The sequence below is a fragment of the Streptomyces sp. NPDC008137 genome (genome assembly GCF_042957035.1).
GTDB lineage: Bacteria > Actinomycetota > Actinomycetes > Streptomycetales > Streptomycetaceae > Streptomyces.
Map to the genome: position 1 here is coordinate 1 of NZ_JBIBHN010000021.1, position 56186 is coordinate 56186.

Annotated in this window: 47 protein-coding genes and 7 pseudogenes (1 of these 54 running past the window's edge); 22 read left to right on the plus strand and 32 right to left on the minus strand. The window is 70.9% G+C overall.

Features of this window, described 5'->3' with window-relative positions; all coding sequences use genetic code 11:
* Positions 1-91 precede the first annotated feature (91 nt).
* Complete coding sequence (locus ACFZBT_RS27670) at positions 92-268, minus strand: hypothetical protein (RefSeq protein WP_391108716.1); 177 nt, start codon at positions 266-268, stop codon at positions 92-94.
* Positions 269-626: 358 nt separating this feature from the next.
* On the opposite strand from ACFZBT_RS27670, the gene ACFZBT_RS27675 reads away from it, so the two are divergent.
* A complete protein-coding gene (locus tag ACFZBT_RS27675) occupies positions 627-4196 on the plus strand; it encodes a SpoIIE family protein phosphatase (RefSeq protein WP_391108719.1) in 3570 nt (1189 codons plus the stop codon).
* 90 nt (positions 4197-4286) lie between these two features.
* On the opposite strand, the pseudogene ACFZBT_RS27680 reads toward ACFZBT_RS27675, so the two are convergent.
* Positions 4287-4505, minus strand: a pseudogene (locus ACFZBT_RS27680) (transposase); the annotation flags it as partial.
* A 406-nt stretch (positions 4506-4911) separates the two neighbouring features.
* Here ACFZBT_RS27680 and ACFZBT_RS27685 point away from each other — a divergent pair.
* The gene (locus ACFZBT_RS27685) at positions 4912-5037 is read left to right on the plus strand and encodes a hypothetical protein (protein WP_391108722.1); all 126 of its coding nucleotides are present in this window, start codon (positions 4912-4914) and stop codon (positions 5035-5037) included.
* A gap of 150 nt (positions 5038-5187) precedes the next feature.
* Here ACFZBT_RS27685 and ACFZBT_RS27690 read toward each other — a convergent pair whose 3' ends face one another.
* Positions 5188-5406, minus strand: a complete 219-nt coding sequence (locus tag ACFZBT_RS27690) for a hypothetical protein (protein ID WP_391108725.1) — start codon at positions 5404-5406, stop codon at positions 5188-5190.
* 466 nt (positions 5407-5872) lie between these two features.
* Here ACFZBT_RS27690 and ACFZBT_RS27695 point away from each other — a divergent pair.
* Together ACFZBT_RS27695 and ACFZBT_RS27700 are read left to right on the plus strand one after the other, a co-directional pair.
* Positions 5873-5974, plus strand: a pseudogene (locus ACFZBT_RS27695) (IS5/IS1182 family transposase); the annotation flags it as partial.
* A 99-nt stretch (positions 5975-6073) separates the two neighbouring features.
* Positions 6074-6859 carry a DUF1963 domain-containing protein gene (locus ACFZBT_RS27700; protein ID WP_391108728.1) on the plus strand — a complete coding sequence of 262 codons (786 nt, stop codon included), beginning with the start codon at positions 6074-6076 and terminating at the stop codon, positions 6857-6859.
* 257 nt (positions 6860-7116) lie between these two features.
* On the opposite strand, the gene ACFZBT_RS27705 is transcribed toward ACFZBT_RS27700, so the two are convergent.
* Positions 7117-8166, minus strand: coding sequence for a methyltransferase (locus ACFZBT_RS27705; protein WP_391108731.1), 1050 nt, complete (start codon positions 8164-8166; stop codon positions 7117-7119).
* A 243-nt stretch (positions 8167-8409) separates the two neighbouring features.
* Between ACFZBT_RS27705 and ACFZBT_RS27710 the strand changes: the two genes are divergently transcribed.
* Complete coding sequence (locus ACFZBT_RS27710) at positions 8410-9498, plus strand: helix-turn-helix domain-containing protein (protein ID WP_391108734.1); 1089 nt, start codon at positions 8410-8412, stop codon at positions 9496-9498.
* A 138-nt stretch (positions 9499-9636) separates the two neighbouring features.
* On the opposite strand, the gene ACFZBT_RS27715 is transcribed toward ACFZBT_RS27710, so the two are convergent.
* The 4 genes from ACFZBT_RS27715 to ACFZBT_RS27730 all read right to left on the minus strand — a co-directional run bounded on the left by ACFZBT_RS27715 (position 9637) and on the right by ACFZBT_RS27730 (position 15151).
* Positions 9637-10527 carry a TIGR03619 family F420-dependent LLM class oxidoreductase gene (locus ACFZBT_RS27715; RefSeq protein ID WP_391108737.1) on the minus strand — a complete coding sequence of 297 codons (891 nt, stop codon included), beginning with the start codon at positions 10525-10527 and terminating at the stop codon, positions 9637-9639.
* Between the two features lie 581 nt (positions 10528-11108).
* Complete coding sequence (locus ACFZBT_RS27720; protein ID WP_391108741.1) at positions 11109-12497, minus strand: erythromycin esterase family protein; 1389 nt, start codon at positions 12495-12497, stop codon at positions 11109-11111.
* A gap of 247 nt (positions 12498-12744) precedes the next feature.
* The gene (locus ACFZBT_RS27725; RefSeq protein WP_391108744.1) at positions 12745-13935 is read right to left on the minus strand and encodes a serine hydrolase; all 1191 of its coding nucleotides are present in this window, start codon (positions 13933-13935) and stop codon (positions 12745-12747) included.
* Between the two features lie 310 nt (positions 13936-14245).
* Positions 14246-15151 (minus strand): alcohol dehydrogenase catalytic domain-containing protein, encoded by a 906-nt coding sequence (locus ACFZBT_RS27730; protein WP_391108747.1) that lies wholly within the window; start codon positions 15149-15151, stop codon positions 14246-14248.
* 112 nt (positions 15152-15263) lie between these two features.
* Between ACFZBT_RS27730 and ACFZBT_RS27735 the strand changes: the two genes are divergently transcribed.
* Positions 15264-15632 carry a MerR family transcriptional regulator gene (locus tag ACFZBT_RS27735; protein WP_391108750.1) on the plus strand — a complete coding sequence of 123 codons (369 nt, stop codon included), beginning with the start codon at positions 15264-15266 and terminating at the stop codon, positions 15630-15632.
* Between the two features lie 278 nt (positions 15633-15910).
* Here ACFZBT_RS27735 and ACFZBT_RS27740 read toward each other — a convergent pair whose 3' ends face one another.
* Positions 15911-16123 carry a hypothetical protein gene (locus ACFZBT_RS27740; RefSeq protein WP_391108754.1) on the minus strand — a complete coding sequence of 71 codons (213 nt, stop codon included), beginning with the start codon at positions 16121-16123 and terminating at the stop codon, positions 15911-15913.
* A 190-nt stretch (positions 16124-16313) separates the two neighbouring features.
* On the opposite strand from ACFZBT_RS27740, the gene ACFZBT_RS27745 reads away from it, so the two are divergent.
* The 3 genes from ACFZBT_RS27745 to ACFZBT_RS27755 all read left to right on the plus strand — a co-directional run bounded on the left by ACFZBT_RS27745 (position 16314) and on the right by ACFZBT_RS27755 (position 18691).
* A complete protein-coding gene (locus tag ACFZBT_RS27745) occupies positions 16314-17624 on the plus strand; it encodes a sensor domain-containing protein (protein ID WP_391108757.1) in 1311 nt (436 codons plus the stop codon).
* Between the two features lies 1 nt (position 17625).
* Positions 17626-18285, plus strand: coding sequence for a response regulator (locus ACFZBT_RS27750; protein WP_391108760.1), 660 nt, complete (start codon positions 17626-17628; stop codon positions 18283-18285).
* 178 nt (positions 18286-18463) lie between these two features.
* A complete protein-coding gene (locus tag ACFZBT_RS27755) occupies positions 18464-18691 on the plus strand; it encodes a hypothetical protein (RefSeq protein ID WP_391108763.1) in 228 nt (75 codons plus the stop codon).
* A gap of 166 nt (positions 18692-18857) precedes the next feature.
* Here ACFZBT_RS27755 and ACFZBT_RS27760 read toward each other — a convergent pair whose 3' ends face one another.
* The 5 genes and pseudogenes from ACFZBT_RS27760 to ACFZBT_RS27780 all read right to left on the minus strand — a co-directional run bounded on the left by ACFZBT_RS27760 (position 18858) and on the right by ACFZBT_RS27780 (position 24307).
* Positions 18858-20636 (minus strand): RICIN domain-containing protein, encoded by a 1779-nt coding sequence (locus tag ACFZBT_RS27760; protein WP_391108766.1) that lies wholly within the window; start codon positions 20634-20636, stop codon positions 18858-18860.
* A 352-nt stretch (positions 20637-20988) separates the two neighbouring features.
* Positions 20989-21282, minus strand: a pseudogene (locus tag ACFZBT_RS27765) (beta-galactosidase trimerization domain-containing protein); the annotation flags it as partial.
* 31 nt (positions 21283-21313) lie between these two features.
* Positions 21314-21502 (minus strand): annotated as a pseudogene (locus ACFZBT_RS27770) (sugar ABC transporter substrate-binding protein); the annotation flags it as partial.
* A gap of 348 nt (positions 21503-21850) precedes the next feature.
* Complete coding sequence (locus tag ACFZBT_RS27775) at positions 21851-23017, minus strand: substrate-binding domain-containing protein (RefSeq protein WP_391108769.1); 1167 nt, start codon at positions 23015-23017, stop codon at positions 21851-21853.
* A 291-nt stretch (positions 23018-23308) separates the two neighbouring features.
* Positions 23309-24307, minus strand: coding sequence for an ElyC/SanA/YdcF family protein (locus tag ACFZBT_RS27780; RefSeq protein ID WP_391108772.1), 999 nt, complete (start codon positions 24305-24307; stop codon positions 23309-23311).
* A 174-nt stretch (positions 24308-24481) separates the two neighbouring features.
* Here ACFZBT_RS27780 and ACFZBT_RS27785 point away from each other — a divergent pair.
* Together ACFZBT_RS27785 and ACFZBT_RS27790 are read left to right on the plus strand one after the other, a co-directional pair.
* Positions 24482-24879: pseudogene (locus tag ACFZBT_RS27785) on the plus strand (nuclear transport factor 2 family protein).
* Positions 24845-25180: pseudogene (locus ACFZBT_RS27790) on the plus strand (alpha/beta fold hydrolase); the annotation flags it as partial. The pseudogenes ACFZBT_RS27785 and ACFZBT_RS27790, both read left to right, overlap by 35 nt.
* Positions 25181-25202: 22 nt before the next feature.
* Here the strand turns inward: ACFZBT_RS27790 and ACFZBT_RS27795 are convergent.
* Both ACFZBT_RS27795 and ACFZBT_RS27800 read right to left on the minus strand, forming a co-directional pair.
* Entirely contained in the window at positions 25203-25388 is a 186-nt protein-coding gene (locus ACFZBT_RS27795) for a hypothetical protein (protein WP_391109085.1), read from the minus strand.
* A gap of 30 nt (positions 25389-25418) precedes the next feature.
* Positions 25419-26882: an aldehyde dehydrogenase family protein gene (locus ACFZBT_RS27800; protein WP_391108774.1), complete on the minus strand. Its 1464-nt coding sequence runs from the start codon at positions 26880-26882 to the stop codon at positions 25419-25421.
* A gap of 262 nt (positions 26883-27144) precedes the next feature.
* Between ACFZBT_RS27800 and ACFZBT_RS27805 the strand changes: the two are divergent.
* Positions 27145-27417: pseudogene (locus tag ACFZBT_RS27805) on the plus strand (acyl-CoA dehydrogenase); the annotation flags it as partial.
* 209 nt (positions 27418-27626) lie between these two features.
* On the opposite strand, the gene ACFZBT_RS27810 reads toward ACFZBT_RS27805, so the two are convergent.
* The 3 genes from ACFZBT_RS27810 to ACFZBT_RS27820 are packed head-to-tail and all read right to left on the minus strand — an operon-like array spanning position 27627 to position 31723.
* Complete coding sequence (locus ACFZBT_RS27810; RefSeq protein ID WP_391108776.1) at positions 27627-29414, minus strand: SpoIIE family protein phosphatase; 1788 nt, start codon at positions 29412-29414, stop codon at positions 27627-27629.
* Positions 29415-29467: 53 nt separating this feature from the next.
* Positions 29468-30151 (minus strand): methyltransferase domain-containing protein, encoded by a 684-nt coding sequence (locus tag ACFZBT_RS27815; protein ID WP_391108779.1) that lies wholly within the window; start codon positions 30149-30151, stop codon positions 29468-29470.
* A gap of 51 nt (positions 30152-30202) precedes the next feature.
* Complete coding sequence (locus ACFZBT_RS27820) at positions 30203-31723, minus strand: SpoIIE family protein phosphatase (protein WP_391108781.1); 1521 nt, start codon at positions 31721-31723, stop codon at positions 30203-30205.
* Between the two features lie 299 nt (positions 31724-32022).
* Here ACFZBT_RS27820 and ACFZBT_RS27825 point away from each other — a divergent pair, with 299 nt between their 5' ends.
* Positions 32023-34185, plus strand: a complete 2163-nt coding sequence (locus ACFZBT_RS27825; protein WP_391108784.1) for a SpoIIE family protein phosphatase — start codon at positions 32023-32025, stop codon at positions 34183-34185.
* Between the two features lie 5 nt (positions 34186-34190).
* Here ACFZBT_RS27825 and ACFZBT_RS27830 read toward each other — a convergent pair whose 3' ends face one another.
* Positions 34191-35375, minus strand: coding sequence for a type III polyketide synthase (locus ACFZBT_RS27830; RefSeq protein ID WP_391108787.1), 1185 nt, complete (start codon positions 35373-35375; stop codon positions 34191-34193).
* A 229-nt stretch (positions 35376-35604) separates the two neighbouring features.
* The gene (locus tag ACFZBT_RS27835; protein ID WP_391109059.1) at positions 35605-36039 is read right to left on the minus strand and encodes a VOC family protein; all 435 of its coding nucleotides are present in this window, start codon (positions 36037-36039) and stop codon (positions 35605-35607) included.
* A gap of 163 nt (positions 36040-36202) precedes the next feature.
* Here ACFZBT_RS27835 and ACFZBT_RS27840 point away from each other — a divergent pair, with 163 nt between their 5' ends.
* The gene (locus ACFZBT_RS27840; protein WP_391109062.1) at positions 36203-36670 is read left to right on the plus strand and encodes a GNAT family N-acetyltransferase; all 468 of its coding nucleotides are present in this window, start codon (positions 36203-36205) and stop codon (positions 36668-36670) included.
* Between the two features lie 162 nt (positions 36671-36832).
* Here the strand turns inward: ACFZBT_RS27840 and ACFZBT_RS27845 are convergent, their stop codons facing one another.
* Positions 36833-37426 carry an ABATE domain-containing protein gene (locus ACFZBT_RS27845; RefSeq protein WP_391108790.1) on the minus strand — a complete coding sequence of 198 codons (594 nt, stop codon included), beginning with the start codon at positions 37424-37426 and terminating at the stop codon, positions 36833-36835.
* A gap of 82 nt (positions 37427-37508) precedes the next feature.
* Between ACFZBT_RS27845 and ACFZBT_RS27850 the strand changes: the two genes are divergently transcribed.
* Complete coding sequence (locus ACFZBT_RS27850) at positions 37509-38681, plus strand: alpha/beta fold hydrolase (RefSeq protein WP_391108793.1); 1173 nt, start codon at positions 37509-37511, stop codon at positions 38679-38681.
* 37 nt (positions 38682-38718) lie between these two features.
* On the opposite strand, the gene sigJ is transcribed toward ACFZBT_RS27850, so the two are convergent.
* Complete coding sequence (gene sigJ / locus ACFZBT_RS27855; protein ID WP_391108796.1) at positions 38719-39636, minus strand: RNA polymerase sigma factor SigJ; 918 nt, start codon at positions 39634-39636, stop codon at positions 38719-38721.
* A gap of 100 nt (positions 39637-39736) precedes the next feature.
* Here sigJ and ACFZBT_RS27860 point away from each other — a divergent pair, with 100 nt between their 5' ends.
* Positions 39737-40111 (plus strand): hypothetical protein, encoded by a 375-nt coding sequence (locus ACFZBT_RS27860; protein ID WP_391108799.1) that lies wholly within the window; start codon positions 39737-39739, stop codon positions 40109-40111.
* A gap of 31 nt (positions 40112-40142) precedes the next feature.
* On the opposite strand, the gene ACFZBT_RS27865 is transcribed toward ACFZBT_RS27860, so the two are convergent.
* The 3 genes from ACFZBT_RS27865 to ACFZBT_RS27875 form a co-directional block, all read right to left on the minus strand.
* Entirely contained in the window at positions 40143-41759 is a 1617-nt protein-coding gene (locus ACFZBT_RS27865; protein WP_391108802.1) for a DHA2 family efflux MFS transporter permease subunit, read from the minus strand.
* A 76-nt stretch (positions 41760-41835) separates the two neighbouring features.
* On the minus strand, positions 41836-43044 hold the full coding sequence (locus ACFZBT_RS27870) for a nucleotide disphospho-sugar-binding domain-containing protein (RefSeq protein ID WP_391108804.1): 1209 nt from the start codon (positions 43042-43044) through the stop codon (positions 41836-41838).
* Positions 43045-43089: 45 nt separating this feature from the next.
* Positions 43090-44412 (minus strand): nucleotide sugar dehydrogenase, encoded by a 1323-nt coding sequence (locus ACFZBT_RS27875; protein WP_391108807.1) that lies wholly within the window; start codon positions 44410-44412, stop codon positions 43090-43092.
* A gap of 277 nt (positions 44413-44689) precedes the next feature.
* Here ACFZBT_RS27875 and ACFZBT_RS27880 point away from each other — a divergent pair, with 277 nt between their 5' ends.
* On the plus strand, positions 44690-45370 hold the full coding sequence (locus tag ACFZBT_RS27880) for a TetR family transcriptional regulator (protein ID WP_391108810.1): 681 nt from the start codon (positions 44690-44692) through the stop codon (positions 45368-45370).
* A gap of 11 nt (positions 45371-45381) precedes the next feature.
* Here the strand turns inward: ACFZBT_RS27880 and ACFZBT_RS27885 are convergent, their stop codons facing one another.
* Positions 45382-46089, minus strand: a complete 708-nt coding sequence (locus ACFZBT_RS27885) for a phenylalanine--tRNA ligase beta subunit-related protein (protein ID WP_391108813.1) — start codon at positions 46087-46089, stop codon at positions 45382-45384.
* A gap of 62 nt (positions 46090-46151) precedes the next feature.
* A complete protein-coding gene (locus ACFZBT_RS27890; RefSeq protein ID WP_391108816.1) occupies positions 46152-46988 on the minus strand; it encodes an EamA family transporter in 837 nt (278 codons plus the stop codon).
* A 118-nt stretch (positions 46989-47106) separates the two neighbouring features.
* Here ACFZBT_RS27890 and ACFZBT_RS27895 point away from each other — a divergent pair, with 118 nt between their 5' ends.
* A complete protein-coding gene (locus ACFZBT_RS27895; protein ID WP_391108819.1) occupies positions 47107-47682 on the plus strand; it encodes a cupin domain-containing protein in 576 nt (191 codons plus the stop codon).
* A 9-nt stretch (positions 47683-47691) separates the two neighbouring features.
* On the opposite strand, the gene ACFZBT_RS27900 is transcribed toward ACFZBT_RS27895, so the two are convergent.
* Positions 47692-48396 (minus strand): FCD domain-containing protein, encoded by a 705-nt coding sequence (locus ACFZBT_RS27900; RefSeq protein WP_391108821.1) that lies wholly within the window; start codon positions 48394-48396, stop codon positions 47692-47694.
* A gap of 199 nt (positions 48397-48595) precedes the next feature.
* Between ACFZBT_RS27900 and ACFZBT_RS27905 the strand changes: the two genes are divergently transcribed.
* On the plus strand, positions 48596-50830 hold the full coding sequence (locus ACFZBT_RS27905; protein WP_391108824.1) for an alpha-L-fucosidase: 2235 nt from the start codon (positions 48596-48598) through the stop codon (positions 50828-50830).
* 17 nt (positions 50831-50847) lie between these two features.
* Here the strand turns inward: ACFZBT_RS27905 and ACFZBT_RS27910 are convergent, their stop codons facing one another.
* From ACFZBT_RS27910 to nac, 3 genes are all read right to left on the minus strand, one after another.
* Positions 50848-51258: a hypothetical protein gene (locus tag ACFZBT_RS27910; RefSeq protein WP_391108827.1), complete on the minus strand. Its 411-nt coding sequence runs from the start codon at positions 51256-51258 to the stop codon at positions 50848-50850.
* Positions 51259-51452: 194 nt separating this feature from the next.
* Positions 51453-52448 carry an NAD(P)-dependent oxidoreductase gene (locus tag ACFZBT_RS27915; RefSeq protein ID WP_391108830.1) on the minus strand — a complete coding sequence of 332 codons (996 nt, stop codon included), beginning with the start codon at positions 52446-52448 and terminating at the stop codon, positions 51453-51455.
* A gap of 91 nt (positions 52449-52539) precedes the next feature.
* Entirely contained in the window at positions 52540-53457 is a 918-nt protein-coding gene (gene nac, locus ACFZBT_RS27920) for a nitrogen assimilation transcriptional regulator NAC (protein WP_391108833.1), read from the minus strand.
* A 256-nt stretch (positions 53458-53713) separates the two neighbouring features.
* Between nac and ACFZBT_RS27925 the strand changes: the two genes are divergently transcribed.
* The 3 genes in view from ACFZBT_RS27925 to ACFZBT_RS27935 are tightly spaced (at most 1 nt apart) and all read left to right on the plus strand, a layout consistent with a single transcriptional unit that may run on beyond the window.
* On the plus strand, positions 53714-54496 hold the full coding sequence (locus tag ACFZBT_RS27925) for a 5-oxoprolinase subunit PxpA (protein ID WP_391108836.1): 783 nt from the start codon (positions 53714-53716) through the stop codon (positions 54494-54496).
* Between the two features lies 1 nt (position 54497).
* The gene (locus ACFZBT_RS27930; RefSeq protein WP_391108839.1) at positions 54498-55211 is read left to right on the plus strand and encodes a carboxyltransferase domain-containing protein; all 714 of its coding nucleotides are present in this window, start codon (positions 54498-54500) and stop codon (positions 55209-55211) included.
* A protein-coding gene (locus ACFZBT_RS27935; RefSeq protein ID WP_391108842.1) for a biotin-dependent carboxyltransferase family protein crosses the window boundary here: on the plus strand, positions 55204-56186 show its 5' portion. 4 nt of this gene lie beyond the right edge of the window; 983 of the gene's 987 nt are visible here — the first part of the coding sequence; it begins with the start codon at positions 55204-55206; the stop codon falls past the right edge of the window. The genes ACFZBT_RS27930 and ACFZBT_RS27935 overlap by 8 nt, the downstream gene beginning before the upstream one ends.

Below are 56186 nucleotides of genomic sequence, written 5' to 3' on the forward strand. Positions count from 1 at the left end.
CCTCCGCCTTGCAGCTGCACGCACCAGGCCCCGCTCACCGGCGTCGAAGAAGTGCTGCCGATTCTCTGCGCCGTGATCCAAACGACAGGCCCTAGGCCCAGGTGTCGCTGCGGGGACCGGGCCCCACAACGAGGATGCGCAGATCGGGGGCCACCTGTCGCCGTTCCGGCCCGAGGTCGTAGTCGACGACCTCCACGGAGTGCCCCACGAAGAACACCCGGACAGGTGACTCAACAGCCTCCGCGGCCAGCAGCCTCGCATCACTCACCGCGCGATCATCCCAGACCGCGATCGACCGCCCCTGACAGCTCACTCAGCGTCATGGGGCTGCCGACGTCGGCTCCGCATACGCGACACCTCAACATGCGAGCCCACCAGTCTCGCGACCGATGTCGGCCTCCCACAGGACTGCGAGTTGATGATCACCTCCGTGGGCGGGTGCTTAAAAGCCTACACTTCTGAGTAAATAGCAGTTTGGGCCTAATTGGCCTTGTGATTCTGGCGGGAGTGTAGCCAGACGCGTCGGATCCGGCGTCCGTTCTGCCCGAAGGTCCGCAGCGAGTAGCGTCCGGCAGCGCTTGGGGGGCGCGGGCGGATCACGTAGGCGTCAGGAGGGCGATTTCTTCATGACCCGGCCCGAGGATCCGCGCACCGCGGCGGCCCGGATGTTCGCCGAGGCCGGTGCGTTCGGCGAGCTTCTGGCCGGGATCGAGTGGGCGGCGACGCCGCTCGGGCCCCCCGAGTCCTGGCCGGGGCCCCTGGTGGACACCCTGCGCCTCATGCTCACGTCTGAGCACGGCATGGCTCTGTACTGGGGCCCGGAGTTCGCCACGCTGTACAACCCGGGCGCCGCACTCATTCCCGGCGCCAAGCACCCCTGGGCGCTCGGCAAGCCGTACAAGGAGGTGTTCCCCGAGGTCTGGGCCCCCGTGAGCTCCCACTTCCACTATGTGATCGACACCCGCAAGTCCATGCTGATCTCCGATGAACCGCTCATCATGGAGCGCCACGGCTTTCCGGAGCAGTGCTACTTCGACTCCTCTTTCCAGCCCGTGCTGCTGGACGACGGCACCGTCGGCGGCGTGCTGCAGATCCTCACCGAGACCACCGGCCGGGTACTGGGCGAGCGTCGGCTGCGCCTGCTGAGCGAGGCCGGCGCCCGCACCGCCGGGCTGCCCACGCCGGGTGAGGTCGCCCGCGTCGTCGCGGAGGTGCTGGGCTCCTATCCCGAGGAGATCCCGTTCCTCGGCCTGTACCTGGCCTCCGAGCCGGGGGTGCTGCGGCCGGCTGCCTCCGCCGGGCTCCAGCAGGCGCCCGAGGCCGTCTCGCAGAGTGCCGCCGCCGGGTCGGAGGTCGCAGCCCGGCTGGCGCAGGTGGTCGCCGACGGTGCCCCTGCCACGCTGCCTGCTGCCGCGTTCACCGGAGGCAACACGGCCGGGCGGCACGCCGCGGCCTCCCGGCTCCCGGTCGAGCAGGTGCTGGCTCTGCCGCTGGACTGTGCGGGCCAGGTGGGAGGCGTCCTGGTGGTGGGCGTCAACCCCTGCTTCCCTCCGGCCGGGACATACCGGGACTTCTTGGAAGTGCTCGCCGCCGCCGTGGCCGGGGCGCTGACGGCCGCGCTCGCCCACGACGAACAGCGCCGGCGGGCGGAGGCGCTGGCCGAGCTGGACCGGGCCAAGACCACCTTCTTCGCCAACGTCAGCCACGAGTTGCGCACCCCGCTCACCCTGCTCCTGGGCCCGCTCCAGCAGACCCTGGCCGACGAGGACCGGCCCGAGCGGCGCGAGCAGCTGGAGCTGGCCGAGCGCGGCGCTCTGCGCCTGCTGAAGCAGGTCAACACCCTCCTGGACGTCGCCAGGGCCGAAGCCGGGCAGATACGCCCGGCCCTTGAGCCGGTCGACCTCGCCCGTGCCACGGCCGAGCTGGCCGGGGTGTTCCGCTCCGCCTTCGAGGCGGCCGGGCTGACGCTGGAGGTGGACTGCCCGCCGCTGTCCAAGCCGGTGTCCCTGGACCGGGAGATGTGGGAAAAGATCATCCTCAACCTGCTCAGCAACGCCCTGAAGTTCACCTTCACCGGCGGCGCCCGAGTGCAGGTGGCCGCGGCCGGCGACCGGGCCCGGCTGACCGTGACCGACACCGGCACCGGCATCCCCGCGGACGAGCTGCCGCGCCTGTTCGAGCGCTTCCACCGAGTCCGCGGAGCCCGCTCCCGCTCCCACGAGGGCAGCGGCCTCGGCCTGGTGCTGGTGAAGGACCTGGTGGAAGCGCACGGCGGTACCGTCGGCGTGGACAGCCGGCCCGGCCAGGGCACCACCGTCACCGTGGACCTCCCCTTCGCCGCCGCCCACCGGCCCCGCCCGAACCCGGCCGCGGACAGCGTCGGATTCGCCGGGGAGACCCTCAGGGAAGGCGAAGGCGGCCGGTCCGGCCGCGCTGCGGCCTATGTGGACGAGGCGCTGGGCTGGCTGGCGACTGAGCCCGTTCCCGCCGCGCCGAGCCCCTCGGCACACACTCCGCCCGCCCCCGCCTCCGCGGCCGACGGCCCTGGCCCGCACGAAACCGACCGCCCCCGCCGGGCCCGCCTGCTGGTCGTCGACGACAACGCCGACATGCGCGCCTACCTCACCCAGCTCCTGGACCCCGACTACGACGTGCTGCTCGCCGCCGACGGCCGGGCGGCCCTGGAGACGGCCCTGGCCCAGCCGGTGGAGCTGGTGCTCAGCGACGTAATGATGCCCCACATGGACGGCTTCGAGCTGGTCCGGGCGCTGCGCGCCGACCCACGCACCGCCCGTTTGCCGATCGTCCTGCTCACCGCCCGCGCCGGCGAGGAGGAATCCGTGCAGGGCCGGCAGGCCGGCGCCGACGACTACCTGGCCAAACCCTTCTCCGCGCGCCAGCTGCTGGCGCGCGTCCGCACCGGGTTGGAGCTGTCCTGGCTGCGTGAACAGGTCCTGACCGAGACCCGTGACCAGCTGGCCGTGCTGGCCACCCTGGCCGACGCGGGCCTGCGGCTGTCCGCCACCCTCGACCCGGACCGCATACTGCAGACCGCCGGACAGATCCTGCTGCCCGACTTCGCCGACCAGATCAGCATCCACCTCACCGCGGCGGCACCCGCCCCGGCCCAGTCGCCCCCGGCATACATCGCCGGCGCACCCCTTCTTGCCCGCGAGGCCCTGGCCAGCGCCGCCACCCACGCGATCAACGGCACCGCCCCAGCCCCAGCCCCAGCCGGCCCGCCCCCGCCGCCCGCCGCCGTGCTGGCCCTGCCGCTGCACGCCCACGACCAGACACTGGGGGCCCTGGTACTGGTCCGGCACACCGACTACTCCGCGGTCGAACACAAGTATCTGGAGAACCTCGCCCACCGCCTGGCCCTGGCCTACGACAACGCCACCCGGTACCACAACGAGCGCCGCCTCGCCCTGACCCTGCAGCGCGCCCTGCTGCCCCACCGCCTGCCCGAGGTGCCCGGGGTGCGCCTGGCCACCCACTACCGGGCCAGCGACCGCGGCGCCGAGGTCGGCGGCGACTGGTACGACGTGCTCGCACTGCCCGACGGTGCCGTGGGGCTGGCCATCGGCGACGTCATGGGCCACGACGTGGAAGCCGCCATCGTGATGGGCCAACTGCGCTCCGCCCTGCACAGCCTCGCGATGGAGGGCGCCGGCCCGGCCCAGGTGCTGGCCAGGCTGGACGCCTACCTGCAGTCGCTCGCCGCCGAACGCTTCGCCACCTGCCTGTACGCGGTCTACGACCCACACCGCCACCGTCTGCGCTACGCCGCCGGCGGGCACCTGCCGCCCCTGCTGGTAGCCGCCGAGACCGCCTACCTGGAGCTGCCCCCGGCGCTGCCGCTGGGACTGGGCAGCACCCCAGTCGACCGCGAGGTGGCGTTCCCGCCCGGCACCAGCCTGCTGCTGTACACCGACGGCCTGGTGGAAAACCGGGCGCTGTCCCTGGACGACTGCCTGGCGTCCCTGTGCCGGACCTGCGGCGCGCTCCCCGTCGCCGCCCGCACCGACCCCCAGCGGATCATCGAACGGGCCCTGGAGCTGCTGAACGTCCCCGACCGGGTCGACGACGACACCGCCCTGCTCGCTGCCACCGCCGAACCATCGGGCCGAACCGGCGACCCGCAAGCTGACGGAAGTGTCATACAAGCGACCGCTACTGCTCGTAGTCACCGGTGACGAACTGTCTTCACCGCTAACAGAGTTGCGAAGCCTGGAATGGCCCGACCGAGTGCTCGGCGGGTTGGCCTGAGGGGCAGTCTGGCGGCATCTGCGATGACGGTCGTGGGCCGTCTTCCAACTACCGGAGCAGGGAGGCAGGTCCCTCCAGGGAAGACCGGTCCGCTGCCGGAACAGAATCCCGTTGATCACCCGCCGGTGGCACTGCCAGCGTCCACCCCGCCCGCGGTTCACCGGCAAGTGCGGCTCCAGCGTCCGTCGCCTCACCCGCGGGGGCGACCGGCAGGCCAACGCCGCGCTCCACCGCATCGTGTTCACCCGCCTGCGGGTCGACCCACGCACCGGGACTACTACGAGCGCCGGATCAAGGAGGGCAAGACCCGACGCGATACCGTCCGTTGCCTCAAGCGCTATGCGGCCCGGAGGTCTTCCACCTGGTCAAATAGATGCATCCAGACCCCCGCTCGTAGGGGCTGTGTGAGAGCGGCGTGCGACGAGAAGCCCTGCAGGTGCGGCCTGGCGGGGCTTCCGAACGGGTGGGTTGCAACGGCGGCGCGGCGCGGTTGCACGCGGTTGTCCTCTTGGGAGCGACCGAAGCAAGGGGCACAACGACGGCACGTGTCATACGGCCGATGCGCAACACACGACTGGGCTTGATGCGCTTTGACGGACATCGAAGATCAGGGGCTTCGGCCCCGGAAGGATGATGTCCATCATGGAGAGCATGGGGAAGAAGAAGCCGCGTTCTCGCCGCTCGTTCACGCCGGAGTTCAAGGCCGAGATCGTCGAGCTGGCGCCCTGGACGAGACCGACCCAGGCCGCCGGCGCGGTCCGATCGTGACTGGGACCAGCTGCGCGCGGTGGCGAAAGGCCGGCGCTCTCCGCTCGCGGCGCTGCGCCCGGCACCGGCACCCGCCTGAGCGCCCCCGCGCCGGTACAGCACTACGCGGGTCCCCCCCCCGATGACGCACAGCGTCCCCAGCCGTGGTCGTCATCCAACCTCTGCGACGCCCGTGGCCGCGAGGATTCCGACGACGATGAGGAAGACACCGACGATCAACGGGCCCAGCCGCACCGCGGATTCGCCCGCCGCGGCGTTGGCCCGCCCGAAGGCTCCTCGCCGGCCTGGGGCGGCCCGGGCGAACTTCCTGCTGTAGAGCACGAGGGCGATGCCGGCGAGGATGCCGAACGCGGCGACGAAGATTCTCATCGAGGCCTCCAAAGTCTCGCGGGGAGAGCGTGTGTCCGCCCCTGGGGGGCCGGACACACGCTCAATGGAACGGTCAACGGACGCACATCAGAATTGGATCTGTAGTCCTCCGCTGCACGTAGGGGTCGAGGCGTAGGTTCCGAGGCCACCCCCGACGCTGGCCGTGGGGGACCCACCCGGACTGCCGCCGATCTGCCCGCCCACGGGGCCGTAGCCGGCGGCGCAGTTGCCGTAGGCCGACGGACCGGAGTCCGCTCCGCCGGTCGATCCCTCGAGGCCGCCGCCCACACCGGGAAGCCCCACGCCGATCTTCACGAAGGGGCCGCTGTTGCCGGAGTCGTCCTGGGAGTAACCACCGCCCAGGCAGACCCAGAAGCAGACTTCACCGCCCACCTGCCAGCTCCACAGGCCCTGCGGGTCGATGCGGTTGACGGGGTCGCCCTCGGCGTAGAGGTAGGGGTTCTCCTACGTCCTGGTCAGTGGCTGGGCCTGGCGCCAATTGCCGCCCTGCTTCGGGATATCGAAGTCGACCGCTCACCGCTGGTTCCTGATCTGGTCGAGAGCCGGACAGCGCTGCTCTGGCCATTCCGCAACTGTAGTAACTGCTGCCTGCTGTAGAGGAATCGGGCGCCACTCAGTGTCAGTGGGCCCTGGCATGATCGCGGTCATGACGACTTCGATCGCGGAAGAGCTCGTCCTCCGGACGGCCGAGAGGCACGGCGTCCCCGGGCCGGTCGCCCAGGAGATACTCACAGGCTCCCGGCCGTGCCTCCACCTGGTCCCCTTCCAGGGCCTGACCCTCGCCCAGCGGGAAGAGGCCCGACCCGCCGCGCGCACGGGCGGCCTCCCCGCCCTGCCTGAGGGCGTCGACTGGCCCGACGGACGCGAACCCCTGGTGCTGACCGTCGACTGTGCGGCGCTCCCTCACGAAGTCCTGGACATCGAGCTGCCGCCCGAAGGAAGCCTGTTGTTCTTCACCGAGATCGAGTACGAGCCGGAGTCGTCGGTGGTGCTCCACGTCCCCGCCGACGCGCGGACCACGGAACGTACGGCGACGTACGAACTCGGGGGCGAGCCGGGGCAGACCACGGTCTACGAACCAGGCGTTCTGTATGCGGTCCCGGGACTGACCGTCGCGCCCGACTGGTACGGCGCCCCCGCGACCAGCGCGTTCCGGAACGGCGGGCCCGACCGGGACGACGTCCTGGACCGTTTCGAGGACGCCGTACGGGAAGCTGCAGCGGGCGGCGCCTCACACGGAGTCTCCGTCCAGCTGGGCGGCTTCTCCCGCCCGTGGCAGTCGGCTCCGGACGAGGGCGACCTCGTCCTCCTGGCACAGATACATGGTCAGTCGATCGACCTCGACGTCTACACCCAGACCCTGATCGTCGGCACCCGCGAGGACATCGCTGGGCGCCGGTACGGAGGCCTGGAGTTCGAGCAGCAGGTCTGATCAGCCCACTGGGTTGCTCACCGCGGCCCTGGCGGTGCGATCGACCACGCACCGGTGTGTTCGGGGTGAGACGTCGGTGGGGTCGCCGACGTACCAGCGGAAGGTGGACAGTGTGAGGTGCGGCGAGGGGAGCGACCCGGTGGTTCACCGGCTGAACAGGCCGGCCTGACCAACCCGCGTGCCACACAGTGAAGTCGCGGTGTGAATGGGGGTCCGGCCGGGGGAGCGTCTCGGCGATCGAGCGAGCCGCCTGCTGATCAGACGGCGACGAGCTCCAGGCCGAAGTAACCGCTACCCACGGGGTACGTCTTCGACCGGCGCCATCCCGAGGCCGCGAACAGGGCGTCGAACTCGGCCAGGTCGCGTTCCATACCGTTCGTCGTGGTGAGCATGGCCATGTCCGACAGGGTGGCCAGGTCGGGCTTGCCGATCTCGCCGACGACCATCTCGACGACCACCGCGCGTCCTCCCTCGTGCACGGCGGACCGGCAGTTGCGCAGGATGGTCGTGCACTGGTCGTCGTCCCAGTCGTGCAAGATCGTCTTCACCAGGTAGAGGTCGGCCGGGGGAACCTCCACGAAGAAGTCGCCGCCCACTGCCGAGAAACGGCCGGACAGACCGCGCTTGTCGGCCTCGCCGCGGGCGGCCTCGACGACGTGCGGCAGGTCGAGGACCTGCCCGCTCAGCCCGGGGTCGGCCTCCAGCAGCGCCAGGACGAAGTCACCGTTCGAACCGCCGACGTCGACGACGGTGGACACACCGGCGGTGGACACGGCGGCCACGGCGCCCTGCGTCACCAGGCCCGACAGGTCTCCCATCGCCTGGGCGAAGAGGGCCGCTTCCTCGGCGTTCTCCGGCTTCGCGTAGTACTCGAAGATCTCCATCCCCAGCGCCTTCTTGGTCTGGGTCCTGCCTTCCCGCACGGCCTCGGAGAAGGTCGCCCAGGACTGCCAGAGCGCCTGGCCGGTCTGGGCCAGCACCAGGGAGCGCATGGAGCCGGGGGCCCCGGAACGCAGCAGGCGGCCCCGGCCGGTGAGACCGAAACGACGGTTCCCCTCGTAGCTCAGCAGGCCGATCGAGGAGGCCGCGCGCATCAGACGGTACGTGGCCTGTGGATGACTGCCCTCGCGCTCGGCCACCTCCTCGGCCGACATCGCTCCGTCGGAGAGGTGGTCGGCGATGTGCAGCGCCGCTATGCCCCTCAGAACCTGGGCGCGGACAAGGCCGATCAGCAGGTCGAAGACAGCGGCTGCATCGGCAGCCGGATCGCTCGACGGAACGTCGGTGCCGAAATTGGTGTCAGACATGACAGCTGGAACCCTTCAGTACTCACCATGAGGCGGAAGCATGGAAGCAAGCGCGCTGTCTCTGTCTTCGCGCGTTGCGACATCGTTGTCCGCCTCGCTCACCTTAGGGAGACCGCGGCGGCGTGCGCTTGTACGACAGCGTCACTCTGATGGAACGTCGGTGCCGGGCGATGCGGGCCGTGGTGGAATCAGGCCGTGAGGGTGCGGCGGTCGTCGGCAGGACGAGGTGAGGGAGGCGTTGAGATGAACGACACGGAACGCGCGGAACCTCAGCCCGACGGACCAGCACCAGGAAGGAAGTTCTTCGTCGACACGACGGCCCCGACTACCGCGACTACACCGACTGCCGCGCAGAACGGCTTCGACGTCTTCCGGCGTGCGTGGGAGTCGCAGATCGGAGACGCGCTCCCGCTGCCGCCCTGGGAGCCGGTCGGATCGGGTGAGTTCCGGGTCCGGGTCCGTGCGTCACAGGTGAACGACACGGTGATCTCGGGCGTCTACGGCGAGTTGATGGCCGGCGGCACCCGGGGCGCCTCCCACCACCTTGAGGACCGGGTCCTGGTGCATGTGATGGGACGCGGCGAGTGGCGCTTCGTCTCTTCGCGCAACCGGGACGAGATCGCCGTACCGGCTGGGCAGTTCATCGTGCGCCACAACGGCCCTCCGGCCCGCTTCGAGTTGGCACCGCATTCGACCGCGAAGGTACTGATCCTGCCGGCCACGCCGCTCAGTCCGCTGATCCGCGACCGGGCGACCGTCGGCCCGGCCGACTCGCCCGAACTACGACTGCTCATGGCGTACACCGAGATGGTCGAGGCGACGCTCGACGACCTGACCCCCGCCGGTGCACGAGCCGCCCGCAACTCCCTACTCGAACTGGTCAAAGGGGTGCTCATGCAGACATTCGACGACACCGAACCCCTGCTGGCCCCCGCGTTGGCCCAGGCGGCCAGGGAGATCGCGGACAGCCTTCTCACCGACCCCGACCTCTCCCCTGCGACTCTGGCCCGCGAACTCAAGGTCTCCGTACGGACGTTGTACCGGGCCTTCGCCGAGACCGGCGACTCGGTGGCCACGTACATCCGCCGCAGACGCCTGGAGCAGTCCCGCCTCGAACTGACGGCGCCGGGTACCCGCCCGAGCGTGTCGGAAATAGCCGCACACTGGCAGTTCGCCGACAGCAGCCACTTCGTCCGCGCCTTCAAGAAGGAGTACGGCCAGACACCCGCCGAGTACGCCCGCAGTCAGCGTCCAGGCCCAGTTCCTTCTCCACCTGGTTCAAGCGGTCGGCTGCCTCGTCCCTGTCCTCATCCATGCTCTCGGCCTCTGTGAAGATGCCGGCATCGGCCGCAGCGTCGATCTCAACGACCAGGTCTTCCTCACCGGAGCGTCGGTAGACAGTGCGGCTCTTGACCACCTGGTCTTCCACAGACTGACGACGATCTCGTTCTTCGTCCGCCGCGGCCGTGGTCACAGCTGACCGGTGCGCGCGATCAATCGGTCGGCGAAGTCCAGGGTCTGGTCGAGGGTGGAAAACGCGGCGAAAGCGTCCACGAACGCCTCGTCCACACCGGACTCGGCAAGGCGTGTGAGCTTGGCGGCGAGCGAGTCAACGGATGTGTTCGGTTCGAGGTTGATTCGCATGGCGGTCTTCAGCGTGTCGGGATCGCGGCCCGCGTCTTCGGCCGCGCGGCGGGCTATCGACCACCAGGCATCGATCACGTCGTCCGGCAGCCCCTCGAACGCGAGCCAGCCGACGCCACTGCGGCCGACCCGGCGCATCGCGGCAGCGCTGGCACCACCGATCCAGATGGGCGGCCCGCCGGCCTGGACCGGGCGCAGATCGGCGTGGATCGGCGGCAGAGTGAAGAAGGGGCTTTCCCAGGCCACCGGATTGGTCGTCCACCACGCCTGCAGGAATGCCAGCAGGTCGTCGAGAATCTTGCCGCGCTGATGCCAATCCGCGCTGCGGGCGATATCGTGCTCGTCCTTCATCCACCCCAGCCCGACGCCCACTTCGAGGCGACCTTCACTGAGCACATCGAGCGTAGTGAGAAGCCGGGCGAGGTGTGGTGGCTCGTAGTAGAACGTGTTGAGCGTGCTGGCGTTCAGCCGCACCCGCCTGGTCGCTGTCGCGGCCACGGTCCAGAGCAACAGAGGATCGAGGGAGCGGGTCATCTCCGGGGGGAACGGTTGCTGTTCGCCGGGGTAAGGCGTGTGCGGTGCGACCGGCGTGACCAGCCGATCGGCCACCCACAGCGAGTCATAGCCAAGGTCTTCGATCCCACGGCAGAAGGCGCTCAGGCCGTGAGCGCTGCCGACGGCGGGTCCTACGGCGGGGATTCCGAAACCAAGCTTCAAAGTGATCCTCCGGGAATAAGAATGAGCGATCGCGCTCTCTGTAATGGCGAACCTCGCCTCGGCATGATCGAGGTCCGCGTGGGAGGCCGCCCTCAGCGATTTACTGGCCGAACGAGGCCGAATGAGGCGTGGCTCCGCGGGGGAGGAGCAGGGGCAAACAAAGCAGGCAGCCGACCCGTTGTCGGCGGCCAATGAGGGAGGCGACCACCCACCTCCGGATGGTGTCCCGCCGAGTGATGCAGCGGCGATCTCTGCGTAGCCCCTGCCCTCCCCTGGCCATGGGTGGCCCGGGCCTGCCGAGCGGACGTGGCGGACCAGCCGCCCGGCTCGGTGCCGCCCAGGCGTTGATGTCCGGCTACAGTCGCGACACGTTTCCGCACTGGATCGAGCAGGGCAGGCACTGCAAGACCCGTGAGTGCAGGGCGGCTTCCGGTCGTGGGGCCGGAGTGTATGACGGCGCGACGTACTGGAGTGCCATGTGAACGCTGGTCTGAGACGTTCCTGGCTGCCGCAGAGGTTCCGGCCGCCCTGACGCGTGGCGAACCGGGCCGTCGCGGCCCTCCGTCAGGTGCGGTGGGGTGTCAGGGTGCGCCGAGGTATGTGGTGGCCTGGATGTCGTGCAGGTGTATGAGGATGTCGTGGGCCTTGCCGAGGGCGGCCGTGTATTCCACGGGGTCGGGCCATCCCGCGCCGATGTTCCAGGTGGCGCGCTCCTTGTCGAGCCATTCGCGCACCGGTCCGGGGGCCGTACGCATGTCGAGGATGTAGTCGTCCCGGCGGGCCTTGTCCAGGGTCTGCTCGTTGGAGCCCGGCTTCGCGCCGTCCACGCGGTAGGTGCGTATCACGTTGTCGTCGGTGCCGAAGGCCTTGAAGGAACCCTTGTGGAACGAGAAGCCGATGCTCGTGTAGCGGCTGCCGAGCGCGTCGCGGAGAAAGGACCCCTGGGTCTTGGGGTACCGCGTGTCGAACGAGTCGTAGGACACATGGGTGTTGTGGGCCGACAGCAGAATCCTGGTCCCGGTGTGCCGGCGCCACCACTCCACGTTCTCGGCCATCACCTGGTCGCGGAGCTTCATCATCGGAGCGATCTGGTCCTCGTCGCCGAGGTCGAATGCAAGGCCCCTGGCCATCTGGTGGATGGCCAGGGCGTGTTGTGTCATCCACTGATGGTCCTGCTTGTCACCGGGGCCTTGGCGTTGTGCACGCAGGAGGGCGTAGACCTTATGGGTCCGCTCCGCCCGCGCTCGGCGCTCGGTGAGCGGCAGCTTCGCGTACTCCTCGGCGAAGGTGCCGGCGTCGGTGGTCGGGGCCAGACCCCGGTACAACTCGGTTACCGGCGCCAGCAGTTGCGGGTATTTCTGCGATACGTAGTCGATGACCCGTGCGTACAGTTCCGGGCCGGCGTAGCCCATGTCGTTGCCCATGAAACGGACCGGGTCGCCTGGGTGGTGGAGGTTGTAGCCCCGCATCCACGTGATGAGGTCGATGTAGTCCTGGTTGTTCCAGATCCGGTAGGAACCCTGGAACTCCTCACGGGCGATGTCCTTGAGTTTGCCCTTGCCCTGCACCACGTACTGGTCGATCCGCGCACCGCTGCTCCAGGGGAGTTCCAGGCTGAAGGTCCTGAAGCCCTTCTCCTCGACCAGATAGCGGAAGACCCGGTGCTTCATGCGGAAGAAGTCCCGCGAACCGTGGGTGGCCTCGCCCAGCCCCACCACCTCGGCGCCCTTGAGCATCCGGCCCAGCGCGTCGAGATCGCGCAGGCTGCCCATGGGGTTTGTGGTCCGCAGGGGGTGGGAGCTGCGGTCGATGCCGGCCACCACACTCTCGCCGCGTTCCCAGGGGGCGGATGCCTGCGAGGCCGGGGCCGGCGAACCGGGCGCCGGGGCGCCCATGGCAGGCGTGGCGACCGCCAGGCTGCTGAGGGAGAGGAGGACCGAGGGGATGATCACTGCCTTGCGTCGGGTCATGCCTACAGATTTCCGTGCGCACAGGGTCGGTCACCAACCCATGTGCTGCCCATCCCGCGGTACAGCAGGCGCTACTCCGGGACTCGGGCTACCCCCTGACACCGTGGCCTTGCAGCCTGGTGGAGCCGGTCGCGAACGCTGAGCGGGCACGGGGGGACGACGAATGGCCATGACGGCTCCGGAGCGGGTGCCGGCACAGCCTGATCAGCCGTTCTCACATGGGTGGCTCTCGCGCGTCAGCCGGTCCTCACCCACACAGCTCGTCGTCGATCAGGTCGTTCTGGGTCTGCTGGCTGGACGAGTCCGAGGAGCCGTCGCCGGACGCGTTCAGAACCACGCCTCGGCGGCCGTCAGCGCTGAATCCGTCGCGGGTGGTGTAGCCGGGGATGTCGCCGCCGTGACCGTAGTAGTAACCGCCGCAGGACAGCGGGATCTCCATCAGGCCAAGGCCGTAGCGTATGCCGGCCCACGCGGGATCCAGCTCCGGGGCCCGTACCGTCGTCTTCATCGCCGCCAGCTGCGCGGGGCGCAGCAGCTTGCCGCTCAGGAGGGCCTGGTAGAAGCGGCTCAGATCGGCCGTCGTACTGATCATGGCGCCCGCCGCGCCCCCGGCGGACGGGTTGAGGGCGGTCACGTCGATCTCCGGGCCTTCCTCGCCGAAGGCGGAGTAGCCGCGCAGATGGCGCCCGGGGATCCGCGGGTCCGTCGTCGGGGTAAGGGTGTTGTGCAGGTCCAGCGGGCGGACGATGCGCGCGGTGACCTCCTGGGTCCAGTCGCGCCCAGTGATCTTCTTGATGATCATTCCGGCGAGGATGTAGTTGGTGTTGGAGTAGCTCCAGCTCGTACCGGGCTGGAAATTCGGGGCGTGCCGTATGCCGATGGCGGCCAGCTGCTCGGCGGTCCAGGCGGTGTAGCGGTCGGCCTGGTAGCCGGCCTTGCTGGTGAGCACGGGGAAGTCCGCCGCGTAGTCGAACAGCCCGCTGGTGTGCTGGAGCAGCTGTCTGACGGTGATCTTGCTGCCGTCGTTGCCGTTGCCGGAGACCACTCCGGGCAGCCAGTGCTCCACGGTGTCGTCCAGTGAAAGGCGTCCCTCGCCGACGAGTCGCAACACCACCGTGGCGACGAACGTCTTGGTGGTACTGGCGATCCGGAACCGGTCGCCGGGGCGTGCACGGTCCCCAGTGGCCTGGTCGGCCACCCCGCCGGCGGCGTTCCGGGTACGTTGAGGTCCGCTCGACCGGACCACCACCCCGACCGTACCCGTCTTCATGATGGCGTCCACATGGGCCTTCAGCGCCGGGCTGTCTGACGCGTGGAGCGTCCCACCGCGCACCGGAACGGCCGCGGTCGCACCCGCGGCGGGAACGACCACGGCGATACCAGCCAGCGCGGTCGCCAATGTCCTGGTCACCACACGGGAGATGAGTTCGCTCTTCATCCGTCGCGCGCTCCTTGCGTTCGTTCAGGCCATTGCCCTGACATGACCACCACGCTAGGAACTCCGGCCCTGCGCCACGATCAAGCAGGCGGGCCGGCCGGCGGGGGTGCACTCACCCCGGAACGGGTAGCGCCTGCTGCATTGACCGGGCTCCGGCCTCGAATGCCACGAGTACTTCAGAGATACGTCTCGGAATCGGAACGGCTGGCGCATCCACGATGGACACGTTGTCGTGACAACCGATGACCACGGACCGGACCACGGGGGCGCCCGCGTTCATCGACGCTCTGACGGAAGCCCTGACGGTCAATCAGATCAGGACAACGATCTTTCCTCGAACCCGTCCGCGCTCGGAGTGGGCGTGCGCTTCTGCGATCTCCCCGAGGTTGTAGGACCGCTCGATGCAGGGCGTGTAGCGGCCCTGGCGGCCGAGTTCGGCCGCCTGCTCGAGAAGCGCGGAGCTGTTCTCCGCGTTGGCCATGTGGACACCCAGGCGCTGGGCGTTCGCGTAGTCGGCGACCGTGGCCACACGAAGGGGGTCGCCGACGATCGTGACGAGGTCGGCAAGGGAACCGGAGGCTGCGGTGTCGAGCGCGATATCGATCCCGCCCGGAGCCAGGGCGGCCAGGCGCTCCTTGAGTCCGGTGCCGTAGGCGGTGGGAACCGCACCGAGAGCGGCGAGGAATTGGTGGTTGCGTTCGCTGGCCGTACCGATCACGGTGGCTCCCTCGGCGACAGCGATCTCGACCGCGGCGCTTCCTACGCCACCGGCGGCGCCCTCGATCAGCAGTGTGCGGCCCTTGAGTGGGCCAAGAGGCTTCAGCCCGTTCAGAGCGGTGACGGATGCCAGTCCCGCGGCGGCGGCCTGCTTGTCGCTCCAGACCTCGGGCGCGGGCGCCCAGGCGGACAGCACCGCCAGTTCTGCGGTCGCGCCGGTGACACCGCCCAGTCCGAAGACGCGGTCGCCGATGCTTACGCCCTGAACGTCGTCGCCGAGCCTGTCGACCACACCCACGGCATCGCGACCGGGGATCGCGGGCAGGTCCACGGGCAGCACCGCGCGGACGGCGCCGCTGCGCACCTTCCAGTCGACAGGATTGACACTGGCTGCTGTGACGCGGATTCGGACCTCGCCGGGGCCGGGTTGCGGCTCGGGCGCCTCCTCCACGATGAGAGTGCCGGTGTCGCCGTACTCGTGGAAACGTGCTGCACGCATGATGTCCTGCCTCGCTTGGTCGAATGGCTCGGTGCGACGGTACGTCCGTACGCTAAAACCTGACGTCAACGTCAGGTGCAAATCGAGCAGAACCCCGAGAGACGGAGGCCCCGTGCGCATCGGTGAGGTAGCCGATCAGGCCGGAGTGAGTGTGCGCGCGCTGCGGTACTACGAGGAGCAGGACCTCTTGCAGTCCGAGCGCACTGCTGGGGGCCAGCGCAAGTACGCGGAATCCGCCGTCGACCGGGTCAGACTGATCCAGCAGCTCTTCGCCGCGGGCCTGCCCAGCCGGTCAGTGAAGCTGGTGGTCCCCTGCGTGGACGCCGGCATCGTCGCCCCAGGACTGCTGGATCACCTGGAGGCTGAACGGGCTCGCATGAGCGAGCGCATCGACGACCTGCTCGCGGCCCGCGACCGGCTCGACGCCGTTATTGCCAACACACGCAATCCCCCACCCGAGTGCGACCACACTCAGCGGTAAGTGCGTGGTTGGATCCCTCGCCGGACGCTAGGTGGCTGAATCACAATGCGGTGACGAGCAAGTACCTCACCTGTGAAGTCCAGCGGTTTGGCGGGACTCGTTCAGCCCGACGATCTCGTGACCGTCGATGCGGACGCTGCCCGACGTCGGCCAGTCGAGCCCGGCGGCACAGTGCATCAGCGTGCTCCTGTCGGAGCCCGAGGGCGCGTACGCCGCGCGGGTATGCCTTGCTGACGCCCTCCAGGGCGATGGAGGGGCGACGGCGGTGCTGGTGGCGTTCATCGCCGGCCCCGCAGGTTCCGCACGACGAGAGTGCCCGCGCACAGGACGGTGATCCCGCCGCACACCAGGTGCACCCAGGTGTCGGCGCCGCCGAAGGAGGCCGCCATGTTGGCGAGCGCGCTGGCCACCACCACCATCCAGAGCAGGGTGCGGGCGATGTCCCCGGAGCTGAGCCGGTCGGCGGGTTCGGGGGTCGTGGTGTGCTGCATGGCGGCTGCTCCCGGAGTCTGGTGGGGTGGTCCCGCGGTGGCCGTGTGCCGTTCCTGCTGTCGTCATCAACGCTACGGACCAGCACCTCTGGCGGCCGATCCCGCGGCCCGCCCGGTTCGGGGTACAGCAGGCTGTACTGTCCCACCGCTCGGGCCACGGCGAACCCGCCGGCGGCATAAGGTCGTTCGCATGACAGCGGGCAGGAGTGGAGCGGCAGACCGACGCGAGAGCCGCGAGAGCTTCAAGGACGTCGCGCTACGGAGCCTGAGCGCCGCCGGTGAGGCGATCGCCCAGCTGGCGTCCGGGCTCAACACGGCCCTGCTCGCCATGCTGTTGCTGCTCTGGCTGACTCTCACCGCCGCGACGAGCGTCTTCGGCGTCGGGCTGCTCATGGCACCCGCGCTCCTGCGCACTCTGCACGCCCTGGCCGGCCGGGAACGCGGCCGGCTAACCCGCTGGGGCCCCGAGGTCGCCGCCCCGGAGCCCCCGCCCGCGCGGCTGCGGGCCGCCCTCGTCGACCGCACCACCCGCGGCGAACTGGGCTGGCTGGTCCGGCACTCCACCGTGGGGGCGCTGCTCGGACTGCTCGGCGTCGTGCTGCCGGTTCTCGCCGTGCGGGACACCGCGTTCCCGCTGTACTGGACGTTCATACCCGAGGGCGCGACCGCCACCTCCGTGGGAATCGGAAACGCGCACACCTGGCCGGACGCCGTCGCCGTGACGCTGCTGGGTGTGGGCTGGATCGCCATCGTCCTGGGGCTGGCGCCCGGTATGGCCCGGCTCCAGGCGGGCCCCGGGCGACGGCTCCTGTCAGCCGGCCCCGATGTCGATCTCTCTCTGCGCGTCGCGGAGTTGACCGCCACACGTGCCGCCGCGCTGGACGCGCACGCCACCGAACTGCGCCGCATCGAACGCTCGCTGCACGACGGTGCGCAGAACCGGCTCGTCTCCGTCGCCGTGCTGATCGGGGCGTCCCGCCGCATGGTGGCCCGCGATCCGGCGGGCGCCGACGAACTCCTGGAACGCGCCCAGTCCGCCGCCGAACAGGCGCTGGCCGAGCTGCGTACGGTCGCCCGCGGCATCCTGCCGCCGGTGCTGGCTGACCGGGGTCTCGCGGGCGCGCTCTCCGGTCTCGCCGCGAACTGCGCGGTGCCCTGCCGGATCGACGTGGACGTGCCCGAACGCTGCGCCGCCTCCGTCGAGGCGACCGCCTACTTCGTGGTCGCCGAGGCTTTGACCAACGTCGCCAAGCACAGCGGCGCCCGGCACGCCGTCGTCACGGCACGCGGCGGCGGGGGCCGACTCCTGCTGTCCGTCGAGGACGACGGCAGGGGCGGCGCCGGGGGCGACTCCCGCGCTTTCGGCTCCGGGGGAGAGGAGGGCGGCTCCGGGCTCAACGGAATCCGTCGCCGCATCGCGGCGCACGACGGCAGGCTCGCCCTGACCAGCCCGCCCGGTGGTCCGACCGTTCTGACAGTGGATCTCCCCTGTGGAGCCTGACATGCGGATCGTGATAGCCGAGGACGATCCCCTGCTGCGTGAGGGGCTCGCCCTGCTGCTGCGCGCCGAGGGGCTCGACGTGGTGGCGACCACGGGCACCCCCGACGAGGCCCTGGTTGCCATCGACGTACACAAGCCGGACGTCGCCATCCTCGATGTACGGATGCCGCCGACCCACACCGACGAGGGGATCGTCGCCGCGGTCGAGGCGCGGCGCCGACGGCCCGACCTTGCCGTGCTCGTGCTGTCCGCGTACGTCGAGCAGAGCTTCGCCACCGAGTTGCTCGGCGGCGGGGTGAACGGCCTCGGATATCTGCTCAAGGAACGGGTCGGCCGGGTCGAGGAGTTCCTGGACGCGCTACGGCGCGTGGCCGGTGGCGGCACCGCCATCGACCCTGAGGTCGTCGCCCAGCTCTTCACCCGCTCCCGCCAGGACACCCGCATGGAACGGCTCAGCCCCCGCGAACGGGACGTACTCGCCCTGATGGCCGAGGGGTTGGGCAACTCCGCCATCGCCGAGAAGCTCGTCGTCACCGACGGCGCCGTCCACAAACACATCCGCAGCATCTTCGCGAAACTCGGCCTGTCCCCGACGGACCAGATGGACCGCCGAGTCGCGGCCGTCCTGCGCTATCTGGAAGATGTACGGCGGCTGGCTTGAGACGGCGTTGGTACAGCCAAGAGCATCCTCGTCCCTGACCGGCCGGCGACTCCCTCAGAGTCGTTCTCTTTCCGAACCCTATGTGAGGTTTTCCGCTGATCAGGCGCGAGATGGACGCCGGCACGGAAGTCTCGGTCCGTTGCTGACCGAGAGTTCGCGGGGGTGGCGGATGCCGTCGATGCGGGCAGTGTCGGAAGCGCGGCAGAAGGACGCGGCGGTGCTGGTGGAGGATCTCGAAGCCGAGTTGGAGCGGGTGCGGGCGGCTCTGGCGGATGTGGAAGAGGTGCTCAGGCGCCGGGTGATCGGTCTCGAGCGGTTCGGGGAGGTGAAGGGGTACGACGGTGCTCCGCTGCCCGCTCCGGCGCTGCCGCCGGTGCCGTTGAAGCCGCGAGGCCGAGTGCGCTGACCTGCGGTCGTGCGTGGATGACGGTCGAGCTCTGCTGACCGGGCTTCTCGGCGCGCGTTGAGGAGCAACTGCCAAGTGACCCGACAGCTCGGTGCTCTCTCCGTTCTTGGCGCCCCCGAAGTCACTACGGGGGCGCCGCCTGGTGTCGGCCGGGTCGGGTTCGCGCCTACCGGACGAGTTCCCATTCCTGCGAGCCGTCCGCCACCGCGTTCTGCAGGGTGAGCGGTGCCCTCTCGGACGCGCCGGTCAGGTACAGGCTGGTGTTCTTGACCGACCGCAGTCTGTAGAAGCCGTCGTCGGTCTTGACGAGGTTCCAACTGCCGGTGGCGCTGTTGTCGACCCACTGGCCGATGCGCTGGCCCGCCGTCGCGTTCCCCGTCCAGATGGCCGCCGCCCGGCCGCCCGACTTGTTCAGCAGCGTCCTGCCGCCGTTGGGCTCGGTCACGATGTGCCAGTACTGGGTGTCCGGGTTCGACGCGGAGCCGGGCTCTTCCAGGCGGACGTCGGGGACGTCTCCGTTGCCGATGCTGGCGTCGTTGGTGTTGTCCCCGGTACCGATCACCTGGTCGGTCTTGCGGTTCACCAACTGGTAGTAGGCGCCCTCCGACTGGCCGAGGTCGACCTCGGCGTAACGGAGGACCGACGTGCCCTCGTTGTTGAGGATCGCGACGCGGCCGGTGCCTTCGACGTACTGCAGGTTGCGGCTGTACGCGCCCCGCGAGGTCGTCTGGTACTCCTTCCACACGCCGTCGCTGCGTCCGCTCTCGTTGACCCAGACGTTGCCGCTGCCGGACGCGTTGTAGACGAGACGACCGCCCGGAAGCCGGATGATCACCGGGCTGCCGCCTGTCGCGAGGGGGCGGGAGCCGGCGTCCACCGGCAGCGAGGTTACCCCCGTACCGGTCGCGGAGCCGCGGTAGAACTCCAGCGGGTTGTCGGCGATCACGTACCTGGTGTTGGTTCCGCCGCCCCAGTACTCGAAGGGGAGCATCCACTTGCCGTCCGTCGTCCGGACGACGTTCGTCATGCCCGGCCGGCCGCCGCCGATCTCCGTCTTGCCGCCTCCCATGTTCTGAGTCAGTCCCGCGACGTCGACCACGGGGGCGCTCCACTGTGCGCTGCGGCCGTCCCAGGTCTTGTGGACGAGGATCTGGCCTCGCGAATCGGTGGCGGTGTCGTTCGCGGGGTCCAGTCGGGGGACGCCGGTGTCCGGGTCGAAGCCCAGGTAGTCGTTCTCGTCGGAGTAGTAGCAGACGAGCTTGCCCTTGTAGACCATCAGGTACGGCTCCCACAGGGGATCCACCTGCCTGTTGGTGTTCGCCGCCGCGACGTTCTGGCCGATCGCGCCCGCGCTGCCGCCCTGCCAGCCGCCGGTCGCGACGACGTTGACGACCTTCCAGGTCGCGCCTTCGTCGGTGCTGGAGTACAGGGCGATCGCCAGGTCCTTGCGGTCGCCGTCGTTGGACGGTGTCCAGTTCGGGTCGGCCGCCTTGCGCTCCTTGTAGTACGCGTCGTCGCCGGACACGACACTGGCGAGGAGCAGCGTGCCCTGCTTCAGGTCTCCGACGTCCTGCGGCAGCGTGTAGAGGTAGGGGTTCGTCCAGTTGCTCGTGTACTTGGCGTACCGGGGATCGCCGGAGAGGTACGCCGGAGCCTTGACCTCCGACAGCGGCTGCCAGGTCGTTCCGTGGTCGTCGCTCTTGTGGACCGGCAGGGTCTGCCTGTCGGCGCTGCCCGTCTCCGTCACGACGGTGGACTTCTCGAACGACGCGACCAGTCGACCGCTCGGCAGCTGCGCCGACTTGGGGTAGACGGCGCAGTTGCCGCGCCCCTTCAGACAGGCTTCGCTGCCGAGCTGGTACAGGACTCCGCCCGTCGGGTTGTACGCCTGCGCTCCGGACGCGGGTATGGCCAGCATCGCGGAGGTCGCGACGAAGGTTCCCATCACCTGCGTCAGTCTTCTTCTGTGCACAGCCCCTCCTGGGGTGATCACTGGGCCGTCGGCCCTTCCGTGGTGATGAACACCCGCACGTCCCACGCGCCGAGGTCGAGCGCGGTCCTGCGGGGAGGGAGCCGCCGTCCAGGAGGTCGGGCGGCTCCGTCGGGGTCGCGACGCGGGCCGGATCCCAGCTCCAGTTGTGGATCACATGGACTCGGTGTCCGTCCGGGGACGTCCCGGTTGTCGCGGTGACGTTCTCCGGCAGCTCCTGCCGGCCGCCGGCCGCGGACGGCACGAGCCACTCGGCCAGGGCCCGGGCGAAATCGCGTCCTGGGACCGTGCCGACGTAGGTGATGCGGCCCGCGCCGTGGCTGCGGGTTGTGACCGCCGGCCAGCGGCCGAAGTGCGGGTGGTCGTACTCGGCGAGCACCGTGGCGTCGACGGCGTTCAGGCACTCGATCCAGTGCGTCGCCGTCGCACCCTGCGGCACTGCGAACGGACCGTCGGCCGGCGCACGCACCGGGACGTCGCCGGTCGAGTTGCTGCACTCGTCGTACGTCACCCCCGCGACCTCGGCCAGCCGGCCCGGCGCCGGTTCGAGTCGGGCGCGTGCCTCGTGGTCGGCGTATCCGGTGCGCCGGCCGAGTACCAGGTGGCCGCCCGCGTGCGCGTAGGCGGCGAGCCAGCTCGGTCGGAGTCTTCATCGCCTTGTCGATGTCGGCCTGGCTGACCGGATCGGAGGACGCGGACGAGTCGCCCGAGCCTCCGCCGCAGGCCGTGAGGGCGGCGCCGAGCGACAGGGCCCCTGTCGCGCCGAGGAAGAGCCGGCGGCTCATCGATGAGGAACTGGCGACGGATCTGGATTCGGGCATGGTGAACTCCGGCCGATGGCGATGGGGTCGGCACGCGGGCGAGGGCGTGCGAGACAGAGGTGAAGGAGAGGAGGGGCAGGGCGTTCGATGAACACCGGCAGCTCAGGCGTCCGACCGAGTCATCGGGGACACCACCGGGGCGTGGCCCGGAGACAGGCGCCCGGGACCGGTGCGTACGGCGACCGCGCGAGGCGGCCACGGTCGTGAGATGTCGGCGCTTCGATCACCGGGCGGGGCGCCCGGGGACGTGAAAGCGCCGGGGCGAGGCAGCAGGGCAGAGCGCGGCGGATGCGCGGGTGCGGGTGTCGGTGTCGGAGCTCGGCTCCGGCCGACGGGGCGGCTCACGCATCAGCCGGCAGCTCCGCGAGACAGGGGCTGGTCAGCGGTGGGGGCGGGACCTCCGATCGGGGCGGCCGAGTCGCCGGGGTGAGTACGGGAGAGCTGGTCGGCGCGTCGCCCGCCCGCCAGGTCCGGCGGGGGCGCGGTCGACGCACGGACGACGAGATCGACCGGTGGGCCGCTCGCCGGAACCGGATCGGCCCGCGGGTTCTCGATGGCGTGCACGAGACGCTTGAGCCCCTCCTGCGCCACGGCGTCGAAGGGCTGGCGCACCGTGGTGAGGGGAGGAGTCACATAAGCGGCGACCGGGATGTCGTCGAAGCCGACGACGCTCACGTCCTCCGGCGCGCGCCGGCCCGATTCCGCCAGCGCGCGCAGCAGGCCGATGGCCATGTCGTCGTTGGCGGCGAACACCGCGGTCACCTCCGGATCGGCGGCCAGAGCGCGGCCCGCCGCGTAGCCTGACGCGGCCGACCAGTCGCCTTCGATGACCGGCGGCTCGTGGCTGCCGTGAGCGGCCAGCGCCGCCCGCCATCCGCCCAGCCGGTCACGGGCGGCATACCAGCGCTGTGGTCCGGCGAGGTGATGGACCGTCGTATGCCCGAGACACAGAAGGTGTTCTGTGGCCGCCCGCGCCATCAGGCCGGCGCCGACGCCCGCCGTGAGCACCGTGGAGCCGGCGAACGGCGGCGGCGCCCCGAGCACCAGGACCGGTACGGCGACGGAGGGTTCCCACTGCTCCCCCTCGTCGCTCTGCTCGTCGATCGGCTCGGAGATGACGATGCCGTCCACGCCCTGGTCGAGGAGCGAGTTCACGGCACCCGGGACACCGCCCGGGTCCCCTTCCAAGGTGTTGACCACGCGCAGCGCGTACCCGGTGTCCCGGGCGGCCCGCTCGATGCCCATGAGCAGCGAGGCGGGTCCGTAGAGGGCGGTCCCCAGCGTCACCACGCCGATGGTGTGGGTCCGCCCCGAGGCCAGCGCCCGGGCGGCGTTGTTGCGACGGTAGCCGAGTTCCTCGGCGGCTTCGAGGACGCGGCGGCGGACGTCGGCGGAGACGTACGGCTCGTCGTTGAAGACCCGCGACACGGTCTTCTGGGAGACCCCCGCCAGCCGGGCCACGTCGACACTGCGCGGCGCGGCAGGACCCCTGCCACGCCCCGGTGCTCGCGTCATGGTGTCTCCTCGGGTCCGGCGGCATGAGGCCCCCGTCTGTCCGTGTGACTGCGCTGTCATGTCAGCGCAGTCATATGTACGCATCCGAACAGAGCGCGTCAAGGCTTCGCGCAGGATTCGGGTGAGTCCGGCCGCCGACCGGCCAGGGCCGCAGGGGGCGTCACCATCCGGATGCCGCTCGCCCGCGCGGAGTTGACTCGGATCAGTACTCGCAGCCCGGGAGCCCCGGGCCGGAATCTGGTGCTGTCCTCGTCCTCATCAAGCTGGGCACCGAGGTCTGCGGGCGCCACTTCATTGTTGGAAGACGGCCGTCGCCACCGGAACTGCCAGCAGCAGGCTGAGTCCGACCAGCAGGAGGCGGTCCAGCCACAGGACGGCGGCGAATTCGCGCAGTGTCGCGGCCAGCCAGTAGGCGGGGGAGGTCGGCGCGCCCACGACATGGACGGGCACGCCGACGCGGCGGGCCAGCAGGGTCGTGCGGTAGACGTGGAAGCCGCTGGTGACCACCGTGGCGCGGCGGCCGGGAGCGGTCCCGTCCACGAGGGCCGCGCTGAAGCGGAGGTTCTGCCCGGTGTTGACGGAGCGGTCTTCCCGCACGATCCGGTCGGCGGGCACTCCGCGTCCGCGCAGATAGTCGGCCATCGCGTCGGCCTCGGAGCGGACCTCGTCGTCGCCCTGGCCGCCCGAGAGGACGAACACCACACGAGGCGTGTCCGGTGCGGGAGCGGCGTCGATCGCAAGGGCGCGCTCGAGCCTGCGGGTCAGGAGCGGGCCGGGCCGGTCGCCGTCGAGCCCGGCGCCCAGGACGACGACATGAGTGGTGTCCGGCAGGGGGGCGCTACGGCCCCGGGCGAACACGTAGCCGGCGAAGACGAGGAAGAGCAGAATGAGGTATCCCGCGACCGCGTTCACCGCGACCACTAGGACACCGAAAGCCTCACCGCCGACCACGTGGAAGACCGCGTCGAGGCCGAGCACCGCCAGCACCGCGCAGCCGGAGGCCCCGGTCGCCACCAGGGCTGCCTGCGGTCCGAAGCGCCGGACCAGGAGGACGCCGTCGGCCAGCAGCAGCACGCCCAGCGCGAGCGCCAGGAGCAGGGCGCCGACGGCGAGGACGGTGGCGACGGTCGGATGGTCCGCCGCACTGCGAACGGCCACGCCAAGTCCGGCAGACGTCACCGCGAGGCAGAACAGGACGGCGGTGGAGAACCGGTGCGGTGCCAGCAGGGCGCTGACGACGCCGCCCACGGCGAACACGACCGCCGCGAGGTACTCCGGGTACTCCGGCATGTGCCGCCCCCTCCGCTCTTCCGCCCGCCCTTCTCGTCGCACGCGGGTTCCTGGCCCCGGTACGGACGGCTGCCGGCCATCCTCCCAGACCTGCTGTGGTGCGCCGAACGCGCGCGGGCGGTGGTGCGTTCGGCGGGACGGCATCGCCAAGGGCGAGATGAAGTGGGGCTGACCATGACCGACTTCGCGGCGTCCACCGCCACCGCCGATGTCGTACGGCGTCAGTACCTGGCCTCCGCGGCCGGTGACCTGGAGGCTCTGCGCACCACCCTCGCCCCCGACGTGGAGTGGACGGAGATGGCCGGCTTCCCCCTGGCCGGCACCTACCGCACCCCGACGGAGTCACCTCCAACGTCATGGAACAGCTGGGCAAGGAGTGGGACGGCTGGACCACCCACGACGCCACCCACGTCGTCGACGGCGAGAACGTCGTCGTCCTCGCCCGCTACACGGCGGCCAACAAGGCCACCGGCAAGGACATCGACGTGCGGGTCGCCCACCACTTCGTCGTGCGCGGCGGCCTGATCGTCCGGTGCGATGCACACCCCGTGGATCTTCGACCCCCAGCGTGAAAGGCTCGACGCCCGCGGCATCCCCTCCCAGGCCGCACAGCTGCCCAGCAACGATCCCGACAGCGCGGCCGCCCAGGGGCTGACCGAGGACGTCGAGGTGGTGCGCGCCGCCGTCGCGGCCGTCGACGGACCCGTCGTACTCGCCGCGCACTCCTACGGCGGAGTACCCGCCACCTGGGCCGCCGCCGCATCGGACCGGGTCGCCGAACTCGTCTGCATCGCCGGCTTCGCCCTGGAAGCCGGCACCTCGATGATGGAGTGGATGGGCGGCGGCTTCCCGCCCACCTGGATCCACTCGCCCCGACGGCCTGGCCGTCAAGGCATCAGACGTGCCCCTGACGTACGTCGTGGCCACCGAGGACCCGGCGCTGCCTCCCCAGGTTCAGGAACTGTGGGCCGCGCGTGCCGCCCACAGTTTTCGCGTCCCCTCCGGGCGACAGGTCCTGGCAGGTCCGGACGGCCTTGCCGGCGCCCTTGTCCCGTACGCCCTCCAGGCGGCCGGAGAGCACGTTTGTCTGCTGGGCGGTGCGGGGTGCCCTTCAGGACACCCCCGGCGCCGTCATCCAGCGCCATTGCGTGAACAGCTCCAGGCTGGCGGTGCCGCCGATGCGGGAAGCGTTGCCCGAGATGCCCATGCCGCCGAAGGGCGCGTTCGCCGCGTCCTTGGCGGACACGTCGTTGATGTGGACCATGCCCGTGCGCAACCTCCGGGCGACAGCGGTCGCCCGGGGTACGGACCCGGAGTGTACGGCGGCGGTCAGGCCGTACGCGGTGTCGTTGGCGACTTCCACGGCCTCGTCCTCGCTGTGAAACGGGATGACCGGGGCGACCGGCCCGAAGATCTCCTCGGTGAAGGCCGGCATGGTCCGCTCGACGCGGTCCAGCACGGTGGGCCGGTAGAAGAGCCCGTCGCGGGTCCCTCCGGCCAGCACCCGTGCCCCGGCGGCCACGCTCTCGTCCACGATCCGTTCGATCCGGGCCGCCTGCTGCTCGTTGATGACAGGCCCGATGGCCACGCCTTCGTCGCTGGGATCACCGGTCGGCAGCGCGTCAGCCTGCCGGACGAGCGCCTCCGTGTACGCCTCGACGACATCCGCGTGGACCACATGGCGTCCGGCGGCCACGCAGGCCTGGCCTTGATAGCCGAACGAGCTGACGGCCCCTGCCGTGGCGGCCGCCTCGACATCCGCGTCCTCCAGCACGATGATCGAGTTCTTGCCGCCCAGCTCCAGCGACACACGCTTGAGTCCTTCGCCCGCGACCCGGGCCACCTGCCGCCCGGCCTCGGTGGAGCCGGTGAACGAGACCATCGCGACATGCCGGTCGGCGACGACAGCACGCCCGGTCTGCGCGCCGCCTGGCAGGACGTGCAGCACGCCGTCCGGCAGCCCGGCCTCGCGAAACAGCTCAGCGACGAGGACACCGCCGGACACCGGAGTGAGGGGGTCGGGCTTGAGCAGCGCGGTGTTGCCGAGGGCCAGTGCCGGTGCCAGGGCCCGCATCGCGAAGAGCAGAGGCGCGTTCCAGGTGGTGATCACTCCCACCACCCCCAGGGGCACCCGCCAGGCCAGACTCGTCCCGCCCGGAACCTGCGGGGTGAGGACCTCGCCCGGGGGTCGTGACGCGAGCCCGACGGCGTGCTGGAGCTGAGCGAGACCGGCCGCGATCTCGTACTCGCCCTTCGCCGGGGCGCCCCCGGACTCCCGGACGATCCACTCACGGACGTGCGCACGGTGCTCACGCAGGGCGTCACCAGCACGGATCAGCAGCTCAACACGCTCGGACACCGTGGTCGCCGCCCATTCCGGCGCGGCACGGGCGGCTCGGGCGCCGGCCCGTTCGACATCGGCGGGGGAGGCCATGCCCACCTCCGCCAGTGGTTCGCCCGTGGCCGGTTCGATCACGTGCCGTGTGCGGCTCTCGGCGTTCCGCCAGCCCTCGCTGTAGATCATCCCCGTCCACTCGGCCGCGTTCGGCCAGGCAGGCGCACCGGTGACAGCCATGATCACGCCCTCCGCAGCGCTCGGTGGATTCGGGACTCACTCTTCTCCTGGCAATTCAACCCGCGAAGCAGCTACCTGTCATGCGATGGATGTGTCGCAGGTCCGTGCGGCCAGCCGGGGCAGCGGACGGTCACTCTGCCGGTGGCCGGGTCGCGGCCCGGCCACCGGTGTTGGACTCGGCCCGGCCACCGGTGATGGACTCGGCGCGCCTACTGGGCCGTCTCGTACGTGCCGGACAGGGTCTCGACCCGCTGCCAGACGCGGCCTGGCCTGGCAGAGCGACAACGCCGCCGCCCGCGCCCGCGCCGCCGAACTCCTCGCGCAGAAAGAGGTGTTCGCGTTCGGCCTGTCCGAGAAGGCCCACGGCGCCGACATCTACTCCACCGACATGCTGCTCGAGCCCGACGGCGACGGCGACTTCCGCGCCACCGGCTCCAAGTACTGCATCGGCAACGGCAACGCCGCCGGACTCGTCTCCGTCTTCGGCCGCCGTACCGACGTCGAAGGCCCCGACGGCTACGTGTTCTTCGCCGCCGGCGAAGTCGTCGTGGCGGCTGTCGTGGCCGGTGAAGGCGCGGGCGTCTTCGAAAAGGGCCCGGGGCAGCTTGGTGGGGGAGATGGGGACTCCCGGAAGGTGGTGCTCGCTCCGTTCTACAGGCCGTGGGGCACACCGGCCTTTCGGGCCGCCGGTGCCGGGGACGCCGGTCTGCCGGTCGCGGGCGGCGCCAAAGCGCCATCCTCCTGTCATTCCCGGCCGGGCAGCGCCAGCTCGAACCAGACGACCTTGCCGGTGCTCACCCTGGTCGCCCCCCAGCTCTCCGCCAGCTGGTCGACCAGGAACAGTCCCCGGCCACCCTCGTCACTCAGCATGGCGTGCCGCATCCTCGGCACCTGCGTGGAGTCGTCGCCCACCTCGCAGCGGAGTACGTCCGTGCGGAGCAGGCGCAGGGTGAGCGGCCGGGACGCGAAGCGTACGGCGTTCGCCACCACCTCGCTGACCAGCAGTTCGGCCGGCTCCACCATCGCGTCAAGACCCCAGTGCCGCAGGGTCCTGCGCGTCAGCCGGCGGGCCTGCCCCGCGGTCTGCGGCCGTGGAGCCATGTACCAGTACGCCACCGTCTCGGGCAGGATGCCCTCGAACCGGGCCGCGAGCAGCGCGATGTCGTCGTCCCGTTCGCGCGTGCCCAACGTGCCCAGTGCCTGGTCGCACAGCACTTCCAGTGCCGGGGGCCGCGAACCGGCGGTGGCGGCGCGCAGGTGTGCGCACAGCCGCTCCACGCCGGACAGCACGTCCGAGTCGCGGGACTCGACGAGCCCGTCGGTGTACAGCAGCAGAGTCGCCCCGGACGGCGCGTGCATCTCGGTGGACTCGAAGGCGCCGCTGCCGACGCCGATCGGCGCCCCGGGCGGGATCGGCAGCACCTCCTCCCGGCCGTCCGCGTGGAGGAGGACCGGAGGTGGGTGACCGGCGTTGGCGACCAGCAGCCGATGCAGGACGGGGTCGTACATCGCGTACAGGCAGGTCGCCATGTGCTCGCTGCCCAGCCGCTCCGCCTGTTCGTCGAGGTGGTGCAGGACCTCGTCGGGAGGAAGGTCGAGCCCGGCCAGGGTCTGCACGATGGTGCGCAGCTGGCCCATGATGGCGGCCGACGTCATGGAATGGCCCATGACGTCGCCGATCACCAGCGCGACACGGTTGCCGGGCAGGGGGATCGCGTCGTACCAGTCCCCGCCCACCTGGGAGGCCCGCGAGGCGGGCAGGTAACGGCTTGCCAGCCGGACTCCGGTCGGCTGGGGCAGTGCCGGAGGGAGCATCGTGCGCTGCAGTGCGGCGGCGACCGATGTCTCGCGGAGGTAGAGCGCGGCCTTGTCGACGCCGAGTGCGGTGTGGGTGGCGAGCTGGGAGGCGACGAGCAGGTCGTCTTCGGTGAAGGCGGGCCGGTCGGGGCGGCGGATGAGGACGACGCTGCCCATGACGTGGCGGCGGCCGTGCAGCGGAGCGATGATCAGCCGAGGTCCGGGCCGCGCCGCTCCGGGAAGACTCACCGGTCCCAGCAGCTCGGCCAGGGCCGGCACGACCCCTGGGGCGTCCCCCGACGCGGGCTGCCCGGCTTGCAGCAGCTCGGCCAGTCGGCCGCCGGCGGCCGGCCGTACGAAGTCCGCCGGCCGCGCGTCCGCCGGGGTCTCCGGGGAGAAACCGCGCCCGCGGGCGGCCGGATCCCTCGGCGGCGCACGGTCCGTGCTGTGCAGCCGCAGCAGGACGGGGGCGTCAGGACCTTCGTCCCCGACCGGCAGTGGATCGGACAGGTGGACGAAAGCCGTGTCGGCGAAGGCCGGCACCGCCGCCCGGCACAGTGCGTGCAGCGCCTCGTCGAGATCGATGCCGCGGGCGATCCGGCGCGTCGCCTCGTCGAGGTAGCGGAGCCGGTCGGTCTGCGGTCCGAGGAGCTGTGGCCGACGCGGGGGCGCGACGGGCGCGTCCGCCCTGGCCCCCCTGCCGGGGTGTTCATGAGCTCCCAGGTGCTTCGTCACTGTGTCGCTTCCGTCTGGGTGGGCCCCTGCCGGTGCCGGCGGAGAGGCGGCCGTCAGCCGTGCCGTCGGCAGCGCAGGAAGATCTGCACCTCGGGCGGTACGTCGGCGCTCGCGGGTGCGTAGGTGTAGGAGGCCTCCTCGACGATCTCGAAGCCGGTCGCCTCGACGATCTCCCGCAACTCGTCCCGCAGGTACCCGGACACCCGGATGGTCTTTCCGAGGAACGGGATCGAGAAGTCGTCCACGTCGGCCTCCACCATCGACAGCACGAACATGCCGCCCGGCATCAGCAGGTGGCGGACGGTCCGCAGCGCGAGGGGGATCTCGGCGCGCGGCAGCATGAGCAGGGAGAAGAAGGCGGCCACCGCGTCGAACCGGCCGAGGTCGCGGGGTCCTCCCGGCCGCAGATCGGCGATGTCAGCCTGGTGGAAGGTGCCGTCGGGCACGTGCTCGCGGGCCAGGGCGGTCATTCCGCCTGACAGGTCGACGCCGACGACCTCCAGCCCCGCCTCCGCCAGCTGCCGGGCGGTCGGGAGCCCCGTGCCGCATCCCAGGTCCAGCACGCGGGACCCGGCCGGTAGGGAGTCCACGAGCCACTCGGCGGCCGCGACCTGCCCCTCCTTGTGCGGGAAGGCCTCGTCGTAGCGGTCGCCGATGGCGTCGAAGGCCTCCGCCTGGCCGGTGCGGTCAGGCAGCGCGTCCGCGTAGCCCGGCTTGCCGGGAGGGCTGCTGCTCACAGGCGTTTCCCCTTGCCCATCCTGTGAAATTTCTCCATATATCCTCCCTTATCAGGTCCGGGTCGACATCCCCGCCTCGTCCGCCGGGCTGTGACCGGCCCGGGCGATGAGCAGGGCCACGTCGTCGGGGTTCCCTTCCCCACGCAGGGTGTGCAGAAGCAGCTCGCAGGTGGCGTTCAGCGAACGGCCGGCATGGTCGAGGACGTCGAGGAGCGTGTTCAGGCGTGCGTCGATCGGCTGGTCGCGGGTCTCGATGAGGCCGTCGGTGTAGAGGACGAGCTGGTTCCCCGGCGGGAAGGCGATGGAGGTGGTGTCGAAGGAGGTGCCGCAGACGCCCAGGGGCACGCCGGTGGGAAGGTCGAGGAGTTCGGGTGCGCCCGGATGGAGAAGGACGGGCGGCAGGTGGCCGGCGACGGAGATGTGGCATTCGGCGGTGCGGGGGTCGAAGACGGCGTAGACGCAGGTCGCGATGGTGCCGAGGCCGTCCGTGATGTGGTCGAGGTGGTGCAGGACCTGGGCGGGGGCCAGATCGAGGTCGGCGAGGGTTCTCGCGGCGGTGCGCAGTTGCCCCATGGCGGCGGCGGCCGTGACGCCGCTGCCCATCACGTCGCCGATGACCAGGGCCGTCTTGTCGCCGGCCAGCGAGATGACGTCGAACCAGTCGCCGCCGATCTCGATGGTGGCCTGGGCGGGGCGGTAGCGGTAGGCGATGTCGAGGCCGGGCCGCCGTGGCGGGGGGCGGGGGAGCAGGCTGCGCTGGAGAGTGAGGGCGGTGCGGCGTTGTTCCTCCACGGCCCGGTGACGGTCGGTGACGTCGACACTGGAGGTGGCCACTCCCAGTACTTTCCCGTTGGGGGCTTCGAGCCGGTAGAACGAGATCGACCAGGCGTGATCGTTGTGCGGGTCGGCCGCTGTGCGGCCGACGACGTACTGGTCCAGGATGGGCGTTCCGGTGGCCAGGACCTTGCGCATGGCCGCTTCGAAGGACTCGTCGAGGAAGGGCAGCACCTCGTGGATGTGGCGGCCTATGTGCTCGGCCGCCGGCACTCCGTTCATCCGTTCCTCCGCGGGATTGACGGAGATGTACCGCAGTTCGGTGTCCAGCATGCCCAGCCCGATCGGTGACTGGGACACCAGCTGGGCGGACAGGGACAGGTTCCGCTCCACGCCCCGCAGCGTGGCCTGGTCCGTGGCCAGGCCCAGGGCCCAGTAGTCGTGCCGGTCGTCCTGCAGCCGCATATTGCGGAACTCCACCAGCCGGGTGCTGCCGTCCTTGTGCCGGACAGGGAAGACCTCTACCCAGCTTTCGCCCTCCCGCATGACCCGGTCGAGCAGGGCAAGGACGGTGTCGAGGTGCGTCTTGTCGATCAGCAGGTGGCCCGCGTACTGGCCCAGTGCCTCCTCGGCGGTGTAGCCGAAGAGGGTCTCGGCCTGCGGGCTCCAGAGATCGATCCTGCCCTCGGCGTCGAGGAGGACGGCGGCGACGTTCAGCACGTCGAGCAGCCCACCCGGCCCGGACGGAGCGACATCCGCTGTGCCGGGATCATCCCGGAAGGGTTCAGCCGCACCCATGCCCCAGGCTCCTTCCGGCTCCCGTCGAACCTCGCCTGCCGGGCCGGACGCTGTGCCGGCGTCCGTCCCCGGCACCTCCATCGTCCCCCTCCGCCGCCCGGGCGGAACCTCCGCCGGTTCGTTGACCGAACGTGGCGTCCCCCCACCGTCCGTGCTTTCCGCGCGACGCCGGTGTGGGCGAAGCGGCCCCGCGTGTTATTGAATGAAGTGTGCGGTCAGGAATCTCGGGGCCCTGTCGCCCGGGTTCTGATACGGCCCCGGCGCTGTGCCGGGGTTGGCGAGCGAGCTGAGAGAGCCGCATGGACTCCACCCCCTCCCCCTCGTCCGCGTCGGCGTTCGACATGGTCAGCGGCGCTGTGGGGCAGTACATCCCACGCGGCGGGGCGGCAGCGGCCGCCGGTTCTGCCGACCCGCAGGGCGACAGCGCCTCCAGCCACCGTGTGCACGCCGATCCGGCAGCCGGCCGTCAGGAGCAGATCCTCGGCGCGGTCAACCTCGACCGGGATCTGAGGATCACCCGCTCCAACCTGGGCGCCCCCGTCTTCGCGGGGGTGGAGGCCGTGACCGGGAGCGCTTTCGTCGATCTGCTGCCTCCCTGGGACGTACCGACGGTCACGCGGCGGTTGCGGCAGGTCCTCGAGACCGGTGAGCCGCATGTGGCCCGGGTCCAGCGCCTGCGGAGGGGTGACGGGTCGGAGCTGGTGGTCTCGATGAGCATCCTGGCCGCCGCGCCGCCTCAGGACGGCCTGACCGTCTCCCTGATCGCCATGGCCAGGAGGCTGCACCTGTACGCCGCCGAGACCGCGATCGGGACCTCGCTGGACATCGGCGAGACCGCGCAGTCGCTCGCGCGGTCACTGCTGGCCTGGGGAGACGTGGCCGCCATCGACCTCGACCTCGCCGTGTGGACGGGCGAGGTGGTCACCGAGCAGCCGCAGCGGCGCATCCGGCTGCGGCGGGCGGCCCTGGTGCCGGACCGGGCCTGGCCCGACGGCTACGTGACGCCGGGCGACGATCTTCCCGGCGACGCGAGTCGCCTGCTGTCCCAGGCGATACGGCGCGACGACGCCGCCCAGGCCATCGTCATACCCGACCGGGCGGGGATCGAGCGGGTACTCGGCAGCCCGCGGCTGGTACGTGCCCTGGTGCCCGGTGACCGTGCCGTGGCTGTCGCGTACATACCGCTGGTCCTGAACGGGGCGCCGCCCGTGGTGCTGGGCGTGGCGGAGGTCTGGCGGCGGGCGGACCGCCCCTTCCACGACAGCGAGCTGCTCGACCTGCAGGAGCTGGTGGCGCGGACCTCTCACCACGTCGACCTGGCCCGTCAGCACCAGCGCGAGCACACACAGGTGCTGGCGCTGCAGCGACGACTGCTGCCACGGTCCGCCGGCGACACCATCGAGACCGCCAGTGTCTACCAGCCCGCCACCCCCGACAGCGCGGGCGTCGGCGGCGACTGGGTGAACAGCTTTCCGCTGCCGGACGGCCGTACCGCGCTGGTCGTCGGTGACGTCGTCGGGCACGGCCTGGGAGCCGCGGCGACCATGGGACAGCTGAGCATGGAGGCCCGTGCCCTGCTGTCCGCCGGGCTGGCGCCCAACGAGGTGCTGGAGCACCTGGACGAGACCGTGACCCTGCTGGACGACACCGAGTCCGGCCTGGTGGCCGGCTACAGCGCCCTCGGCTCGACCTGCTGCATCGCCGTGTACGACCCGGTCAGCCACCAGGTGGCGCTGTCCAGCGCCGGACACCTCCCCCCGGTCCTGGTGCCGCCGGACGGGCCCGCCGGCTCTGTCGCGGTGCGCCCGCACCCCGGGCTGGGCGCCGAGTTCGCGCTCCGGGAGCCGTTCGACGTGCACGTGTTCGCCGTACCACCGGGCTCGCTGCTCGCTCTCTACACCGACGGCCTGGTGGAGGATCCCGCACTGTCGATCGACGAGGGCATCGGCAGGCTGGCGGAGGTCGTGTCCACGGTGCACCCCTGGGACGCCCTGCAGCGGGCCGCGCGGCACGTGGTCTCCGAGCTGGCGCCCGTGCGCCGCCGCGACGACGTGACCCTGCTGCTCGCGCGCATGATCGGCTACCGCAAGGACGACACCGCGACCTGGCGGCTGCCCGCCCGCGGCGACGCCGCCGCCCGGGCCCGGGTGCTGGTCTCCGCGCTGCTGGGGCAGTGGCGCACCCGAGCCGACACCCGGGACAGCGTGCTGCTGGTGGTCAGCGAACTGGTCGCCAACGCGGTCCGCTTCGCCGAGGGGCCGATCACGATACGGCTGATCAGGGCCGGTCACGGGCTGCTGTGCGAGGTGGGCGACACCGGCAACGGCAGGCCGCGGCTGGGCCGGGGCGGGCTGTTCGACGACGGTGGCCGTGGCTTGCGTGTCGTGCATGGGCTCACCACCCGGTGGGGGGTGCGGTGGACGGACACCGGCAAGGTGGTCTGGGCATCCGTCGAGCGGTGACGCGGCTACAGCCACCGCCCTTCCAGAGCGGTGGCCGTGAGCCCCGGGGCCGCCGCGTACAGGACGGCGCGGCTGCCTCGCTCCTGCCCCGCGTCGTGCGCCCTGCGCATGATGTCGAAGACGGCGGCGCCTCCGCGGTTGCCGCTGGTGTAGCTCTCCCGGCTGTAGTCCAGCAGCCCCGACGGCCATCCGCCGGGCATCGTCTGCTCCATGTACTCCAGCACGCGTGTTCCGCCGGGGTGCGCGAGCAGGACGTCGGGGTGCCATGAGCCGGGGTCGTCCTGGTACCGGACGCGCAGCCAATCCCACATCGCGGTGACCGTCTCCTGAACGGCGCGCGGCCCGCGCCGGTCCATCACGAAGTGGGTGCCGTCCTCCCGCGTCTCCAGGCGGTGCAGGTCCTGGGTGCCGGGCAGCGTGTGGTGCCAGGCGGCGTCCAGTCGCAGCACGGACTCGGGCCGCGGACGGCCCGTGACCACCGCGGCGACCGCGGTGTCCGCGAACAGCAACCGGACGATCAAGGACTCGAGGGTGTCGTCCGCGGGCTGGTAGGTCGTGCTCAGCGCCTCCGATATGACGACCAGGACCACCCGGTCGGGATCCGCGGCCACGAGATCGGCCGCCAGCGCCAGGGAGCGGGTCCCGGCGACGCAGGCCCACTGTGTGGCCGGCAGCAGCATCACGTCGTCGCGGAGCGGGAGCCTGTTGGCCAGGGCGACGTCCAGGCCCGGCAGCGCCGGGGTGGTGGAGTGACTGGTGATCAGGCAGTCGACGTCCTCGGCGTCCAGCCCGGCGATCTGCAGGGCCCCGCGTGCCGCGTGCTCCCCGCAGGACCGCACGGCCGCCCACGCCGGGGCGGTGCGCTCCTGGACGGTCTGCGGCGCGGGTACCGACTCGAGGGCGGCGATCACGCGATCCACGTCCTTCTCGGTGAACCCGTCGCCGGTCAGGGCTTCCCGGGCGGGCCCGATACCGGCGGCCGGCAGGGCGCTCCCGTCGCCGGGTGCGACGGCGGTCTCCAGCGGCAGCATCCACCCGCGGTTCTCGATGCCCGTACTGGCCGCGATGGTGTCGATCCGCGGCGCCCACGCGGCGTGCGGGTGCCGGTCGCGCACTTCTGCCACGATCTGGCTGGTCTTCACGTTGTGCTCGCCGTGTATCACGGCGGGCGGGCACAGATATGCGGTCATGGTCGGCACCTTTCTCCGGGGTGACGAGGCGGAGCATCACGAACGCTGTGTCATGGATCACTTGGACGTGGTGCGTCCAAGTCGATGCCGGCGCGCTCCACTTCGGGCTTCGGCAGCCGTTCCGAGAATGGACGCTAAATGGACATTTGCGCTGTGATTTGGGCAACTTAGGTGGTTTTGTCATGCGTGACATGACGCACACCGGTCGGCTCACCGCCCCGGAGGTCCCTCAGTCGAGGCAGAACTCGTTGCCCTCGACGTCCCGCATCACGATGCACGACTCGTTGACGCCGTCGGCGACGAGCAGTCGCTCGCGTACCGCGCCGAGCGCGACCAGTCGTGCGCATTCGGCCTCGAGCGTGGCCAGACGCTCCTCACCCACGAGTCCGGTGCCGACGCGCACGTCGAGATGCACCCGGTTCTTGACGACCTTGCCTTCCGGAACGCGCTGGAAGAACAGCCGCGGTCCCACCCCTGAGGGATCAGTGCACGCGAACCACGCACCCTGATCCTCAGGAGGCAGCGAGCGGTTGAAATCGTCCCAAGTGGCGAACCCGGCCGGCGGCTGCGGTACGGCGTACCCCAGCACCTCGCACCAGAAGCGAGCGACGCGCTCGGGATCCGCGCAGTCGAAGGTGACTTGGAACTGCTTGATCGTTGACATCAGCGCACCATAGCGCTTCGCCTGCCCGGCCACCGCGGAATTCTGTTGCACATGTCCTTGGTTCTCCAAGACCATTCGCGCTGTGACAGACAAGACCGAGCGCCCGGCCTCCGCCCCCGTGAGCACGAAGTCCGTACGATTCGTCGAGTTGTCGAACACGGCCATGGTCGCCTTGCTGAATGACGACCTGGCTCAGGCGAGTGCCGAAGCGGGTGTCGCCCTCACCGAGTACTTCCTCACCGACAGGGCGAAGTGGGTGTGGCGGTATCGGGTCGACCAGCTGGCCTCGGACCCGGGGTGCGCGGGGTGGCTCACCCAGGTCGTGGTGGCCGAGCCGGAGGGGGACGTCGTGGGGTACGCCGGGTTCCATGGGCCGCCGGACGAGGCGGGCATGGTGGAACTCGGCTACTCCGTGGTCCCCGACCACCGCCGTCAGGGCTACGCCAGGGCGATACTGACCGCGCTGGTGCGGCGGGCCGCCGCCGAAGCCGGGGTCAGGATCGTGCGGGCGACGATCAGCCCTGACAACACCGCGTCCCTGGCCACGATCTCCGGGTTCGGCTTCGTGGAGGTCGGGGAGCAATGGGACGAGCAAGACGGCCTTGAGCTCATCTTCGAGGTTCCCGCCTGAGAGCTACGCGTACCTGACGCGTGAGGAGCGCGCCTGTGCGGCGAGGCGCGCTGTCGAAGCCGCCGACGGTGTCCCGGTCATGGCCGGCATCGGGGCGCCGCACGCCTCGCAGGTGCTCGCCGGTCTGCTGGGTACCACCGTGGAGTGGTGCGACTTCTTCCTCTACAGCACGGCTTGGGTGTCTCCACCTGCTCTGAGGTTCTTGCGCTGGTTGGCATGGAAGCGCGCCTTCTTCTGACGATTTCCGCACGTGTTCATGTCGCACCACTTACGGGTGCGGCTTTGGCTGGTGTCGAAGAAGGCGGCTTGGCAGGTCGGCGAGGCGCACAAGGCCAGCTTTCCGTCTCGTTCGCCCGAGATGATGTCGATCGCGTCGGCGGCGATCACGCTGAGGGCGTCCTCCACGCTCGAAGCCGAGCTGAGCCGCCATCGCCGCTTGCCGTCGGGTGTCAGGATCGCCGCGGCCCGGCCCTGGGCGCTGCGGTCATTGATGACGTGGACAGCGGACGCGGGGAGAGCGTCCTGGGTCGCGGCCGCTGTCGCGGCGGCGTGGATCGACTCCCTCAGCTCCCGGGCGAGGTCGAGCTGGTCGGCGGTGCAGGAGTCCACGGCGAGGCCGTACACCGCCAGCCAGTCGATGAGCCGGTGCGGTGTGGGGATGCGCTCCACAGGGTCGCCATGCCGCTCCGACAGAGTCCCCGTGAAGCTGGTCGCCAGCACGGTGCCGAGGCGGAAGTCAGGGAATCGAGCGCGCATGGAACCACCTTAGAGGGTTGCGGCGATGCTCGGAGAACTGCTAGAACCGGCTTAGCCGGTTCCGCGATGGCCAGGAGGTCTCATGCCCCGTCTCACCAGCGACGTGCAAGCATTTGAAGCCCACGCGACTGACGCCGACCTCGACGATCTGCGGGCGCGACTGGCCGCGGCGCGACTGCCGGAGGCCGAGACGGTCCGGCGCGCCGCGCCCGGCCCGCGCCGATGGGAACAGGGCGTTCCGCTCGCCGACCTCGTCGATCTCGTGCACTACTGGCGCACCGGCTACGACTGGCGGTGGTTCGAAGCGCGACTCGAGCAGATCGGCCAGTTCCGCACGACCATCGATGGTCTGGGAATCCACTTCCTGCACCGCCGGTCCACGCGCACGGATGCCACTCCTCTGATCCTGACGCACGGCTGGCCGGGCAGCGTCGCCGAGTTCGTCGATGTGGTGGACGAGCTGGCGGATCCGAAGGATGCGGAGACTCCGGCGTTCCATGTCGTGGTTCCGTCGCTGCCGGGATTCGGCTACAGCGACAAGCCCGCCACCACCGGGTGGGGTACCGAGAAGATCGCGGCCGCATGGGTGGAACTGATGGGAAGGCTCGGCTACAGCCAGTTCGCAGCCCACGGCGGCGACTGGGGAGGCAACATCACCACGGTTCTCGGCGGAAGGTTCCCGGCGCACGTCCTCGGTATCCACACCACGTTCGCGGAGGGGCCGCCCGGGTTGACCACGGACGGGCTGACGGAGTCCGAGCGCGAATGGGCCGAGGGCACTCGCCACTTCTGGCGCCACCGCGCGGCGTACGCGAAGCAGCAGGCGACCCGGCCGCAGACCATCGGCTATTCGCTCGTCGACTCACCGGTCGGGCTTCTCGCCTGGATCCTGGACAAGTTCGCCGAGTGGTCGGACACCGAGCACAGCCCGTTCGAGACGATTTCCAGGGACAGGGTTCTCGACGACGTCACCCTTTACTGGCTGACACGGACCGGCGCATCGTCGGCCCGCATCTACTACGAGAGCCACAATTCGCTGGACCCCGAACTCCGGGTCGACGTCCCGTCGGCGATCACCATGTACCCCCGCGACATCGAGAAGTGTCCGCGCACCTGGGCGCAGGAGCGGTACCGACGGATCGTGCGATGGAGGTCGCCCGAATCCGGGGGACATTTCCCGTCGCTGGAGGTCCCCGAGTACTTCGTCAAAGATCTGCGAGAGGGCCTCGCCGCAGTGCTGGCCGCTCATCGGTGAAGGCGGCTCGGCGACCCGGAGGTCCATCAGAAGGGCCCTACTCCTCCCGTGCCCACGGCCGTAGCTTCTCCGGGTTGCGGACCGCCCAGATCCGGGTCACGCGGCCGTCGGAGACGTCGAACGCGGCCACGGTCATGACGACGCCGGCGCGCTGGGCCACCAGGCCGGGCACCCCGTTGACCGACCGCTCCAGGAGTTCGAGACCGTGAGCCCTGTCGGCGATGGCGACCATGTACTGCGCGATGCGCGCGCCGCCCTCGACCGGGCGCAGGGCGGCGCCGGCCATGCCGCCGCCGTCGGCGGTCATCACGGCGGCCGGATCGAGGAGCCCGACGAGGGCCGCGATGTCCTTGGTCTCCCACGCCTCTTTGACGTGCCTCACCACGTCGGCCCGGCCGGGCGCCGGCATCGGGGCGCGCGCGGCGCTCACCCGCCGGCGGGCGGAGGCCGCCAGCTGCTTGCAGGCCGCGGGAGTACGGCCGAGGACGTCGGTGATCTCGGTGAACGGGTAACGGAAGACGTCGTGCAGGACGAACGCCACCCGCTCGGCGGGCGTCATCGACTCCAGGACGACGAGGAAGGCCATGGACACCGACTCGTCCAGGACGATCTGGTCGGCGGGGTCCGCGGGGCCGGTGGCGTCGGCGCCGCCCGCGTGGCCCCACTCGGTGCGGTCGGGCAGTGGCTCGGGCAGCCATGCTCCGACATAGCGTTCGCGGCGGGCCCGAGCAGAGCCGAGCAGGTCCAGGCAGATGCGGCTGGTCACCGTCGACAGCCAGGCGCCGGGGGACCGGATCTCCTCCCGCCGGCTTGGTGACAGCCCGTACCAGCGCGCGTAGGCATCCTGTACGGCGTCCTCGGCCTCGGTCACCGAACCGAGCAACCGGTAGGCCACATTGATCAGTTGACGTCGTTCGCCGGCTATCTCATCCGTTCTGCTCCCGACCGTTCCCATGGCTTCGGCCCCCCTCGCCTTACCTTTCGCGGGCCCGCGTCGTCGGGCTGGTGTGACCTTATCGATCTACCGCCCGACGGCGGGAGAAGGGGACCGTGACATGGCCACTCAGGTGACGGCGACGGCGAACACGCGGCGCACCTCCTCGTTCCTGCGGATCGCGATCGCCCTGCAGACCCTGACCATCTTCCTTCAGGCGGTCTCCGCCGGACTGCTGCTGACCTCGTCCTACGGGGCGATGCTGCACGATGCCGGATCCCGGGTGATGTACGGGGCGTCCATGTTGTACCTGCTCGCGGCGGTGCTGGCGTGGAAGCCTGGCGGCGGATCGCCCCGGCCCGTCTGGCACGCCACGGGTTTCCTCGCGCTCGCCTCGGTCCAGGTCGCGGTCGGCATCGCGCACGTCCCGTCGGTCCATCTCCCCCTGGGGGTCCTGATGTTCGGTCTGAGCGTGCTGGCGCTGGCCCGGCGCTGAGGCCCGGCGTGGGGCGACACCCGGGCACCGGCTACTCGTCGGACAGCGTGAGGTCGGGGACCCGCCAGGCCGCGATCACGAAGGCGACCAGGGACACCGCGGCGCCCGTGAGGAAGACGAGGCGCATCGAGGCGACGTAGCCCTCCAGGAACGGCCACGCCGCGCTCGGGTCGAGGGCGCGCAGGAACGCCGAGTCCTCCAGGCCGACGCCGCCGTCGGGGCGGAGCACACCCGTCAGGGCGTGCGCGTTGTCGGGCTGGGCCAGCAGCCGGCGGTAGGCCGGGTCGTGGTGGGCCTCGGCCAGCCGGTCGGCGATGCCGCCGGCCGCCGTGGTGAACAGGACCGACAGGAACGCAGCGGTACCGACCGTGCCGCCGTTGGAACGGAAGAAGTTGACCGACGCCGTCGCCGCGCCCATGTCCGTACGCGGCACCTCGCACTGCGCGAGTGTGGTGAGCGTCTGCATCGACGCACCGAGACCCGCGCCCATGAGGGCCATGCCGAGCGCCGGGTGCCACAGCGGGCTGTCCGCCCGTAGCGTGGCGAAGACGAGCATCGCCGCGGTGAACGAGCCGATACCGGCGACGAGATGGACCTTGAACCGGCCGGTCCGGGCGATCATCCGGCCCGTCAGCAGCGTCACCGCGAGGTTCGCGGCGACCGTGGGCAGGGTGGCCAGACCCGCCGCGATGGGGCTCATGCCGCGGACCAGCTGCAAGTAGAGCGGCAGTGTCGTCATCGCGCCGAACATGCCGACGCCTACGACGAAGTGCAGCCCGACACCCAGCCGGAAGGTCCGGATGCGGAACAGGCGCGGCGGCAGCAGCGCGGCGTCGCCCGACCGCCGCTCGACGACCAGGAACACGGCCAGACCCGCCACACCGATCGCGTACATCGACAAGGCCAGGGGAGAGTCCCACCCCCAGGTGCGGCCCTGCTCCGCGACCGTCAGCAGGGGCACGATGCCCACGGCCAGGGCGAGTGCCCCGGCGTAGTCGAGCCGGTGCCGCACCCGCCGGTGCGGGAAGCGCAGCACCCGCACGATCGTCACCGCGGCCGCGGCGGCGAGCGGCACGTTGATCAGGAAGATCCAGCGCCAGCCCGCGATGCCGAACAACTCGGCCCGGTCCGCGAACGCACCGCCCACCAGCGGGCCGACGATGCTGGCCCCGCCGAAAACGGCCATGAAGTAGCCCTGGTAGCGGCCCCTCTCCCGAGGTGAGGTGATGTCGGCGACGATCGTCATCGCCAGCGACATCAGCCCGCCGCCACCGAGCCCCTGAACGGCGCGGAACGCCGCGAGTTCATAGATCGACGTGGCGAAGCCGCACAGCAGGGAGCCGACGGTGAACAGGGCGATCGCGGCGAGGTAGACGGGTCTGCGGCCGTGGATGTCGGACAGCTTGCCGTAGAGCGGCGTCGCGAGCGTGGCGGTGATGAGATACGCGGTCGTCACCCAGGCCTGGGCCGTCAGCCCGTGCAGGTCGTCGGCGATGGTCCGCAGCGCGGACGACACCACCGTCTGGTCCAGCGCCCCCAGGAACATGCCGAGGACCAGCCCGGACATGACGGTGGTGATCTGCCGGTGACTCAGCCGCGGGGGTATGTCCCCGGACGCGCCCTGTTCTTGGGTGTCGGAGAAGGTCACGTGTCGTCCTCGGGGTGGGGGCGGGTACGGGCCGCCCGGGGGTACCGGAGCGGCCCGTACCCGGGGTACCGGGCGGTCAGCCGGCGATCTTCGCCAGGTCACCGACCGCCTGATCGACCTCGGGCAGCGTCAGCATCGCGAGCTGGGCCGACCGGGCCCGGGCCCGGGGCCCGGGGTCGGCGAGGAGCCCCCGGCACGCCTCGGCGATCCCGGCCGCGCCGCGGTCCGTGATGTGACGGCCGAGCCCCAGCTCCGCCACCCGGTCCGCGTTGGCGGGCTGGTCCCCGAAGTGCGGCAGCACCGCCAGCGGCGTGCCGGTGCGCATGGCCTCACGGATGCTGTTGAAACCGCCGTGGGTGACGAACAGGTCGACCGACTCCAGCAGCAGTGGCTGCGGCACCCGGTCGGCGACATGGATGTGCCTGGGGAGCCCCTCGGTGTCCACCGGAATCCCGGACGTCGACACGACCACCGTGCAGTCGTCCAACTCGGCCGCCGCCCCCACGATCGCGCCCAGGCTCTCGGCGGGGTCCGGCAACTTCACGGGCAGAGGCGTGTCCCGGCCCGCCATGCGTTCCCGCACCACCGGCAGGGCCGTGCCGATCGCCGCGTACACCAGCGGCCGGTCCGTGGGCAGCCGGGCGAGCCACTCCGGCAGCACACCGCCGCGCTCCACGTCCACCGTCTGCCGGTAGGCCCACGCCTCGTGCAGATGCCGGGCGAAGGAGAAGGCGGACGGCACGTAGTCGACGCGGCCGTGCGGAACGAGCGACAGCGGGTCGTCCCGCACGGGCAGCCCCAGCTCCTCGCGCCGCTCGTTGAGCCGCGGCAGCATCTCGGCGGGGTCCAGGATGTTGCTGAACCCCGAAGGCGTCGGCAACTGCGGTACGCCCAGCAGCTCGGCGGTCAGCACCGCGCCCATGTCCATGCCGTCCCGCAGGATCACATCCGGCCGGAAGTCCTTGGCGAGGGGGAGCAGGATGTCCAGGTGGGGCTTGACTCCCGCCCCGGCCAGATGCCGCATCAGCAGCCGGGGCAGCCCGGCCGTCGGCTCCGTGAGGTCGGCGGTCTCCTGGAGCTCGGCGAGGTAGGGACCCATGGCGGCGAGCGGATTGAACTCCGGTAACGCGGCGTTGACTTGCACGTCGTCATCGCGGAAGACGGGGACGAGGGCTTCGGTGGTGACCACCAGCACCTGATGCCCCGCCTTGGAGAGGGCGCGCAGCAGCGGCAGTTGGGCACGGCCGTGGGAGGGACTGCCGAGCGTGGTGCACAGAACCCGCATGGATGAGCCTTTCTCTCGGAGTTTCTTCCAGGGAGGGAGGAGGCGTCACGCCACCCGCGCCGGTGCCTCGGCGTGGCCGATGCCCCGCAGGCTCAGTCCGGCCCGCGCCAGCCGGTCCGCGTCCAGCAGGTTGCGGAAGTCGTGCACCTCGTGACCGGCCATGCGCGCCGCGATCGCCGCCCAGTCGAGGTCGCGCAGCTCCGGCCACTCGGTGAGGACGAGACAGGCCGCCGCGCCCTCCGCCGCCCGGACCGGGTCGTCGTCGAGGTCGAGCAGATCGCTCAGGTCGGGCCGCTCCTCGCGCAACGCCGGGTCGTACGCCGTGAGTTCGGCGCCGCGCTCGCGCAGCAGCCGGGCGACGGAGAGCGCGGGCGAGTCGCGCAGGTCGGAGGTGCCGGCCTTGAAGGTCAGTCCGTACAGGGTGAGCCGTACGCCGTGCAGCGACCCGTCCTCGGCACGCCCGCACGCTGCGGCGACCCGGTCGACGAGCTGCCGCTGGTGGGCGACGTTGGTCTCGATGGTGGCGCGCAGCAGCGGGAAGTCGACCCCGGCCAGATCGCACACGGTGAGCAGGGCGTGGGTGTCCTTGGGCAGACAGGAACCGCCCCAGCCGGGACCGGGCCGCAGGAACGCGGACCCGATGCGCGGGTCCCGGCCCAGGCCCTCGGCGACATCGGCGATGTCGGCGCCGAAGCGTTCGCAGACGGTTGCGAGGTTGTTGGCGAAGGACAGCTTCATCGCGAGGAAGAAGTTCGCCGCGTACTTGGTCAGTTCGGCGCTGGCGGCGTCGGTGAGCACCAGCGGCGCGTCCAGTGCGGCGTACAGGTCGGCCACACGCCGGCCGGCGTCCCGGTCGGCGGAGCCGATGACGATCCGGTCGGGACGCAGGAAGTCCTGGACGGCGCGGCCCTCGCGCAGGAACTCCGGGTTGCTCACCACGGCCACGTCGTCCCGGCCGAGCAGCGCGGCCACCCGTTCGCACGTACCGACGGGCACCGTGGACTTGTTGACGATGACACAGCCGGGCGGCAGTACGTCGCGGATCTGCGCGGCCACGGCCTCCACGGCGGCGAGATCGGCCGCGCCGCCCGCCCCCATGGGCGTGGGCAGGCACAGGAACACCACCTCCGCCTCGGCGACGGCGGCCGCGGTGTCGCCCGTGAAGTCGAGCCGGTCCGCGTCCAGGGCCTCCCTGACGGTCTCGGGCAGACCGGGCTCCAGGATGCCCACCCGGGCCTCGCGCAGTCGCTCGACCTTGTGCGGGTCGGCGTCCGCGCACACCACCACGTGCCCGAGAGAGGCCAGACAGGCGCCGGTTGTCAGTCCGACGTAGCCGGTTCCGATGACGGCGACGCGTCGAGCAGGCACAGAGAATCACCTTTTCCGGTCGGTGGGGGACTCGCGTGCGACGGCTTCGGGGTGCGCGCCGTCGCGTTCCGCGGGTGGACCTGGAAGGGCCGACTCCGTCGTACGGCCCGGGCACGGCGAGGACTCAAGTCACCAATCGTTGACCTGAGTCAGGTATGTCATGCGGCGAGAACGCAAGTCAACGATCGATGACATCGGTCGGTGACTTTGAGACAGTCGCCGCAGGCTGGAACATGGGCGGATGGCCGAGGGGCCGTGGACCACGGAGGTGCGGTACGTGACCGGAGCACACAAGGGCGAGACGCCGAAGGCGGAGGCCTGCCGGCCCGCCCACAAACGCTCGGCGTCGGGAACGCGTACCGCGCTGCGGGCCGCTGCGGCCTTCCGCTTCGGCAAGTACGGCTACGAGGGCACCAGCGTCCGCGACATCGCGGGCGACGTCGGTGTGGACGCGGCGCTCGTCTACCGCTACTTCGGCTCGAAAGAGGCGCTGTTCAACGACGTGTCGGGTACGGGCAAGATGTTCGAGCCGCTGCTGGACGAGCCGGTCGAGGCGATACCCGACTGGTTCTGCGCGCTGCTCATGGGCCCGCCGAGGGAGGGCGACTTCCCGCACCCGGTGCTGTCCGTACTCCGGTCGTCCGGCCGGGACGAGGCCGTGGCGCGGCTGCGGGCGGACTTCACGGAGGTGTTCTCCCGGCGCCTGGCCGCCCGGCTCGGCGGCCCCGACGCGGACCTGCGGGCGGAACTCCTGGCGGCCTGGATGCTCGGCACCAGCCTGATGCGATCCGAGATCCGCCCGCCCGCCCTGGCCTCCGCGCCGGAGGCCACGCTGGAGCGCTACCTTCGCGCGGGCATCGAGGTCCTGCTCGGCCCGGCACCGGGGGACGGTGAGGGGACGACCGGAGCCGGGGACGAAGGGCGTCGCACCGGCGGCAACCGCCCCGACGCGGACTGAGACCTGGGGCCTCAGACGGTGACCCGGGGCCGGGCCGGGGTGAGGTAGGACCCGGCGGTCCGGGTGGCGTGCGGGGCGAGCAGGTCGAGCAGTTGATCGGCCGCGAGCTTGAGGAGATCGCCGTCGCGCTCGGCGTGCAGGGTCTCCAGGACGAAGACGACGCGGGTGGAGTCCTCGGTGACGCGGGTGCGGTGGGCGTCGCGGTGGTTCCAGTGCCGCGTCAGGACCCCGGTGGCGTCCGCGTAGACGATCTCGCCGGGCTTGGGGTGCTCGATGGCGCCGGGTTCGCCGAGCGGGGTGAAGGACTCGGTGCCGTCCGCGTGGTGGATGGTGATGTCACCGGTGACGTGTTCCAGGTCGAAGGCCCCGGCGGGCAGCCCCTGGCGGACCGAGACGGCGTTGTAGGAGTCGACCGCCGGGTTGATGCGCGGCAGCGTGCCCTTCTTCGCGAAGCGACGGCCGAGTGCGTCCACGCTGGGGCGGATGCGGCGGGGGTTCGTGCCGAAGGAGCGGTAGGCGGTGTGCCAGGCCTCGATGCGGGGGTCGGTCTCGTCGGCCGGGTGCCAGGTGCCGGCGGCGACCTGCTGCTCCAGCTCCTCCAGGACCGCGCTGGTCTGGGGCCAGGGCTCGCGGCCGCGCAGCCCGGTGGCGGTGACCAGGGCGATGAGGGTGTCGGGGAAGGCGGTCGCGACGGCGGCGGAGAGGTGGAAGGAGGTCATGGGAGGGGTTTCCGTTTCCTGCGTCCGGTGGGTGGTGGCGGGGGAGGGGGCTTCGGGGCCGCTCAGGTCAGTGCGAGGAGGCCGACGGCGACGGCGGCGGTGCCCAGGCCCACGAGCTGACCGCGGTGGATGCGCACGGCGAGCACACCGCGCGCGAGCAGGACCGTACCGGCCGGGTAGAGGGTGACGATCACGGCGATCACGGCGAGGTCCCCGCTGCGGGCGGCGAGCAGGAGCAGCAGGTTCGCCGTCGAGTCGAGCACACCGGCGCACGCGGACATCGCGTACGCGGGACGCTCCGGGCCCAGCCTGCGGTACATCGCCCCCGCCGCGGCCAGGGTGACGGCGGACGAAACGGCCCGGCCGACGATCAGCGGGGCCACTCCGCTGTCGGACGGCGCCTGGTGCAGAAAGATCAGCTGGAGGGCGATGGCGGCGCCCGCGCCGAAGGTGAGCAGCAGCGCCGTACGTGAGGGGCGCGCCGCCCCGGCGCCGTGTCCGGCGCTGACCAGGACGACCGCCACCAGCGCGAGCGGCAACCCCAGCAGTCCGGTGGCGGCCAGGCGCTCACCCTGCAGCAGGCCCACCCCGACGGGCAGCGCGGCGGACACCAGCGCGGTGACGGGGGACAGCACGTTCATGGGTCCGATCGCCAGCGTGCGGTAGAGCAGCACGAACGCGGCGGCCGAGGCGACCCCGGACGCGGCGCCCCAGCCGAGGGTGCCCGAGCCGAACGAGGCGCCGAGCACCGGCCACAGCAGCAGTTCGACCACGAGCGAGGCCGGGGCCGCGATCATCACGGTCCGCAGCACATGGGCCTCGCGGGCACCGAGGCCGCCGGGGAAGTCGGCGCAGCCGTAGGCGAGTGAGCTGCCCAGGGCCAGCAGCGGAGCGATCACAGCACATCCCTTACCATTCAGTGGAACGACCAGACCGTACAACGCAACGACCGGTTGATGTCAATCGAGCGACCGCACGGTGCATTGGAATGGTCGAAAGTCAGGGTAGGGAGATCAGATGGTCGAGACAGTCGCGGCCCTGCGGACGGTCGCGCACAACGTCCGCGCGGCACGCACCCGGGCCGGCCTGTCCCTGGAGGAGCTCGGCCGCCGGGCCCAGGTGAGCAAGGGCGCCCTGGTCGCGCTGGAGAAGGCCCAGGGCAACCCCAATCTGGCCACCCTGGTCAGACTGGCCGACACCCTCGGCATCTCGGTGTCCGCCCTGATGCAGGGGCCGCCCGAAGGCCGGGTCGTCCGAGTCGTGGCCGCGGAGGCCGTGGCCCCCCTGTGGACCGGCGAGCGGGGCAGCGAGGCCCGGCTCATGCTCACGACCTCGGGCCCGGCCCCCGTCGAGGTCTGGCGCTGGCGCCTGGAGCCGGACGAGGAGTACCCCAGCCATCCCCACCAGGCGGGGGTCGTGGAAACCGTCAGCGTCACCTCGGGTCGCATGACCCTGACCGTCGACGGCACGGAGCACATCCTGGAAGCCGGGCAGACCGCCACCTTCGACGGCGACGCCTCGCACACCTACCGCGGCTCCGGCACGCAGCCCTGCGACCTGATCATGACGGTCCACCTGCCGCCCGCGCCCTGAGCCACTGCCTCAGTTCAGGAGGGCCGCGCCCGAGCCCAGGTGTTCCCGCAGCCACTGCTCCGTGTTGCTCACGTGCAGCAGCGCCGCCGCCTGGCTGAGGGCGGCGTCACGCGCGGTCAGGGCCTTGAAGATCGCCTCGTGCTCGGCGAGGGTCCGGCCCGCGGCCCGGGCGTCGACCAGGCCGCGCCAGACGCGGGCCCGCAGGGTACGGCCGGAGATGCCCTCCAGCAGGGTGAGGAGGCTCTCGTTGCCCGTGGCCGAGACGACGGCGCGATGGAAGGCGGCGTCATGGGCGTTGAGCTGTTCGACATCGTCACGGGCCTCTCGCATGGCATCCAAGTGCCGCTCGACCTCGGCAAGTTGGGCGTCGGAGATCCGGGTGGCGGCCAGTGCCGTGGCGGCCGGTTCGAGCAGCCTCCGTACCTCCATGAGGTCCTGGAGCGCGGCCGAGTCGCCCTGCAGCAGTTCCACCGCGCCGCCGAGCCCTCCCAGGAGCAGGCTCGGCTGCAGGCTGGTCACATACGTGCCGTCGCCCCGGCGGACCTCCAGCACTCGCGCCACGGCCAGCGCCTTGACGGCTTCGCGCGCCAGATTGCGGGACAGGCCCAACTGGGCGGCCAGGTCCGCCTCCGGAGGGAGCTTCGAACCGGGGGGCAGGGCGCCGGTCCTGATCAGCTCGCGGATCTGCTCGATGGCCTTGTCCGTGAGAGACATCGGGAACTCCTTGCCGGCCGGATAGTGCCGGGAAACATACCATGTCTAGCCGTTCGTTTAATCTTGCTTGTTAGTAAATGCCTGATTATGCATAAGGGTTGCTGGCTCTTCTCGTTCCGTCGAACCCGTTGACATCCCATGACTCAGGGCGGATCTTCGTGCGTACGTCTCCTGCCCCCCTCATACCAGGGATGTCTCCATGCCGAGGTCTTCGATCAACAGACGCGAGTTCCTGGCCGGCGCCACCTGCGTGGCCGCGGCGGCCGGCGCCGCAGGTGCGCTCGGTGCCGGCAGCGCGCAGGCCGCACCCCGGAGGTACACGCCCGACTGGAATTCGGTGGACCGGCACCCGCCGGCCCCGGAGTGGTTCCAGGACGCCAAGTTCGGCGTCTACTTCCACTGGGGCGCCTTCAGCGTTCCGGCCTATGACAGCGAGTGGTACCCGCGCAACATGTACGCGGACGGCAGCGACGCCAACAAGCACCACATCGCGACCTACGGCAGCCCGTCGGCCTGGCCGTTCCACAACTTCATCGAGGGCGCGCGGGACCTGGCGGGCAACACCGTGCAGTTCGCGCCGAAGCTGAAGTCGGCGGGCGGCAACTTCGACCCCGACGAGTGGGCGCAGCTTTTCGTCGACGCGGGCGCCCGGTTCGCCGGCCCCGTGGCGGAGCACCATGACGGCTTCTCCATGTGGGACAGCCAGGTCAGCGAGTGGAACTCGGTGGACAAGGGCCCGGGCCTCGACCTGCTGCGGATCTTCACCACGGCCATCCGAGCCAAGGGCCTCAAGCTGCTGGTCGCGATGCACCACGCCTACAACTACACCGGCTACTACGAGCACGCGCCGGTCCAGACGGACCCCAGCCTGAAGAAGCTGTACGGGCAGTTGAGCGCGACGGAGGAGAACCAGCTCTGGTTCGACAAGCTCAAGGAGGTCATCGACCGGGCCGAGCCCGACATCCTCTGGCAGGACTTCAACCTGGACGCCGTCGACGAGACGCAGCGGCTGAACTTCCTGGCGTACTACTACAACCAGGCCACCGGCTGGGGTCGCGAGGTCGTCGCCACGTACAAGGACGGCATGAACGGCAAGGGCGAGGTCTTCGACTACGAGCGCGGCGGCCCGGCCGACCTCACCGCCCCGTACTGGCTGACCGACGACAGCATCTCCAGCAACAGCTGGTGTCACACGCAGAACATCGGCTACTACAGCACCCGGGAGATGCTGCACTCCTTCATCGACCGGGTCAGCAAGAACGGCAACATGCTGCTGAACATCGCGCCGAAGGCCGACGGCACCATTCCCCAGGTCCAGAAGGACATCCTGCTGGGTATCGGGGACCATCTGAAGCGCTTCGGCGAGTCGGTGTACTCGACCCGCGCGTGGACCGCGTACGGCGAGGGACCGACGAAGATGGGCGGCGGCTCCTTCACCCGGCCCATGGCCGGCACGGCACAGGACATCCGCTTCACGCGCAACAAGGCGAACACCGTCCTGTACGCCACCGTTCTCGGCTGGCCCGGCAGCTCACTGACCGTCAAGACGCTGAGCTCGGACCGGATCGACTTCTCGTCGCTGACCTCGGTGAAGCTGCTCGGCTCGACCGCCGGTACCTGCATCGACCTGCCGAAGCCGGCACAGCACGCGTCGGGGCTGAAGGTCACCCTGCCGTCCTCGGCACCGTACAGCGCCGATGCCTACGTCCTGAAGCTCGCGTTCTCCGGCCGGATCCCCGGCCTGCGCCCGCTGACCGGTGCCGTCGGCTTCAGCGACGCGAAGTACTCCGGCGCTGCCGCCGTGCTCCCCCTTGGCGACTACACCGCCGACGAACTGACCGCGGCCGGACTGGGCACGCGCACCCTCTCCTCCCTGCGACTGGCCCCCGGATACGAGGTCGTCGGCTGGTCCGGCGACGACTTCACCGGCACCTCCTGGACGTTCACCGCCGACCACGCCGATCTCCGGGGCACCGGCGGCAACGACCGGGTCACCTCGCTCAAGGTCCGGTTCAGGCCCTCGACGTACTTCCGCGTCACCAACGTCACCGACGGACTGGCCCTCGACAGCGGCGGCGACGTCGCCTCCGGGGCGGACCTCAAGCAGTGGACCTGGGACGGCAGCGACAACCTGCAATGGCAGGCGGTGGAGGTCGGAGGCGGCTACTACAAGCTGGTCAACCGCGCCAACGGCATGGTCGCCGACGGCTGGGGCGCCACCACCAATGGCTCCGCCGCCCGGCAGGCCGCCTGGAACGGCGGAGACAACCAGCAGTGGACGATCACCCACCGGGGCGACGGCCGCTACTCGATCGCCAACCGGACCACCGGACTGGTCCTCGACGGCGGTGGCGACGTGCCCTCGGGCTCGGTAACCAAGCAGTGGACGTACGGCAACAGCACCAACCTGCTGTGGACGTTCACGGCCCTCTGACCGCTGCCCGTGCGCCGTCAGGGACGCCGGCTGATGACGTCGGCCAGCCTCACCAGCCGGGATGCGCGCTGACGCCCGGCGAGTTCCTTGCGGTCCGCACGGCTGTAGGCCAAGTACATGTACCGCCCGCCCAGCCACCGCAGCGGTTCGGCCTCCCACCTCCGTGAGGTGTGGCCCACCCAGGGGAGCCGGGTGAGTTCGGTGTCGTGACCGAGGGCCGGAGCATCAAGCGCCGGTCCGGTGCGGCCCTGGAACCATCGAATGCCGCACGGTCCGCGGCTCATCACCAACGCCGGTGTGGCGATCGCGGGCCTCGTCGGCTGTCTCGCGGCCGTGGACGCCTTCCCGCGTTTCCACCGCCTGGCCCGTCCGGTGATCGCGGTCGGCACGATGTCCCTGACCGCGTACGTCTTCCACGTCGTCGGCATACGGCTCCTCGGCATCGGGGAACTCCCCGGCTCACCGCCGCACGTGCTGCTCGGCTTCGTCGCCGCCGTGACCGTCTTCGCGCCGCGTGGTCCCGGTTCTTCCGGCGAGGCCCGTTGGAGTGGCTGCTCGGCAAGGCCACCAAGCCGGCCGAGCTGGTGCGGTGAGCGGTCGGCGCCCGAGCGGGAGAGGCCGGTCAGTGCTGCCGGGCGACGTCGCCGGGCTCCGCCGGGCTCCCCGGCAGAGGTGTCCGGGCGGGGCGGTCGGCCAGGACGTCGAGGATGTTGTCGACCGCCAGGTCGACCATGGTGGCCCGGGTGGCCTCGGTGGCCGAGCCGATGTGGGGGAGCGTGACCACGTTCGGCTCGGCGACCAGTGGTGACAACTCCGCTCCCATCGGCTCGCGTTCGAAGACGTCGAGTCCGGCGGAGTGCAGCCGCCCCTCCCGGACGGCGTGCAGCAGGGCCTCCTCGTCGACGACACCACCGCGGGAGGTGCTGACCAGCGTGGCCGTGGGCTTCATCGCGGCAAGTTCGCGGGCGGAGACGAGGTGCCGCGTCTCCTCGGTGAGCGGGACGTGCAGCGACACGATGTCGGACTGGGCCAGCAGCGTGGCCAGATCCACCGAGGCCGACAGGTCGTCGTCGGGCGCGTAGGGGTCGTGGTGGAGCACGCGCATGCCGAATCCATGGGCCCGGCGGGCCACCGCGCGGCCGATCTGGCCGTAGCCGACCAGACCGAGGGTGGCTCCGTGGATGTCCAGACCGAGGTAGTCGTGCATCCGGAACAGGCTCCAGGAGCCCGACGCCAGGCTCGCTCCGGCGGCGCCGATCCGCCGGCGGGCGGCGAGGATCAGGGCGAAGGTCAGGTCGGCGGTGGTCTCCGCGAGGACACGTGGGGTGTGGGTGACGACGATGCCGCGCTCGGTGGCCGCGGCCCGGTCGACGTTGTCGAAGCCCATGCTCGCCAGCGCGACGACCCGCAGGGAGGGGCCGGCGGCGTCCATCAGCGCGCCGTCGATAGGGTCGTTGCCCAGGGCGAGAATTGCGCTGACTCCGGGGGCGAGCGCGGCGAGGTCCGCGGGCCCGGGCTTGCCGTCACCCGGCCAGGCCACCCTTTCCGCCGCAGCGGACAAACGGTCCAGACCGTTGCCGGGCAGGTTTTCACGGGTGGCGAGCACACGTTTCCGCATTCATGTCTCCAGGGCAGCGACTTTCGCAGAAAGCTAGCTGCGACCGTCACCGGAGACAAATAGCGGTTTCGTGTGACGCTATTGCGGTTTCTTATTCTTCGTGCGGTGTCCCGTCAAAGTTCGTGATGAGTTCGAGGAACAGGTCGTGCACCGCCAGGGCCGGTTCCGAGAGGGGCTGGTTGTCCGAGGTCACCAAGGACAGTTTCACCTGGGTCACGGGATGCACGATCCGGCGCACCGACAGGGAGCGGACGTCGAGGATGGCACGCGCGGCCGACCAGGGCAGGACGGTGGCGCCGAGCCCCGCGTCGACGGCGTTGACGAGCGTCAGCGCCGACTCGACCTCGCCCGCCACGTTCGGCAGGAGCGAGGCCTGCTGGAAGGCGGCGTCCACCACCTGCCGGATCGTGTGGATGCGGCTGGGCAGCAGCAGCGGCACGTCCTTGAGCTCGTCCAGATCCACCTCGCCCGCTCCGCGCGGGGCCGTTCCGCCGGGCGCGCCGATCAGGAACAGGTCCTCCGTCCGCAACGGCTCGAACTGCACACCCCGCAGCGGGCCGGCCCCGTAGATGAACGCCATGTCCATCCGCCCGGTCATGATGGCCTCGCTGATCACACCGCCGAAGTTCTCGTTGATGTGCAGCAGGATGTCCGGAAAGCGCTCGCGCACGCTCTTCAGCAGCGGCAGCGCGAGCGCCGCGCCCAGACTGTACGGCGCGAGCCCCACGGACACGCTGCCGGCGGGAGCCCGGCCGGAGACCTCCACGGCGGCGTGCGCGAGGTCCACCTGCCTCAGGATCAGCTGGGCGTGCCGGTACAGCGCCCGGCCCGCCTCGGTCGGAGCCACCCCGCGTTTGCTCCGGATCAGCAGCTGCTGCCCGAACTGCGCCTCCAGCGCGGACAGCTGCTGGCTGAGCGCGGGCTGGGCGATGTGCAGGATGTCGGCCGCGCGCGTGATGCTCCCCGCGTCAATGATCTTGATGAACGAGTACAGACGCCTGGTGTCCATGCGGGGCCTCCACGGGGAGCGGAGCCTCATCGTAGGGAGGGCCCCTCTCGAAGCCCACCCCCGAGAGGGGCCGGGGGTGTGAGGCAGGTCATAACGGTTCGCGATAACGCCAGATCGAACGCATATTGGCGGTCGAGCGAGCAGGGGATTAAGTTGAGCGGAACATCCAGCCAGGATGCATTTCGGGACATCACCGAGACGTGATCGCATTCCCTTTCCCCGCATTGTCCTTCCCCATATTCTCCCGGAGGACTTCATGACCCCCATGGTTGATCTCGTCGCCGATCTCGGCGAGGGATTCGGCGCCTACACGATGGGCGACGACGAAGCCCTTCTGGAAATGCTGACGTCCGCGAATGTCGCCTGCGGATTCCATGCCGGTGATCCGCGCATCATGGACGCCACCGTCCGGACCTGCGTCGAGAACCGGGTGGCCGTGGGCGCCCACCCGAGCTTTCCCGACCTGGTCGGCTTCGGCCGCCGCGCCATGGACCTCACACCCGAGGAGGTCCGCACCGACGTGCTGTACCAGATCGGCGCCCTCCAGGCGTTCGCCGTCGCGCACGGCACCCGGGTGCGGCACGTCGCCCCGCACGGACGCCTGGGCAACCTGGTCGCCGTACGCGCCGACTACGCCCGTGCCGTCGTGGACGCCGTCGCCTCCCTCGACGAGTCGCTGATCGTCCTGGCGCAGGACGGCGAACTCGCCGATGCCGCCCGGGCCCGCGGACTGCGCGTCGGCATCGTCGGCATCGCGGACCGCGCCTACCGCGCCGACGGGACCCTCGTGCCCCGCTCGGAGCCCGGAGCGGTCATCCACGACCCGGACGAGGTGGCCCGGCGAACCCTGCGCATGGTCACCGAGGGAGTCATCCGCAGCGCCGACGGCAGGGACGTCCCGGTCGCCTGCGACACCGTCCTGCTGCACGGCGACAGCCCCGGCGCGATCGCGCTGGCCGGCCGCATCCGCGCGGAACTCCTCGCCGCCGGTGTCGAGATCACGTCGCTCGACAAGGTGCTGAGCGGGACGGGCGCCTGACATGAACGGCAACATCACGATCACGGACTGCGGTGACTCCGCACTGACCGCCAGGGCCGTGGGCCTGAGCGCCGAGGACGCCTGGCGGCTCGTCCACGCCCTGGCGGACGCCCTGGACGCGGTCCGGCTCCCCGGAGTCCACGACGTGGTGCCCACCTATGACGCCCTGCTCGTGGAGTTCGACTCCACCGGCACCGACCACGAGACCGTCCGGCGGATCGTGGCACACGAGGCCGCCCGCCTCGGACCGGACCCCGCGCCGGCCACGCCGCCACGCCGCTTTGTCGTACCCGTCGTCTACGGCGGCGAGCACGGGCCCGACCTGCCGGCGGTCGCCCGCCAACTCGGCCTGACCGAGAGCGAGGTCGTCGCCCTGCACTCCGGGAGCGACCTCACCGTGCGCTGCCTCGGCGCGCCGGCCGGGGCGCCGATGACGGACGGCCCGCCCTTCCCGAAACCCGTACCGCGGCTGGCGTCGCCCCGCACCCACGTCGACCCCGGCGCGGTCGCCGTCGCCGGACGGCAGGCCGTCATCTGCCCGATGCCCTCGCCCGGCGGCTGGCCGCTTCTGGGGCGCACCCCCGTGCGCGTCCTCGACCCGCACAGTGACCCGATCACCGCCTACCGGCCCGGGGACACCTTCCGCTTCGTCCCCATCACCCCCGACGAGTGGGACGACCACGCCGGCACCTCCCTGGCGGCCTGCCATGGCTGACACCCTCACGATCCGCACCGCCGGCATCGTCACAGTGCAGGACCTCGGCCGGGTCGGCCGCTCCCGCTACGGTCTGCCCGCCGGGGGAGCCGCCGACCAGCACTCGGCGCGCGTCGCCAACGTCCTGTGCGGCAACGACGACCGCGCCCCGCTGCTGGAGATCACGGCCTTCGACTTCGCGTGCGTGCCCTCCGCCGACATCCTCGTCGCCGTCACCGGCGCCCCCGCCGACGTGACCGTCGAGGGCGGCGTCCGCCCCCAGTGGGAACCGGTCTCCGTGCGCGCCGGCGAGACCATCCGCGTCTCCGGCATCCGCCGGGGACTGCGCGTCTACCTGGCCGTGCTCGGCTCGTTCGAGGCCGACTACCTTCAGGGCAGCTGCGCCCCCGACACCGTCCTGGGCTTCGGCCCCGCCCTCAGCGGCGGCGACGAACTCGTGCTGCGCGCGGCCTGCCCGCCCCCCGACCACCCCCTCACACGGATCCCGCTGTTCCGTCTGAACGCCCCCGTCCCCCCGTTCCCCGCCGGCTGGACGATCGACGTCACCGACGGCCCCGACCGGGCCGAGTTCGCAGACACCGTAAGCCGGCTGTTCGAGGCTCCCTTCACCGTCAGCCCGCGCAGCAACCACATCGGCCTGCGACTGCGGGGCGACGTACCCCGCCGCGTCACCCAGGGGGAGATCCTCTCCCGCGGTGTCCCCATCGGCGCCGTCGAAGTGCCGGCGGGGGACGAACTCCTCGTGCTGCACCGCGGCCGCGGCGTCACGGCCGGCTACCCCGTCCTGGCCGTCGTCACCGCCACCGGCCTGTCCGCACTCGGGCAGGTGCGCCCCGGGCAGACCATCCGCTTCCGGCATCGCACCCTCGACCAGGCGGTCACCGCCCACCGCGCCCAGCGGGCCGCCGTCGACGCCCTGCGCACCCGCGTCCGCACCGTCTTCGACGCCCTGCGCATCCGCGCCCCCGACACGGC

Coding starts and splice junctions, on each gene's coding strand:
- ACFZBT_RS27835 (WP_391109059.1), bottom strand. CDS start 36,039: ATGTCAACGATCAAGCAGTTCCAAGTCACCTTCGACTGCGCGGATCCC.
- ACFZBT_RS27860 (WP_391108799.1), top strand. CDS start 39,737: ATGGCCACTCAGGTGACGGCGACGGCGAACACGCGGCGCACCTCCTCG.
- ACFZBT_RS27705 (WP_391108731.1), bottom strand. CDS start 8,166: ATGTCTGACACCAATTTCGGCACCGACGTTCCGTCGAGCGATCCGGCT.
- ACFZBT_RS27725 (WP_391108744.1), bottom strand. CDS start 13,935: ATGAAGAGCGAACTCATCTCCCGTGTGGTGACCAGGACATTGGCGACC.
- ACFZBT_RS27780 (WP_391108772.1), bottom strand. CDS start 24,307: ATGCCGGAGTACCCGGAGTACCTCGCGGCGGTCGTGTTCGCCGTGGGC.
- ACFZBT_RS27895 (WP_391108819.1), top strand. CDS start 47,107: ATGGTCGAGACAGTCGCGGCCCTGCGGACGGTCGCGCACAACGTCCGC.
- ACFZBT_RS27690 (WP_391108725.1), bottom strand. CDS start 5,406: ATGAGAATCTTCGTCGCCGCGTTCGGCATCCTCGCCGGCATCGCCCTC.
- ACFZBT_RS27910 (WP_391108827.1), bottom strand. CDS start 51,258: ATGCCGACGACGTGGAAGACGTACGCGGTCAGGGACATCGTGCCGACC.
- ACFZBT_RS27845 (WP_391108790.1), bottom strand. CDS start 37,426: ATGCGCGCTCGATTCCCTGACTTCCGCCTCGGCACCGTGCTGGCGACC.
- ACFZBT_RS27775 (WP_391108769.1), bottom strand. CDS start 23,017: ATGACGCGAGCACCGGGGCGTGGCAGGGGTCCTGCCGCGCCGCGCAGT.
- sigJ (WP_391108796.1), bottom strand. CDS start 39,636: ATGGGAACGGTCGGGAGCAGAACGGATGAGATAGCCGGCGAACGACGT.
- ACFZBT_RS27840 (WP_391109062.1), top strand. CDS start 36,203: ATGGTCGCCTTGCTGAATGACGACCTGGCTCAGGCGAGTGCCGAAGCG.
- ACFZBT_RS27740 (WP_391108754.1), bottom strand. CDS start 16,123: ATGCAGCACACCACGACCCCCGAACCCGCCGACCGGCTCAGCTCCGGG.
- ACFZBT_RS27925 (WP_391108836.1), top strand. CDS start 53,714: ATGACCCCCATGGTTGATCTCGTCGCCGATCTCGGCGAGGGATTCGGC.
- ACFZBT_RS27745 (WP_391108757.1), top strand. CDS start 16,314: ATGACAGCGGGCAGGAGTGGAGCGGCAGACCGACGCGAGAGCCGCGAG.
- ACFZBT_RS27850 (WP_391108793.1), top strand. CDS start 37,509: ATGCCCCGTCTCACCAGCGACGTGCAAGCATTTGAAGCCCACGCGACT.
- ACFZBT_RS27720 (WP_391108741.1), bottom strand. CDS start 12,497: ATGACCCGACGCAAGGCAGTGATCATCCCCTCGGTCCTCCTCTCCCTC.
- ACFZBT_RS27675 (WP_391108719.1), top strand. CDS start 627: ATGACCCGGCCCGAGGATCCGCGCACCGCGGCGGCCCGGATGTTCGCC.
- ACFZBT_RS27930 (WP_391108839.1), top strand. CDS start 54,498: ATGAACGGCAACATCACGATCACGGACTGCGGTGACTCCGCACTGACC.
- ACFZBT_RS27900 (WP_391108821.1), bottom strand. CDS start 48,396: ATGTCTCTCACGGACAAGGCCATCGAGCAGATCCGCGAGCTGATCAGG.
- ACFZBT_RS27905 (WP_391108824.1), top strand. CDS start 48,596: ATGCCGAGGTCTTCGATCAACAGACGCGAGTTCCTGGCCGGCGCCACC.
- ACFZBT_RS27700 (WP_391108728.1), top strand. CDS start 6,074: ATGACGACTTCGATCGCGGAAGAGCTCGTCCTCCGGACGGCCGAGAGG.
- ACFZBT_RS27710 (WP_391108734.1), top strand. CDS start 8,410: ATGAACGACACGGAACGCGCGGAACCTCAGCCCGACGGACCAGCACCA.
- ACFZBT_RS27685 (WP_391108722.1), top strand. CDS start 4,912: ATGGAGAGCATGGGGAAGAAGAAGCCGCGTTCTCGCCGCTCGTTCACG.
- ACFZBT_RS27830 (WP_391108787.1), bottom strand. CDS start 35,375: ATGACCGCATATCTGTGCCCGCCCGCCGTGATACACGGCGAGCACAAC.
- ACFZBT_RS27825 (WP_391108784.1), top strand. CDS start 32,023: ATGGACTCCACCCCCTCCCCCTCGTCCGCGTCGGCGTTCGACATGGTC.
- ACFZBT_RS27760 (WP_391108766.1), bottom strand. CDS start 20,636: ATGGGAACCTTCGTCGCGACCTCCGCGATGCTGGCCATACCCGCGTCC.
- ACFZBT_RS27800 (WP_391108774.1), bottom strand. CDS start 26,882: ATGGCTGTCACCGGTGCGCCTGCCTGGCCGAACGCGGCCGAGTGGACG.
- ACFZBT_RS27755 (WP_391108763.1), top strand. CDS start 18,464: ATGCGGGCAGTGTCGGAAGCGCGGCAGAAGGACGCGGCGGTGCTGGTG.
- ACFZBT_RS27870 (WP_391108804.1), bottom strand. CDS start 43,044: ATGCGGGTTCTGTGCACCACGCTCGGCAGTCCCTCCCACGGCCGTGCC.
- ACFZBT_RS27820 (WP_391108781.1), bottom strand. CDS start 31,723: ATGGGTGCGGCTGAACCCTTCCGGGATGATCCCGGCACAGCGGATGTC.
- ACFZBT_RS27730 (WP_391108747.1), bottom strand. CDS start 15,151: ATGCGTGCAGCACGTTTCCACGAGTACGGCGACACCGGCACTCTCATC.
- nac (WP_391108833.1), bottom strand. CDS start 53,457: ATGGACACCAGGCGTCTGTACTCGTTCATCAAGATCATTGACGCGGGG.
- ACFZBT_RS27915 (WP_391108830.1), bottom strand. CDS start 52,448: ATGCGGAAACGTGTGCTCGCCACCCGTGAAAACCTGCCCGGCAACGGT.
- ACFZBT_RS27885 (WP_391108813.1), bottom strand. CDS start 46,089: ATGACCTCCTTCCACCTCTCCGCCGCCGTCGCGACCGCCTTCCCCGAC.
- ACFZBT_RS27750 (WP_391108760.1), top strand. CDS start 17,626: ATGCGGATCGTGATAGCCGAGGACGATCCCCTGCTGCGTGAGGGGCTC.